This is a genomic window from Granulosicoccus sp. 3-233 (assembly GCF_052681095.1).
Genome location: NZ_JBQYLE010000007.1, coordinates 146,941 through 204,611 on the forward strand (window position 1 = coordinate 146,941; position 57,671 = coordinate 204,611).

Annotated in this window: 50 protein-coding genes (1 of these 50 running past the window's edge); 17 read left to right on the top strand and 33 right to left on the bottom strand. The window is 58.7% G+C overall.

Annotation, left to right across the window (positions count from 1 at the left end):
• Window positions 1-168: 168 nt before the first annotated feature.
• From ACUNV4_RS18590 to ACUNV4_RS18605, 4 genes are all read right to left on the bottom strand, one after another.
• The gene (locus tag ACUNV4_RS18590) at window positions 169-1,008 is read right to left on the bottom strand and encodes a cobalamin-binding protein (protein WP_430880098.1); all 840 of its coding nucleotides are present in this window, start codon (window positions 1,006-1,008) and stop codon (window positions 169-171) included.
• A 20-nt stretch (window positions 1,009-1,028) separates the two neighbouring features.
• Window positions 1,029-1,481: a hypothetical protein gene (locus ACUNV4_RS18595; protein ID WP_430880099.1), complete on the bottom strand. Its 453-nt coding sequence runs from the start codon at window positions 1,479-1,481 to the stop codon at window positions 1,029-1,031.
• A gap of 89 nt (window positions 1,482-1,570) precedes the next feature.
• A complete protein-coding gene (locus tag ACUNV4_RS18600) occupies window positions 1,571-2,323 on the bottom strand; it encodes a hypothetical protein (protein WP_430880100.1) in 753 nt (250 codons plus the stop codon).
• Entirely contained in the window at window positions 2,320-3,282 is a 963-nt protein-coding gene (locus ACUNV4_RS18605) for a hypothetical protein (RefSeq protein WP_430880101.1), read from the bottom strand. Before ACUNV4_RS18605 ends, ACUNV4_RS18600 begins: the two co-directional genes overlap by 4 nt.
• Before the next feature lie 375 nt (window positions 3,283-3,657).
• On the opposite strand from ACUNV4_RS18605, the gene ACUNV4_RS18610 reads away from it, so the two are divergent.
• On the top strand, window positions 3,658-4,347 hold the full coding sequence (locus tag ACUNV4_RS18610) for a zinc metallopeptidase (RefSeq protein ID WP_430880102.1): 690 nt from the start codon (window positions 3,658-3,660) through the stop codon (window positions 4,345-4,347).
• Between the two features lie 95 nt (window positions 4,348-4,442).
• On the opposite strand, the gene ACUNV4_RS18615 is transcribed toward ACUNV4_RS18610, so the two are convergent.
• The 3 genes from ACUNV4_RS18615 to ACUNV4_RS18625 all read right to left on the bottom strand — a co-directional run bounded on the left by ACUNV4_RS18615 (window position 4,443) and on the right by ACUNV4_RS18625 (window position 8,522).
• Window positions 4,443-5,633, bottom strand: a complete 1,191-nt coding sequence (locus ACUNV4_RS18615) for a S8 family peptidase (protein WP_430880103.1) — start codon at window positions 5,631-5,633, stop codon at window positions 4,443-4,445.
• A 209-nt stretch (window positions 5,634-5,842) separates the two neighbouring features.
• On the bottom strand, window positions 5,843-6,595 hold the full coding sequence (gene pncA / locus ACUNV4_RS18620) for a bifunctional nicotinamidase/pyrazinamidase (protein WP_430880104.1): 753 nt from the start codon (window positions 6,593-6,595) through the stop codon (window positions 5,843-5,845).
• A 418-nt stretch (window positions 6,596-7,013) separates the two neighbouring features.
• A complete protein-coding gene (locus tag ACUNV4_RS18625) occupies window positions 7,014-8,522 on the bottom strand; it encodes a hypothetical protein (protein WP_430880105.1) in 1,509 nt (502 codons plus the stop codon).
• A gap of 247 nt (window positions 8,523-8,769) precedes the next feature.
• On the opposite strand from ACUNV4_RS18625, the gene ACUNV4_RS18630 reads away from it, so the two are divergent.
• Window positions 8,770-10,257, top strand: coding sequence for a glycosyltransferase family 61 protein (locus tag ACUNV4_RS18630; RefSeq protein WP_430880106.1), 1,488 nt, complete (start codon window positions 8,770-8,772; stop codon window positions 10,255-10,257).
• A 120-nt stretch (window positions 10,258-10,377) separates the two neighbouring features.
• Here ACUNV4_RS18630 and radC read toward each other — a convergent pair whose 3' ends face one another.
• Window positions 10,378-11,052, bottom strand: coding sequence for a RadC family protein (gene radC, locus ACUNV4_RS18635; protein ID WP_430880107.1), 675 nt, complete (start codon window positions 11,050-11,052; stop codon window positions 10,378-10,380).
• Window positions 11,053-11,198: 146 nt separating this feature from the next.
• On the opposite strand from radC, the gene coaBC reads away from it, so the two are divergent.
• From coaBC to ACUNV4_RS18665, 6 genes are all read left to right on the top strand, one after another.
• On the top strand, window positions 11,199-12,500 hold the full coding sequence (gene coaBC / locus ACUNV4_RS18640) for a bifunctional phosphopantothenoylcysteine decarboxylase/phosphopantothenate--cysteine ligase CoaBC (RefSeq protein ID WP_430880108.1): 1,302 nt from the start codon (window positions 11,199-11,201) through the stop codon (window positions 12,498-12,500).
• The gene (gene dut, locus ACUNV4_RS18645) at window positions 12,497-12,952 is read left to right on the top strand and encodes a dUTP diphosphatase (protein ID WP_430880109.1); all 456 of its coding nucleotides are present in this window, start codon (window positions 12,497-12,499) and stop codon (window positions 12,950-12,952) included. The genes coaBC and dut overlap by 4 nt, the downstream gene beginning before the upstream one ends.
• An 80-nt stretch (window positions 12,953-13,032) precedes the next feature.
• A complete protein-coding gene (locus ACUNV4_RS18650; RefSeq protein ID WP_430880110.1) occupies window positions 13,033-14,415 on the top strand; it encodes a phosphomannomutase/phosphoglucomutase in 1,383 nt (460 codons plus the stop codon).
• Window positions 14,416-14,443: 28 nt separating this feature from the next.
• Window positions 14,444-15,349: an acetylglutamate kinase gene (gene argB, locus ACUNV4_RS18655; RefSeq protein ID WP_430880111.1), complete on the top strand. Its 906-nt coding sequence runs from the start codon at window positions 14,444-14,446 to the stop codon at window positions 15,347-15,349.
• A gap of 305 nt (window positions 15,350-15,654) precedes the next feature.
• On the top strand, window positions 15,655-16,854 hold the full coding sequence (locus ACUNV4_RS18660) for an ABC transporter substrate-binding protein (RefSeq protein WP_430880112.1): 1,200 nt from the start codon (window positions 15,655-15,657) through the stop codon (window positions 16,852-16,854).
• Window positions 16,855-16,868: 14 nt separating this feature from the next.
• Complete coding sequence (locus ACUNV4_RS18665) at window positions 16,869-19,664, top strand: methyl-accepting chemotaxis protein (RefSeq protein WP_430880113.1); 2,796 nt, start codon at window positions 16,869-16,871, stop codon at window positions 19,662-19,664.
• On the opposite strand, the gene ACUNV4_RS18670 is transcribed toward ACUNV4_RS18665, so the two are convergent.
• Window positions 19,634-21,007, bottom strand: a complete 1,374-nt coding sequence (locus ACUNV4_RS18670) for a serine hydrolase domain-containing protein (RefSeq protein WP_430880114.1) — start codon at window positions 21,005-21,007, stop codon at window positions 19,634-19,636. The two genes, ACUNV4_RS18665 and ACUNV4_RS18670, sit on opposite strands and share 31 nt — an antisense overlap.
• Window positions 21,008-21,803: 796 nt before the next feature.
• Window positions 21,804-22,391 (bottom strand): hypothetical protein, encoded by a 588-nt coding sequence (locus ACUNV4_RS18675; protein WP_430880115.1) that lies wholly within the window; start codon window positions 22,389-22,391, stop codon window positions 21,804-21,806.
• 287 nt (window positions 22,392-22,678) lie between these two features.
• Between ACUNV4_RS18675 and ACUNV4_RS18680 the strand changes: the two genes are divergently transcribed.
• Complete coding sequence (locus ACUNV4_RS18680) at window positions 22,679-23,458, top strand: exodeoxyribonuclease III (protein ID WP_430880116.1); 780 nt, start codon at window positions 22,679-22,681, stop codon at window positions 23,456-23,458.
• Complete coding sequence (locus tag ACUNV4_RS18685; RefSeq protein WP_430880117.1) at window positions 23,455-24,348, top strand: DMT family transporter; 894 nt, start codon at window positions 23,455-23,457, stop codon at window positions 24,346-24,348. Before ACUNV4_RS18680 ends, ACUNV4_RS18685 begins: the two co-directional genes overlap by 4 nt.
• 46 nt (window positions 24,349-24,394) lie before the next feature.
• Here the strand turns inward: ACUNV4_RS18685 and ACUNV4_RS18690 are convergent, their stop codons facing one another.
• The 11 genes from ACUNV4_RS18690 to gspG form a co-directional block, all read right to left on the bottom strand.
• Window positions 24,395-25,156, bottom strand: a complete 762-nt coding sequence (locus ACUNV4_RS18690; protein WP_430880118.1) for a hypothetical protein — start codon at window positions 25,154-25,156, stop codon at window positions 24,395-24,397.
• Window positions 25,157-25,252: 96 nt separating this feature from the next.
• Window positions 25,253-25,747 carry a YybH family protein gene (locus ACUNV4_RS18695; RefSeq protein WP_430880119.1) on the bottom strand — a complete coding sequence of 165 codons (495 nt, stop codon included), beginning with the start codon at window positions 25,745-25,747 and terminating at the stop codon, window positions 25,253-25,255.
• A 122-nt stretch (window positions 25,748-25,869) separates the two neighbouring features.
• Window positions 25,870-26,700, bottom strand: a complete 831-nt coding sequence (gene cysQ, locus ACUNV4_RS18700) for a 3'(2'),5'-bisphosphate nucleotidase CysQ (RefSeq protein WP_430880120.1) — start codon at window positions 26,698-26,700, stop codon at window positions 25,870-25,872.
• Window positions 26,701-26,760: 60 nt separating this feature from the next.
• Entirely contained in the window at window positions 26,761-27,534 is a 774-nt protein-coding gene (locus ACUNV4_RS18705; RefSeq protein ID WP_430880121.1) for a type II secretion system protein N, read from the bottom strand.
• Window positions 27,534-28,004 (bottom strand): type II secretion system protein GspM, encoded by a 471-nt coding sequence (gspM, locus tag ACUNV4_RS18710; protein WP_430880122.1) that lies wholly within the window; start codon window positions 28,002-28,004, stop codon window positions 27,534-27,536. Before gspM ends, ACUNV4_RS18705 begins: the two co-directional genes overlap by 1 nt.
• A gap of 16 nt (window positions 28,005-28,020) precedes the next feature.
• Window positions 28,021-29,235, bottom strand: coding sequence for a type II secretion system protein GspL (gspL, locus tag ACUNV4_RS18715; protein WP_430880123.1), 1,215 nt, complete (start codon window positions 29,233-29,235; stop codon window positions 28,021-28,023).
• A gap of 14 nt (window positions 29,236-29,249) precedes the next feature.
• Window positions 29,250-30,425 carry a type II secretion system minor pseudopilin GspK gene (gspK, locus tag ACUNV4_RS18720; protein WP_430880124.1) on the bottom strand — a complete coding sequence of 392 codons (1,176 nt, stop codon included), beginning with the start codon at window positions 30,423-30,425 and terminating at the stop codon, window positions 29,250-29,252.
• An 11-nt stretch (window positions 30,426-30,436) separates the two neighbouring features.
• Window positions 30,437-31,036 (bottom strand): type II secretion system minor pseudopilin GspJ, encoded by a 600-nt coding sequence (gspJ, locus tag ACUNV4_RS18725; RefSeq protein WP_430880125.1) that lies wholly within the window; start codon window positions 31,034-31,036, stop codon window positions 30,437-30,439.
• Window positions 31,033-31,488, bottom strand: coding sequence for a type II secretion system minor pseudopilin GspI (gene gspI / locus ACUNV4_RS18730; RefSeq protein ID WP_430880126.1), 456 nt, complete (start codon window positions 31,486-31,488; stop codon window positions 31,033-31,035). Before gspI ends, gspJ begins: the two co-directional genes overlap by 4 nt.
• A 2-nt stretch (window positions 31,489-31,490) precedes the next feature.
• Complete coding sequence (locus ACUNV4_RS18735) at window positions 31,491-32,066, bottom strand: pilus assembly FimT family protein (protein ID WP_430880127.1); 576 nt, start codon at window positions 32,064-32,066, stop codon at window positions 31,491-31,493.
• A gap of 3 nt (window positions 32,067-32,069) precedes the next feature.
• Complete coding sequence (gene gspG / locus ACUNV4_RS18740; RefSeq protein WP_430880306.1) at window positions 32,070-32,528, bottom strand: type II secretion system major pseudopilin GspG; 459 nt, start codon at window positions 32,526-32,528, stop codon at window positions 32,070-32,072.
• A gap of 123 nt (window positions 32,529-32,651) precedes the next feature.
• Here gspG and rrtA point away from each other — a divergent pair, with 123 nt between their 5' ends.
• Together rrtA and ACUNV4_RS18750 are read left to right on the top strand one after the other, a co-directional pair.
• Window positions 32,652-33,278, top strand: a complete 627-nt coding sequence (rrtA, locus tag ACUNV4_RS18745) for a rhombosortase (RefSeq protein WP_430880128.1) — start codon at window positions 32,652-32,654, stop codon at window positions 33,276-33,278.
• Window positions 33,278-33,793, top strand: coding sequence for a GNAT family N-acetyltransferase (locus ACUNV4_RS18750; RefSeq protein ID WP_430880129.1), 516 nt, complete (start codon window positions 33,278-33,280; stop codon window positions 33,791-33,793). The genes rrtA and ACUNV4_RS18750 overlap by 1 nt, the downstream gene beginning before the upstream one ends.
• 34 nt (window positions 33,794-33,827) lie before the next feature.
• Here the strand turns inward: ACUNV4_RS18750 and ACUNV4_RS18755 are convergent, their stop codons facing one another.
• A complete protein-coding gene (locus ACUNV4_RS18755) occupies window positions 33,828-34,760 on the bottom strand; it encodes a DMT family transporter (protein ID WP_430880130.1) in 933 nt (310 codons plus the stop codon).
• Between the two features lie 10 nt (window positions 34,761-34,770).
• Window positions 34,771-35,790, bottom strand: a complete 1,020-nt coding sequence (locus ACUNV4_RS18760) for an Ldh family oxidoreductase (RefSeq protein WP_430880131.1) — start codon at window positions 35,788-35,790, stop codon at window positions 34,771-34,773.
• Between the two features lie 108 nt (window positions 35,791-35,898).
• Between ACUNV4_RS18760 and ACUNV4_RS18765 the strand changes: the two genes are divergently transcribed.
• Window positions 35,899-36,159, top strand: coding sequence for a hypothetical protein (locus ACUNV4_RS18765; protein WP_430880132.1), 261 nt, complete (start codon window positions 35,899-35,901; stop codon window positions 36,157-36,159).
• Window positions 36,160-36,212: 53 nt separating this feature from the next.
• On the top strand, window positions 36,213-37,277 hold the full coding sequence (locus ACUNV4_RS18770) for an SDR family NAD(P)-dependent oxidoreductase (RefSeq protein WP_430880133.1): 1,065 nt from the start codon (window positions 36,213-36,215) through the stop codon (window positions 37,275-37,277).
• 91 nt (window positions 37,278-37,368) lie between these two features.
• On the opposite strand, the gene ACUNV4_RS18775 is transcribed toward ACUNV4_RS18770, so the two are convergent.
• Entirely contained in the window at window positions 37,369-39,381 is a 2,013-nt protein-coding gene (locus tag ACUNV4_RS18775) for a sensor histidine kinase (RefSeq protein ID WP_430880134.1), read from the bottom strand.
• Between the two features lie 169 nt (window positions 39,382-39,550).
• On the opposite strand from ACUNV4_RS18775, the gene ACUNV4_RS18780 reads away from it, so the two are divergent.
• The gene (locus ACUNV4_RS18780) at window positions 39,551-40,990 is read left to right on the top strand and encodes an extracellular solute-binding protein (protein ID WP_430880135.1); all 1,440 of its coding nucleotides are present in this window, start codon (window positions 39,551-39,553) and stop codon (window positions 40,988-40,990) included.
• A 233-nt stretch (window positions 40,991-41,223) separates the two neighbouring features.
• Window positions 41,224-41,745: a hypothetical protein gene (locus ACUNV4_RS18785; protein ID WP_430880136.1), complete on the top strand. Its 522-nt coding sequence runs from the start codon at window positions 41,224-41,226 to the stop codon at window positions 41,743-41,745.
• On the opposite strand, the gene ACUNV4_RS18790 is transcribed toward ACUNV4_RS18785, so the two are convergent.
• The 7 genes from ACUNV4_RS18790 to gmk form a co-directional block, all read right to left on the bottom strand.
• Window positions 41,726-45,019, bottom strand: a complete 3,294-nt coding sequence (locus ACUNV4_RS18790; protein WP_430880137.1) for a CheR family methyltransferase — start codon at window positions 45,017-45,019, stop codon at window positions 41,726-41,728. The genes ACUNV4_RS18785 and ACUNV4_RS18790 overlap by 20 nt on opposite strands.
• Window positions 45,020-45,091: 72 nt before the next feature.
• Window positions 45,092-47,773, bottom strand: a complete 2,682-nt coding sequence (locus ACUNV4_RS18795) for a putative bifunctional diguanylate cyclase/phosphodiesterase (RefSeq protein WP_430880138.1) — start codon at window positions 47,771-47,773, stop codon at window positions 45,092-45,094.
• Between the two features lie 245 nt (window positions 47,774-48,018).
• Window positions 48,019-50,130, bottom strand: a complete 2,112-nt coding sequence (gene recG, locus ACUNV4_RS18800; protein WP_430880139.1) for an ATP-dependent DNA helicase RecG — start codon at window positions 50,128-50,130, stop codon at window positions 48,019-48,021.
• A 57-nt stretch (window positions 50,131-50,187) separates the two neighbouring features.
• Window positions 50,188-50,571 (bottom strand): RidA family protein, encoded by a 384-nt coding sequence (locus ACUNV4_RS18805; RefSeq protein ID WP_430880140.1) that lies wholly within the window; start codon window positions 50,569-50,571, stop codon window positions 50,188-50,190.
• Window positions 50,572-50,905: 334 nt separating this feature from the next.
• Window positions 50,906-53,326, bottom strand: a complete 2,421-nt coding sequence (locus ACUNV4_RS18810) for a RelA/SpoT family protein (RefSeq protein WP_430880141.1) — start codon at window positions 53,324-53,326, stop codon at window positions 50,906-50,908.
• 201 nt (window positions 53,327-53,527) lie between these two features.
• Entirely contained in the window at window positions 53,528-53,788 is a 261-nt protein-coding gene (rpoZ, locus tag ACUNV4_RS18815; RefSeq protein ID WP_430880142.1) for a DNA-directed RNA polymerase subunit omega, read from the bottom strand.
• 172 nt (window positions 53,789-53,960) lie between these two features.
• Window positions 53,961-54,584 (bottom strand): guanylate kinase, encoded by a 624-nt coding sequence (gene gmk / locus ACUNV4_RS18820; protein WP_430880143.1) that lies wholly within the window; start codon window positions 54,582-54,584, stop codon window positions 53,961-53,963.
• A 107-nt stretch (window positions 54,585-54,691) separates the two neighbouring features.
• Between gmk and ACUNV4_RS18825 the strand changes: the two genes are divergently transcribed.
• On the top strand, window positions 54,692-55,717 hold the full coding sequence (locus ACUNV4_RS18825) for a glycosyltransferase family 2 protein (protein ID WP_430880144.1): 1,026 nt from the start codon (window positions 54,692-54,694) through the stop codon (window positions 55,715-55,717).
• A gap of 233 nt (window positions 55,718-55,950) precedes the next feature.
• On the opposite strand, the gene ACUNV4_RS18830 is transcribed toward ACUNV4_RS18825, so the two are convergent.
• Both ACUNV4_RS18830 and ACUNV4_RS18835 read right to left on the bottom strand, forming a co-directional pair.
• The gene (locus tag ACUNV4_RS18830; protein ID WP_430880145.1) at window positions 55,951-57,048 is read right to left on the bottom strand and encodes a phospholipase A; all 1,098 of its coding nucleotides are present in this window, start codon (window positions 57,046-57,048) and stop codon (window positions 55,951-55,953) included.
• A gap of 66 nt (window positions 57,049-57,114) precedes the next feature.
• A protein-coding gene (locus tag ACUNV4_RS18835; RefSeq protein WP_430880146.1) for a GMC family oxidoreductase crosses the window boundary here: on the bottom strand, window positions 57,115-57,671 show its final stretch. Its footprint extends 1,069 nt past the window's final position; 557 of the gene's 1,626 nt are visible here — the last part of the coding sequence; the start codon falls outside the window, past its right edge; the stop codon is at window positions 57,115-57,117.

Consider the following 57,671-nt stretch of genomic DNA (forward strand, 5'->3'; position numbering starts at 1 on the left):
TGCCTGTGCCTGTGCCTGTGCCTGTGCCTGTGCCTGTGCCTGTGCCTGTGCCTGTGCCTGTGCCTGTGCCTGTGCCTGATCAGCTCCGAGCGGACAGGCTTGACCGGCAGAAAAATCAGAAATGACTCAACAGCGCGCTTGTCAGACTCACTCCAGCTGTCGCTGGCGTCACGTTCTCGAAGAAGGTGCGTCGTAGAAGTCCATCATGATCCGATGCAAGTGTTCGAGACCATCGCTCAGAGCGGCCGGACCGGGCTGCAGGATATTGGCCGACTTGATTTCATGCAGACGCCCCTGTTTCACGGCATCGATGCGATCCCAGCCGGCACGCCCGGCCACCTTGTCAGGCCGAAACTTCTTGCCGCACCAGGAACCGATGATGATCTGCGGATTCGCATCGATCACGCGCTGCGGATCGGCAATGATACGGTCCTTGCCAAGTGACATCCGGCCCAGCTCCGCAAAGCAGTCCTGACCACCGGCAACGTCGATCAATTCGGAGACCCAGCGAATGGCAGAGATCATCGGCTCGTCCCATTCCTCGAAATACACGCGCGGACGGGCACGCTGCGGATGCGCCTGCAGGCACCGGTTTGTCTTCGCCTCGATAGCGGACATCCGAGCCGCATACCGGGCGACCAATGCCTGACCACGCTCGGCTGCACCCACCATGGCGGACAGGGTGAGAATCATGTCCAGAATCTGCGCAATGGAACGCTGGTTCATGACCAGAACATTCACGCCCCGGCGAATCAGCTCAGCAGCGATGTCCGCCTGCAGGTCGGAGAATCCGATGACCAGATCAGGTTCAAGCTCTAGAATGCGCTCGTATCTGGCCGACGTGAAGGCAGATACCTTGGGCTCTTCTCGCCGAGCCTGCGCCGGCCTGACCGTGAAACCGGAAATACCGACAATCCGGTCCTGCTCCCCCAGCAGATAAAGAAGCTCCGTGGTCTCTTCCGTCAGACAGACAATGCGCTCGGGATAATGAGCCTTGAAGGCGGTCACGCCATCGTGATTGGCGGCATCTACTGCGACACCGGTTCAGGCAGACTGATGACCAGGAGATCACCGGTCTGTTCGAAGATCAATTGATGGCTGGTGACACCCGCCAGAGTTGTCGTATCGTCAACGACCCCACCCACATCGAAGCGCCGTTCATCCGCGGTTACCACATAGGAAGGCTCGGCAGCCGAGACCAGCACCACGGGACTACCGAACAGATTCTCCAGCGTCACCAGAGCTTCTGTCTCCGGCATCGGCAATGCATCCAGTATTGCATTATCAATATTGCCGACAGTATCGGCTGTTTCTTCAGTCAATGCCGAAGAGGCGGTTTGCTGCCCACCAGTTCCCTCCGGCATCGCCTCTTCACTGGCCAAGTCTTCAGGCAGGTCGTCGGCCTTGAAGGCCTCCATGACGCGATCCGTCACGATCAGGCCGAAAGCCAGTACGCCCAGTACTATCAGGATTCTGTTCACTTTCCGTGGCCTCGGCGATGCCTGCGATCCGGTTGTATCGTCATTTTCCGAAGATGTGCTTTTGGAGTTCATCGAATCGCCTGTCCAGTTCAGAAAGTGTCGTAACCGGGTATATCCGTAACCCAGCGGATCGGTTTCGACAGGGTCGCCTGGTCGGCCGCAGGTTTGCCTTCATCGGCGATGTCAGCCAGCATTTCGTCGGAACCCACATCAATGACCACCTCTGATGCCTTCTGGTCGACGCTATTGGCGGTACTGTCAATACCGGCGACAGCTGCCTCCATGGTCGGCTCCACGTCGGGCTCGATACCCTGTCTGGCTCCATTGTCTGCCAGGGTCCGGGTTATCAAACCGCTGACGCGCTTGACGAAGACAGGGTGTCCGGCAACCCGCACGGCATCGGCTCGTATCTCGATGTCGTTGCCGGGCGCCAGTTGTTCAAACAGGGAGCTCTTGAATTCTTCGCTCAATTCGTCACTGACGACGGCAATGGACACTTTGCTGCTGTTGTCGCTTCCGGTAGCCCGCAGGGTCCTGCCATCAAGGTCGAACAGGACCGGATGATTCGCCGATAGCTCCACCAGTGTCTGTTCCAGACTGCCACCGAACCGCCCGGAAACCGACATGTCGAGCGCGCCATCCAGCACCACCTCTCGTCCCGAGAGTTGCGCAAGCTGCTTCACCACCAGGGACATGGGCGCATCCCTGACCCAGAGACTGATCTCCGGCACCGTACTCGCAGATGGATCTGCATCGACATTGCCGTTGTCTGCCAGAACCGGCCCCCCTGCCAATGCCGTGCAGCAGAGCAATCCCAGCAGACCGGGTAGCCGCACCTTCATGACTGCTTCTGCCGCTTGAGCGTCAATACCACACCGCGTCGAGGCATGACTTCATCGAACAGTTGTGGCGCCCAGCATCCCTCTTCGAGGATCCTGTCATGCTCCAGACCGGAGAACAACAGGGCTTCCTTGACCCGATTGGCTCGCCCCAGTGCCAGCAGACTGTTGCCATTGGAGATTCTGGTGTCGCCGTGGCTGCAACCGATGACTGACAGCACATCCGTATCCGGGTCCATTTCTGCCACGTATCGCTCGATGATGCTCTTGTTGACATCGCCGAGGCGAAGGGAATCGTTGGGGAATACCAGAATGCTCTGATCGACATCCTCATAGCCTGCAAACAACTCACGATAGTTGGATGCCATGGTTTCGTAGATGTTCTGCTTGATCACCCGAGGTTCTTCACGATTGAACCAGTCCAGCGCACCGGTTTCCGGTGGCGCCAGCACATCATCGATGCCCGGCCCGTCATAGGGCTTGAACGCAACCGCACTGTACTCGCTGTCCGGCACGTCGAAGATATCGTCGTCCAGGTTGATCGCCCTCTCGCGGGTGCCACGAATGATCTGCTCACTTGTCGGCACTGTCTTGTCGGCCACTACATCGTATTGCCGCTCTACCGACAGTTGCCCCACCGACAGCACATACAGATCCTGCTCCCCTTCCTCGGAGTTGATCTGTCTGATTTCCGGCGTGACCCGGTTGAGACCCTCATGGCCAGCGACTCGCTCGACCTTGTAGCCTCGTTCGCGCAGTTCGCTTTCAATCTGACGTTCGAAGCGGGAGCGCGGAGGCGCCACCTGGACGGTCGCCATCAGTGGATTCAGATGTGGAAACTGTGCCAGAGAATTGACGAGGTTTTCCGCGATGAGGTCATAGTCGGGTCGTGGCTCCTTGTCCCAGGGGGCATTCAGCCCCAACGTACTGCAAGCCGTCAGTCCAGGCAGCAGGAATGACAACAGAAGGATTTTCCGAATTCGGGCATTCACCATTGCAGAAGACTTGAATCTGACCATCGTCACTGGGTTCTCTCATTGGTTTTCCGGCTTGTAAGTGGCAACTTGCCGGCAATCAACTAGCCTGCCTGGTGACAGGGCTGCACCCTCAACAATAGCCGTTTAGATCAGCAAACGGCACCGCTTAAAGCCATGACAGAGGATGTCATGCCAAAACTTAACGGTTTTGTAATTGACTTTGACGTAAGACGTCAGAATAACGTCATCAATCCCGAAAAGACTGATGACACGCCAATGCCGACATGTTCTTGACGAATTCGTTTATCGTGACGATGAGCGATCGACATTCCTGAATTCGCACTTCGCAATCACGCAAACATGGCCGTTCTATTACTGCTCCTGCTCATCGCCACGCTCATCGTCGGACCGCAACTCTGGATACGATGGATCTTTCTGCGTTATTCCGCCGAACTGCCCGATATCCCCGGCACCGGTGCGGAACTGGCTCGACATCTGTTGCAACGCTTTGAGATTCAAGGCGTGGTTGTCGAGGAGACCGATCCGCAGCGCGATCACTTTGATGCCTCAACGCCTGCCATCAGGCTCTCGCCCAGGAACTATCACGATCGATCGCTGACGGCCATCGCTGTGGCCACCCATGAACTCGGACACGCCATACAGTGGCACAGAAAGGAAGCCGTATTCCGTCTGCGCCAGCGCTATATCCCTCTGGCCCTGAAATTCCAGCGCGCCGGAATTCTGATGCTGTCCCTCTCCCCGGTCTTCGGCCTGCTGACGCGCAGTCCGACCGGCGTACTCCTGCCCGTGGTCGGTGGCGTACTGGCGGCATTGTGTGGGGCGGCCACCTATCTGATCGTGCTTCCGGAAGAATGGGATGCCAGTTTCAACAAGGCCATGCCGATACTGGTTGACGGCGACTACATCGGCGAACAACAGCATCATGCCGTGAAGTCCATCCTCCGAGCGGCGGCCCTGACCTATGCTGCAGGTGCCCTCGCCTCTTTATTGCAAGTCTGGCGCTGGCTGCCATTATTGTTGCGTCGCTGAACGGCAGCGTCCTGTCGACACTCCTGATCGCCAGTCTCGCACGGATACCAGCAGTCAGACAGTCCGGGCTTCATGCAATTGAGTTCGGACTCACATCAGAGCAATGGCGCCTGCACCATACCGGTTCCGACATCCTGGATGGCTGTGCCGGCAGCCAGGGATTCGGTCACACCACTGGCCACGACACGCGCCATCAGACGGGCACCATCAACAGCGGCATGACTGTCCAGCTGGCGCTGAGCCCACAGGGCCGCAATACCGGCCACATGCGGCGTTGCCATACTGGTTCCACTCTTCGAACCCAGGCCACCTCCGGGAATCGCACTCACGACATCCACGCCTGGTGCGGCGACATCCACCTGCTTGTTGGAGAATGAGGCTACCGCAAAGCCACCATCTCGCTCTTCCAACGCCGCAACCGAAACCACGCCTGTACCTGCTGCGGGGGGAGCCACGGCAATCTCATAGCTTGGTCGCCTGCTCTCATTACCCGCAGCTGCAACGACCAGACATCCCTGGCCGAACTGACCCTGCGCTCGAATGAACGAAGACAGCTCCGTGAACATGTTGACATTCGCGCGATACGCTTCCAGTGCCATCGAGGTGGCCGGACGCACATCCAGACCCGCCTCTTCCGTCAGATACTGCACGAAACCGGGAAAATCGATTCCCAGAGACATCGAGATGACATGTGCCCCTTCGTTCACGGCCCATTGCATGGCCTGGGCTATGGTTCCGGAGGAGTTACCACCCTCACCGAGCACCTTGCCGATCAGTGCCCGCTGCACACCGGGAGCCACCCCGATCCGAAGCCCATCAATGCTACGCCCGAACACCGTACCGGCGCAGTGAGTGCCGTGTCCGTTGGTATCGTCAGGCCCTTCACTGGTGAAATTCCGGTGTACCAGATCCACACCCTGAAACGCCGGATGATCGGGATCGATACCGGTGTCGAGCACGGCCACGGTCACGCCCGAGCCATCGAAAGGCGACTGCGAAGCCGCCGTGGCCTCCACACCCCAGGTCAACGGCACGCGATGATCCGTGCTGATGTCATCCTCGGAAGCCACCGGCTGAATCAGGGTCATCGGCATCAAGGGAGCGATGGCACGAGTGCTTGGGTCACGCCGTAGGTCATCGATATCCGAGGCCGTCAGCGCGGTTTCCTCCACCTCCAGCTGCACCGGGTCGTCGGTCATCAATTCCGCACCTCTGACCCTGATATTGTCCAGGGTCGGAACAATCCGATGTCTGGAGCGGATCACGACATACTCTTCAAGGTTCATGCTTGGCCTCCATGGACACAGAACGCGTCACGTCGATTCCAGAGAACAGCGGGAACGTGCCTGCACACGCCCCGCTGCAGCATCCTGAAGTGTCTCTTCATTGGCCGGAAAATGCACTCAGTCTTTGGTATGAGGCTCATACCGGACAGGCAAGCCCCGCCATGCGCACGGTGGTATCACCGTACACCTTCATGCCTGGCAGACCGTGGTCAGACGATATCGGAGGAACGAATGCGTGCCACACCTGCATCAGTCATGGCTTTCCAGGCCGCCGCGACCGAACCATCGAGATCGATTCCCCGACACGCATCCTCCACCACGGACACGCTCAGACCGGCGGCCGCAGCATCCTGTGCAGACCAGCTGACGCAGAAGTCCGTAGCCAGGCCGCAGACATAGACCTTGCTCAGACCCCGCTCCTGCAGATAGCCGGTGAGGCCTGTTTTCGTGCTGCCATCGGCCTCCACGAAGGTCGAATAGCTGTCCACCTCGCTGTGATAGCCCTTGCGAATGATCAACTGTGCATGCGGAATGTCCAGTCCGTCGGCCAACTGTGCATCCGTGGAGCCCTGCACGCAATGATCCGGCCACAGTACCTGAGTGCCATAGGGCATCTCGATGGTCTCGAACGGCTGTTTTTCCTGATGGCTCGATGCAAACGAGGCATGGCCAGGCGTGTGCCAGTCCTGGGTAAAGACCACGTTGTCGAACTTGCGACCCAGCTCGTTGATGATCGGGATGACCTGATCACCGTCCGAAACCGGCAAGGTACCACCGGGCAGAAAACAGTTCTGCACGTCGATGACCAGCAGAACGGCGTCGGCACCGGGCTCGATGTTCGCCGCAGCCAGGTGACGCATGCCCAGCGGCAGGCTGGCCGCGGCAACCCCGGCCATCTGCAGGAATCGCCGCCGACTCTTCGCTACAGCAGGCCCTGCCTTCCCATCATTCATGAGTTTCATTTCACCATCCGGTATCGGTTGAGTAGACCGTTCAAACCGTATACGCATTTTCGCGCAGACTCAACCGCGACTTCATGTGAAATCGCCTGATGCCAAACGACTTGCAATGCAAGGTGTCCGGCAATACCGACCCTCTGGCAGACGGGTCTCGGCACCGCGCACCATCCTTGTGCAATCGCGGTGGCGAAGAAACATGCCGGCAGTGATTCAGATACCCAGCCACGCAGAAACTCGGTAACTCGGTAACTCGGTAACTCGGTAACTCGGTAACTCAGTAACTCAGTAACTCAGTAACTCAGCTCACCACTCAAGGGTCAGACATGCATTTCACGCGATCACACAACACCACAGCACTTGTTGCAGTGATCGATCAGGAATTGGCCTTACCGATGACGACGAGTTCGAGTTGCAGCGAAAGCTAGCCGGCCCGGAGGCGATTCAGTCGAGCCTTGCCGGCAAAGACAGCACTCAATGCCAACAGTAGCAGCCAGGACAGCGCACCACTCTTGCTGGTGCTGCCACCCTCAGACTCGACGTCAGGCTTGGCTTCGGCTTCAGGCTCCACTTCAGGCTCAGGTTCCGGGGTCACCTCTGGCGTTTCCTCCTCAACCACCGGTGGCTCCTCCGGCGCATTCTGCGCATCGATGTTCGCTTGCCAGTTGCTGCAGAAGCTCTCGTTGCCGGACAGCATGAGCCTCGGTGCCAATTCGGAGGCCACTTCGGCATACACTTGCAGCGGATCACTTTCCGCATCGCTGCTGATGATGACGGTGATCTCATCGGCGGTCAGCAAGTCGGCTGGTATGACTGACTGGTGCCTCGTCTCGGCATTCCAACCACCACTGGCCTGGCTCAATGCCACCATGATTTCCGGCTGCTGGCCTTCTTCCCCGGCACCCTCCTGCCAGTCAGCATGTGATCCCAGCGCATGATGAATGCTACCGTTCGACGCCTGATCTCCGGTCGTGTACTCGATCACGGCGCTGCTGGCCTGCGGCACGAGCGACAGATCAAATTTCATCAGAATGGAGGAATCGGAGTCATTGACGCTCAGATACTCCCCGGCGGTATAGTCGCTGCCGGAATCTGTCGGGTCCACTGACACCACGGCACTTGCCGGCAAGGCCAGGCGATTGTCCACACATTGATTGCTCTCGTTCTCCATCCATGAAGGATCGGCGACGAACAGATTCTCCCGCACCACAGGAACCTCTGGCTCCGGCTCGGGATCCGGTGTTTCCGGTTCGGGTTCCGGCTCTTCGGGCCCACCGACCTCATCCGGATCGACAACCGTGCCATCGCCCTGAACGACGCTTGACGGCTTCCAGCGGTTACCGGCACTTTCGCTGAAATTGACATCGTCGTAACGATACAGGACCACTCTGTCGATCGCGTGCCCGATGGAGCGACCCGAGATCTCCATGGTGTGATCACCCTCTGAAAAGTACTGACGGATCGGTACACTCACATGATCAACGGTTCGTGTGGCCCAGGCCCATCGGCCCAAGGTATTGGTAAAGGCCTTTGTCCACCCGTCCAGAGCCTCTTCCTCGGGAACATCCTGGCCGGTGGCCAGACGCATCCAGGAATCATTGGCTTCGGTATTGCTGTCACCTTCGGCTATCTGGCTGCGCCAGCGGATTTCATAGTTGCCGGCTGTCTGTATGCGAAAGTGATAGGTGATGTTACCTTTACCGGCCGACGAGGACGCAAAGGAGTTCGGTCCTGACCACTCGAAGTATCCGGTACCCAGGTGGCCCTCCAGATCGGTCTTCAGCACCCACCCGTCGACGGGCTCAGCATCCTCGACCTCGAACACGACTACCCCGTCTTCTTCGAGATACGTATGGTTCGGGTCTGCACTGGCAGCTCCGGCGACAGTGCCGCAAAGCATCAGTGTTAAAGCCTTGGCAGATCGGTAATGCATTCTCGGGTTCCATGTGTGAAGCTGGAGGACTCTTCAGGACTTAACGGCAGGTAACGGCGGTTTCCGTAGGTGCTCTGCATCACACCTCGACCATCAACGGTGAGATAACCCACTGGCTCAGGCCTTGTCATGCTCTGGCAACGGATGGTGGATCACGCCACCTCGTGCACAATGAGACCGATGGGAATGCAAATTGCACCGCTTTTCACGAATAGCGAGTCCATCCCATCCTTGTGGAACGATAGTGATGTCTGCAGTTGCCTCCGAGAACACTCAGCCAGGGTTCGACAACGCCGAGAACACGGGCTTCACGCTCGAATCGGCACTGGAGGCTCTGAAAGATGCTCGGCGGCTCGGCCTACCCGATGACACACCACTCGACTGGTGCAAACGTCTGGCGCCCGGCTGCACGAAAAACCCCGGCGCCCTGACAGCGCTGGTTCACTATTTTCTGCAGACCGGCGATGATGCCAATGCGGTGTACTTCACCAGGCTGATACTGCGCATCTTTCCCGCCAAGGGGGTCGGCTATCGTCTGTTCGGCGAGATCCTGAAAGCCCGGGGCGAGCAACACGACGCCAGCATCTGCATGCGTTATGCCTTGCCTCAGTCCATTGTCGATGAACATTTCAATGTGCCGGCCGAACGCAGAATCGACAGCCATGAGGCGGACAGTGCCGATATTCAGCGGGTCAGCGTGTTCGACGCCTCCCGCGTGGAACTGCAGCAACCCATCCGCGTCGAGTCCGCGGTAATCAGACAGTTCTCCGACAGTGTCTATCGCGCACGTGAGGCCTACACCGCCATCCTGCCGGACGGCAGACTCTGGTTTGACGGATTCCTGACAGCGGTCTGGGACCGCCGGGATCGCCTGATCATGGATATCAGCAAGGGGAACGCCGAGTTGGTCGACAGTCGGCGCGAAACACACACGCCTGTACGGATCAACGGACGAGTGGCCCTGATCGGCAACCGCAACGCCAAGAACTACTATCACTGGATGAACGATGTCCTGCCATCGCTGGAACTGATTCGCCGAGCAGGCATCCCCCTGGACAGCATCGACCGCTTTGTCGTGAATCCGTTGACCTGCCAGTTCCAGCACGAGACGCTGGCACATTTCGGTATCGATGAAAGCCGCCTGCACACGATACGCGATGGCGAATTCATCGCGGCCGACGAACTGATCGTTCCCCGCTACGGCAGCAACTCGCTGGGAGCGTCTCAAGGCCGGTGGAACCCCGACTTTCTGCGCAAGGAATTTGCTCCTGCTCAGCCACCGGCACAGACCCGAAAGCTCTACATCTCGCGTGGCACCAGTGGCTCACGCAGCGTACGAAACGAAACCGAACTGCAGGACGTACTGGCGCAGCGCGGCTTTGAAATCGTGTCCACCGATGGCATGAGCATCATCGAACAGGCCGCCCTGTTCAGTCAGGCCAGCGTGGTCATCGGGCCTCATGGTGCAGGCTTTTCCAACATCGCCTTCTGCGGCCCCGGGACCCGGATACTCGAGATGTTCAGCAGTCACTTCCAGCCCTGCTTCTGGTCGATTGCCTCAGCCTTGAACTTCACCTATGCCGCCCTGTACTGTGATGACTCGGAATATGCCGATGGCGTGCCACTGGAAACCAGCCTGCTGGAAAAACCGCGGGAACATCGCGAAGCCGGATTTCGGGTAAACCCGCAACAGCTGGCCGAGGCGCTCGACAAGCTGGACACCCACAGCGACTAGCGTCTCGGCAGGTCGCGTACTGCGATGCCTGCCTGCGACTGTCGACTGAATCAGGCAACAAGCACCGCGGAACGTTCCCTGGAGAAGCCGTTCAACACCCGGAGGAGTCCGGCTTCCCGCCTACATCAACCCCCGCTCCGCCAATGATGTCTGCACACCCTGACCGATGATCAGGTGATCCAGCACGCGCACATCGATCAGGGCCAGGGCATCCACCAGCTTGCGCGTCAGGCGTACATCGGTATCCGAGGGTTCGGCCACGCCGCTGGGATGGTTATGCGCAAAGATCACTGCGGCGGCATTGCTCGACAGACAACGCTTGACCACTTCCCGCGGATAGACGGCCGCGCTGTCTATGGTGCCGCGAAACAGCTCGCGGTATTCGATGACCCGGTGCCGGTTGTCGAGAAACAGCCCGCAGAACACCTCGTGACCCAACCCCGTCAGGTGCAACGACAGATACTGGCGAACGTGTTCCGGGGAGCTCAGTACATCGCCCTGCATCGTGGTCTCGAACACATGTCGTCGGCTGATTTCCAGTGCAGCCTGCAGGACGCTGTAGCGAGCATCCCCCAGTCCGCGGGTCTGGCAGAAACAGTGTCGTTCCGCCATGAGCAGTGCGCTGAGCCCGCCGAAGCTCTGCAAGGCATCGCGGGCCACTTGCACGGCGGAGTGCCCGGCAGTACCTGTCTGAATGAATATGGCCAGCAGTTCGGCATCGCTCAGCGAACCGACACCATGGTGCAGCAGTTTCTCGCGCGGCCGCTCGGTTTGCGGCCAGTCCCTTATCGCCATGATCAGCATCCTTGTGATCGTTGAATTGTCGTTGCAGTAAATCACAAGCCGAGCAGTGGAACCATCGTCTCGGCCTGCCGATATGCTGTTCTGTGAAGCCCTCCACACACGTCGACGACACGTACAAACTGATACCATTGGCACCCATGTCAGCACTCAACAACAAGAAGATACTCCTCGGTGTCACCGGGGGAATCGCCGCCTACAAGAGCGCCATCCTGGCCCGCCGTCTGATCGACGAAGGTGCCACCGTGCGGGTGGTCATGACGCAGGGGGCTCAGGCATTCATCCAGCCCCTGACCTTTCAGGCCCTCACCGGTAACCCGGTGCATACCGACCTGCTGGACCCCGCTGCCGAGGCGGCCATGGGCCATATCGAACTGGCACGCTGGCCCGACGCCATCCTGATTGCACCGGCCAGCGCCAACACACTGGCGCGTCTGACCCACGGTCTGGCCGACGACCTGCTCAGCACGCTGTGCCTGGCCACCGATGTCCCCGTGCATGTCGCCCCCGCCATGAACCGGCTGATGTGGCTCAATGCTGCCACCCAGGCCAACTGCCAGACGCTGGCGGCGCGTGGAGTGCGGCTCTTCGGCCCCGGCAACGGCTTGCAGGCCTGCGGCGAAACCGGGTCGGGACGCATGCTGGAGCCTGAGGAGATTCGCGACCACCTGATGGCGGCAATGCAGGAATCCGTCGCCGCACCGCAGTCGGAATCGTTGTCCAGCTCGATGCCTGCATCCGAGATGGCAAACTCCGCGAACGGCTCCGGGGAATTTCTGGGCGGCAAACACATCCTGATCACCGCTGGTCCGACCCGGGAGGCCATCGACCCGGTGCGCTACATCAGCAACCACAGCTCCGGCAAGATGGGATTTGCCCTGGCCGAGGCAGCCAGACTGGCCGGTGCCAGAGTGACTCTGGTGGCAGGCCCCGTCAACTTGCAGGCCGATCCGGCCATCAAGCGCATCGATGTCGTCTCGGCCAATGACATGCTGGAGGCCGTCATGAACGAAGTTGGCAGCGCCGATGTGTTCATCTCGGTGGCCGCTGTCTCCGATTACCGCCTGGAACAGGTCATGGATCAGAAGATCAAGAAAAGTGCTGAGCAGATGACGCTGTCACTGGTTCGCAATCCCGATATCCTGCACAGCGTCTCTGCATTGCCCAAGCGACCCTTCGTGGTTGGCTTCGCCGCCGAAACCGAACAGGTCGAAGCCCATGCTCGTGGCAAGATGGCACGAAAATCACTGGACATGATCGCAGCCAATCATGTGGGCCAGCCCGGCAATCCGGTATTCGGCAGCGATACCAATGCACTGGATGTCTTCTGGCCAGCCGACGATGGCCATGCGCATGTTCCAGCGGCCGACAAACAGGCGGTTGCCCGCTCCCTGCTGAATCTCGTTTCTCGCCGACTACAGGCTCACCAGAACGCTCAATGAACAGTGTTGACTACACCATCGTCGATCCTCGCATCGGCGACACCATTGCATTACCCGAATATGCCAGTGCTGGTAGTGCAGGCCTGGATCTGCGCGCCTGCGTCGAGCAGACTCTGACGTTGCAGCCCGGCGCTACCGAGCTGTTGCCGACGGGGCTGTGCATTCATATTGCCGACCCCGGCTATGCCGGTCTGATCCTGCCGCGCTCCGGCCTCGGCCACAAGCACGGAATCGTGCTGGGCAATCTGGTCGGGCTCATCGACTCCGACTACCAGGGGCAACTGTTTGTCTCCTGCTGGAACCGCGGCAGCGAGCCATTCGATATCGAGGTGGGTACACGCATTGCCCAGCTGGTGATCGTGCCGGTTGCACAGGTCAGGTTCAACCGGGTCGAGAGTTTCGACGCCAGCTCACGCGGCGACGGGGGCTTCGGTTCTACCGGCAAACAATGATTCACGACAACCCGGACGTCGCAATGCGGTCCGACAAATACTGCAGTGACGCTGAAACAGCCATTCAAGGACTCTGAAACATGAATATTTCATCCGCCATTTTCCGTGCCTACGACATCCGTGGCGTCGTCACCGATACGCTGACACCGGCAGCTGTCGAACAGATCGGGCGTGCCTTCGGCAGCGAATGCCATGAACGACAGATCGATACGGTCGTTGTCGCCCGGGATGGTCGCCTCTCCGGCCCCGACCTGATATCGGCACTGAGCAAGGGTATCCAGAGTACAGGCGTCGATGTCATCAACATCGGCATGGTACCGACACCTGTCTTGTACTTTGCCACCTATCACCTGAACACCGGGACCGGCATCATGGTCACGGGCAGTCACAACCCTCCCGAGTACAACGGCCTGAAGATGGTATTGAGCGGCGATGCGCTGTTCGGCGACGGCATCACCGCCTTGCACACGCGCCTGGTGGACGGCAATCTGCATGACAGTGACCAGCCTGGCACCCTGAGCGAACAGGATATCCTGCAGGACTATCTGGATCGCATTCTGGGGGACGTCAAACTGGCCCGTCCCATGAGCATTGCCTTCGACTGCGGCAACGGCGTGGCAGGCGCTGCGGCTCCGCAACTGTTTGACGGTCTCGGCTGCAAGAGCGCAGCGCTGTTCACCGAGGTTGATGGGAGCTTTCCCAATCACCACCCCGATCCGGCCAAACTGGAAAACCTGGAAGATCTCATCAAACTGGTCAGGGACGAAAAGCACGAAGTCGGCCTGGCCTTCGATGGTGACGGTGACCGCGTGGGTGTCGTCGACGATCAGGGCAATGTGATCTGGCCGGATCGACAGATGGTGCTGTTTGCACGCGACATTCTGGAGCGCAACCCGGGTGCCCGCATCATCTATGACGTCAAATGCTCCAAGATTCTGCCAGCGGCCATCAGCGACGCCGGCGGTGAACCGGACATGTGGAAGACCGGTCACTCTTTCATCAAGGCGCGCATCAAGGAAACCGGCGCCCTGCTCGGCGGCGAGATGAGTGGTCACATGTTCTTCAAGGAGCGCTGGTACGGTTTTGACGATGCCCTGTATGCCGCAGCCCGTCTGCTGGAAATCCTGTCCAGAACCGACAAGCCGGCCAGCGAGATCTTCGGCGCCATTCCCAACAGCATCAATACACCGGAGCTGAATGTGACTCTCGATCAGGATGGTGCACAGCACGCCTTCATCGAGAAATTCATTGCCGGCACCGACTTCGACGGTGCCGAGCTCACCACCATCGATGGCGTGCGTGCCGACTACCCCGACGGCTGGGGTCTGGTGCGCGCCTCCAATACCACGCCTTCGCTGGTCATCCGCTTCGAGGCAGATACTCAGGAAGCCATGGAACGCATCCAGGGCAAGTTCCGCAGAGCCATGCAGGCCACTGACAGCAGTGTTGCCATTCCATTCTGACTTGTGACTCGAACCGACAAGACCTCTGATGAGTGACGTAAAAGACACCAATGCTCTGGCCGATGGCCGCAGCGCTGCCGAGACAGCCCAGGTACTGAACGAAGCCCTGCCCTACCTGCAGCGTTACACCGGCCAGACCGTCGTCATCAAGTATGGCGGCAACGCCATGACCGACGAGAAGCTGCAGCGTTCGTTTGCGCAGAACGTCGTGATGATGAAACAGGTGGGCATCAACCCGGTCGTGGTACACGGCGGTGGACCACAGATCGGCCAGATGCTGAACCGTCTGGCCATCGAGAGCCAGTTCATCGATGGCATGCGCGTCACCGATGCTGCCACCATGGAAGTGGTCGAAATGGTGCTCGGTGGTCTGGTCAACAAGAATATCGTCTCACTGCTCAATCAGGTCGGCGGCCGGGCCATCGGGCTCACTGGCAAGGACGCCAGTCTGATCGAAGCCACGCCGATGCACTTGCCGGGCAAACCGGAAGTGTCTCTGGGCTACGTGGGTGAAGTGGTCAATATCCGTACCGGCGTTCTGAATCGCCTCATGGACAACGACATCATTCCGGTCATTGCTCCCATCGGTACGGACAAGCAGGGCGCCAGTTACAACATCAATGCAGACCTGGTGGCCAGCAGCATTGCCATTGCCCTGAATGCATCACGTCTTCTGCTGCTGACCAATACGCCGGGCATCCTGGATAGTCAGGGGGAGCTGCTGACAGGACTGACCCCCAGTGCCATCGCTGCCCTGATCAATGACGGGACACTGCACGGCGGCATGCTACCCAAGGTGCAATGTGCGCTGGATGCCGTGGCTGCCGGTGTACGCAGTGTGGTCATCATCGATGGCCGAGTCGAACACGCCGTCCTTCTGGAGCTCTTCACCGATCAGGGGATGGGTACGCTGATCCACGACAACCAGATCTGATGTTGACAGATCCAGGCCGGGGTTCGTGACCCAATGCGCATTCAGGAATGATTGCCGGGAATGCCCCTCGCCTCCCGGCGTCGACTGTCGCGCAATGATTTCCGGATGAATCATGCAGCAAATGCCGGGAATCTGCGACCCGGATAACCGATCGCACTGCCCCACCTGAAATATACCGCTATTCTGCCTGTCATCAGCGGCCCTGACCGGTCTATTCCATGTTACGCATCCCTGTCCCTGAGCTGTCAAGAACACGCCGTCAGGGTCGATGAATTGGGGACTGTGGTAACTCCGGATACACCGACGTGGCATCAAGACTGAGATCAACCGTAACATCCATCACTCTGGCAGCAAGCTGCCTGGTGGCAACAACCGCGCTGGCGGAGACTCCCGGGGTATTCGCGGATCGCGTTGTCGTCGGCCAGTCGGCGGCCTTCGAAGGGCCGGCCATGGCGCTCGGCCTGGGAATGCGGCAAGGCCTGCAGGCGGCCTTTGCCGAAGTCAATGAGCAGGGCGGCGTGCATGGACGACGCATCGAGCTGCTGACTCTCAATGATGGCTACGAGCCGGATCGAGCCATTGCCAATACACGCCAACTGATCGAAAAGGACAAGGTATTCGCACTGGTAGGGGCTGTTGGCACTCCGACTTCCAAGGCCACCCAGCCATTGGCCAAGGCAGCAGGTGTACCGTTCATCGGGCCATTCACCGGTGCCGGGTTTTTGCGCGATGCCGACAATACCCATGTCGTCAATGTGCGTGGCACCTACGATCAGGAAACCGAGGCCTGGATCGAACACCTGACCGAGGATCTGGGCAGCAAGCGCATTGCCATTCTCTATCAGGACGATTCATTCGGCCGTGCTGGACTGTCCGGGGTGCAGAAGGCCATGGACAAACGCAATCTGACGCTGGTCGCCGAAGGCACCTATGAAAGAAACAGTGTTGCAGTCAAGACAGCACTGCTGAAGATTCGCAAGGCAAAACCGGACGCTGTCGTCATGGTGGGCTCCTACAAGCCCATTGCAGCGTTCGTGAAACTGGCTCGCAAGATTCGCATGGAGGCCCAATTCGTGACCATCTCCTTCGTCGGCAGCAAGGCGCTGGCTGCCGAGCTCGGCAAGGATGGTGAAGGGGTCGTTGTAACGCAAGTTGTACCCCGTTACGATGACTCGAGTCTGGCGCTGGTCGAACAGTATCACCAGGCCTTGAACAGACTGGATGTCAGCGCGACACCCGGCTTTGTATCACTGGAAGGGTATCTCGTTGGCAGACTACTGGTCGAGACACTCGAACGAGTCGGTCCCTCACCGAGTCGAGAAACCCTGATCAGCCAGTTCCAGCGGGCCCCGGTGGATCTGGACATCGGTGGTGTGACTCTGAGCTACGGTCCGGGTGACAACCAGGGCATGGATAAGGTCTATCTCTCCGTGTTGCAGAAGGATGGCACTTTCCGTTATGTCGATCGACTGGATCAGGCAATAAGCACCGCGGAACTTCCCTGAGCCGCAGACCTGCCATGAACATACTCACGATGGGAATCAGGCCAAAGCTGCTGATAGCCTTTGGCCTGATACTGGCAACCACGCTCATGGCGAGCGCCATTGCTCTGTATGCCTACACCCGGTTTGCTGACGCAATGACCGAGATCACTCAGCACCGTGTGCCCCTCATGGCAGACTCGATGGAGCTGACTCGCCTCGGCATGCAGACCAGCGCCATCGTGCCACTGCTGTCCGCCGCCAGTACACCCGAACAGGCTCGCCGCCATCATCAGGCGCTGCAGAACAACTCGGACAAGATAGAAGCCCTTCTGGCACATGACGGAAAGAACGGCGATGGCAGAGTCGGGCTCGGCGACACTACTGCAACGCATGACATCGTGCAACGCGTGCAGGAGCAGATCGATCTCCTGAGTCTTCGTGTGGGTGAGGAGCTTGAGGCAATGCGCAAGCTCGACGAAGCAAGCCTCATCAGTAATGAGCGACAGGTTTCCATCAATCAGAAACTGCGAGACATCATCGATACAGCTACCTTCGACTTCGTGATTCTGGCCGAAGACATGTTCAGCGAGAACAGCGAGTTGATCGACACCATGCTGTACCAACACATCAGCACCATTGTCGGGGCATTGCATCTGGAATCCGATGTCAACAGGCTGATAAACGAATTGAGGTCATCGACAAGCAAACTGACAACGCTCTCGCGCAAACGAGGGCGGAACGCAGCAGTGGCCATGATGGATCAGCTGCTGAAGGATCGTCAGGAGATCGACGCCTCTCATGCCAGCGAGCTGACTGTCATCGATTCTCTCGTGTCAAGACTGGATGACCTGACTCGTGGTGAGAATTCCCTGTATGAAACAGACATCGACTTCAGTTCCATCCCGAGTGCTGCTCCTGCGTTGCCAGAGCTGGGCGAAATCGAAAGGAAATTTGTCAAACAGCTTTCTCTGATACTCGATGCCGGTTATGCCCGGGTATTTGAAACCAGCCAGGAGTTGAGCATCAGTGCCAGAGAGACCTTGCCACTGTTCATGAGTGAAGGTGTCGAGGGACTGGTGGGCCTGCTCGAATTGCGTGCAGAATTGAACACCATCGCAGGCATACTCGCTCAGGTACCGCAGATCTCGGACGCCCTGGTGTTACTGCCCTTATCCGATCGCTATATTGCGGCACACGACGCCATTGTCTCCAACCTGTCATCGGTGGGTGATATGGAGGGTATGGATGAAGTCCGTACGATGCTGGACGAGCTGTTCGCACTGGGTGATATCAACACCGGGATATTTCACCTGAAGCGACTCGTCCTGGAGAGCAAGGGTCAGGTCTCACATGTCCAGGCGGAGCTGAGTCGTACGCAGGACACCTTCGTCGACCGACTGGCCGAGCAAGTACAGATGAGTCGCTCACATGTCGAGTCTGCGGGCGCCAATGTCATGTCCATGATCGAGGCAAGTCGAATGCAACTGTTCATCGTTGCCCTGCTGAGCCTGCTCATCACTGCCGGTATCTACTGGCTTCTCATTTCCAGAGACTTGCTGGCCAGATTGCTGCAGACCATCACGGCCCTGCGGTCCGTAGCCGACGGCAACTATGATGTCTCGGTGAACCTCAGTGGTCATGATGAGCTGAGTGATCTGGCTCGTACTGTCGAAGTGTTTCGTGGCAATGCGCTGGAGGCTCAGCGCCTGCAGGAGGAACGCGCGGAACTGGCGGCGAAACAGCAGGAACAGGAAAGCAAGGTCGCCGAACAGGAGCAGCTTGCGCGCGAGCAGGAGCTTGCACGGCATCGCCTGGAGCAAGCCGAGTCTGCACGCCAGAAAGAAGTGGCCGATGAACTGCAAATGCGGGTGGATCGTCTGCTGGCTGCAGTCAGTGCCGCAGCGGATGGTGATCTGAATCATCCGATCGATACCCGGGGAGAGGATCTTGCCGGACAGATGGGCAAGGCACTGGACTCCCTGTTCAGTGGCCTGCGCAGCAGCATGGCCAGCATCAACCTCAATTCAGCACAACTGACACGCGCCTCCGAGAGCCTGACGACGCTCTCCGTTGAAATGCTCGATTCCGCGAAAGCCAACTCCGAGCACGCACTGGAGGCATCGAATCTGACCAACGATGTGGGTACAAACGTTGACAGCGTTGCCGGTGCAACCGAGGAAATGAGCTCATCCATCAAGGAAATCGCCCGCAATACCCGTGAAGCGGAAACCGTGGCAGCCGAAGCCGTCACACTGGCAAAATCGACTGACACCACCGTTCGAAAACTGGCTGACAGCAGCGCAGGCATCGGGCATGTCATCAAGGTCATCACCTCGATCGCAGAACAGACCAATCTGCTGGCCCTGAACGCGACCATCGAAGCGGCGCGCGCGGGGGATGCCGGCAAGGGCTTTGCGGTGGTGGCAACCGAAGTGAAGGAACTGGCCAAGGAAACCGCGCGGGCGACCGACCAGATCGAATCACGTATCAGCGACATCCAGTCGGACACGGAATCCGCGGTGCTCGCCATTCAATCGATCAGTAGCATCATCGACAAGATCAGCGACATCCAGTCGGCCATTTCGGTCGCAGTCTCCCAGCAGTCCAGCGTCACGCAGGAGATCAGCCGATCCATCCTGCAGACCGCCGATGGCAGCCAGGCGATCTCCGCGTTGATTGTCGGTGTCGCTGAAAAGGCGAAATCCAATCAGCAGGCATCCGACCATGTCAGCAAGGCCGCCGGCGAACTGTCCGACATGTCCGCCCAGCTACAGAAGCTGGTGCAGCGCTACGCCGCCAATCAGGATAACGGCAACTCCATGGCGGCCTGATAGACCGCGGTACGCAATTCACGCCGCATGGGGTAGCTCGAGGACGGGTAGAGTTGTGTCAGGAAGACCACCAGCAACTCTTCTTTCGGATCGATCCAGAAGAAGGTGCTGGCAGCTCCCCCCCAGTGACACTCACCGGCGGAGCCGAGCATCTGCGCTTCCACGGGGTCCAGCATCACGGCAAAGCCCAGACCGAAGCCGATGCCGTTATAGCTCGTTTCACTCCAGACTGCCTGGCCCATGGATGCCATGTCGCCATTGCCCGGCAAATGGTTGCGGCACATGAAATCAACGGTCTTGCCCGACAGCAGACGCTGCCCGTCCAGTTCACCGCCATTGAGCAGCATTTGCGCAAAACGGGCGTAGTCATCGATGCTGCCCGTCAAGCCCCCACCGCCCGACAACAGAGCCGGTGCCTGCAGAAAGCTGCTGCTGGCCGCAGGATCGATCACCTGGGGTGGTTCATGGCGCAGCCCCCGAGACGCCGCCTGTGCGCTTGACACCTTGCCTGGCGCCTGAGTCAGCGCAGACTCAGTCGTACCGATGCTGCCAAGATCACCACCAGTGGCAGGCATCAGCAGATCAGCCAGGCGGCCTTCATCCCCGGAACGAACATGGAAGCCGGTATCGCGCATGCCCAGCGGCTCGAATATTCGATTCTGGAAATACTCATCCAGCGGTTCTCCCGACCAGATCTCGACCAGTCTGCCGAGCACGTCACTGGCCACGCTGTAATTCCATTGACTGCCGGGTTGACACAGCAGCGGTGCACTGGCCAGACGCTCCACCAGTTCGGCCAGCGGGGTATCCGCACCAGGAAAATCCAGACCATGATCGCGGTAGTAACGATCCACCGGTGTGGCATTCATGAAGCTGTAGGTCAGCCCTGCCGTGTGCGTCATCACCTGCCTCACGGTGATGGGACTTTGCTGTGGTACCACGTGACGCAGTATGGCATCCGAGTCTTCAGGGTCACTGGCCGGCACGGTGCCATCCCACACCGGCGTACTCGCGAAAGCCGGTATATACCAGGCCAGCGGATCATCCAGCTGAAAATGCCCCTGCTCGTACAACATCATGGCCGCCACAGCCGTCACCGGCTTGGTCATCGAATACAGGCGGACCAGCGTATCCCGATCGAATGGTTGACCATCACCCTGTTCGGTCGCTGGCCGCGCCAATCCGGTTGCCTTGAAGAATCCGGTCGCCCCCATGCGGGCCAGCAGCACACTGGCACCAGCCACACGGTTCTGCTGCACCTGCTGCTCCATCCAGAGTTCGAGGCGTTGCAGTCTTGCGGGGTCCAGTCCCAGTGACGCGGGCGACGAAGTGGGCAGTGTCATGAGTCAGCACCTTCAGGAAGAAGTGCCACACATTACACCATTGGCAGGCACGGTTAAACGAACCTGACGATAGCCGATCAGATCACCACTGCTTGCCTTGAATCAATGAAGGCAGGCAAGGCGACAACCTGAGATCGATGATTCGGAAACCTCTTTGGCAGGCAAACGTTCAACGAATAAAGCGAACGTCTGCGTGGGACCAACGGCTACACCTGCGGCTTCGAAGGCCTGGTCGGGTATGTGCAAGATCTGTGGCCGACCGACGAGCTTATCGGACATGCGCTTCGCAAGGATGTCCCCATTTTCCAGAATTGGTTCGACGTTACAAACCGATGAACACTCACACATGGTGCTGTTCGCTCGCAGGGGATTCCGAAAGGAAAAGCAGAACTCGGCAATGGCATCTCGAATCATCAAAGACTCCCTTGAGGCAGGGCAGATTCGCCAGTTCGACGAGTCAGCCTCACGCAAGTACAAGAAGTACGTACCGTGGTGGGCCTGAGTTAGTGAAATGAATTGAAACGAGAAAAATCCTGTTTGATGGTCATTTGACCGGGACGTAGCGAGGGAGTTGAAAAAAGCAACAAAACCATTAAAAAAAACAGCTACTTGGAAATTTCAGCTTATTTGATTCTCATTTGCCGTCGTTCAGAATCGTCAGCAGATCTGACTGTCATCAAGGAAGGCAGAATCACCCCATTCCGGTGATGTAAACAAGGGGGAAATCAGCCAACAGCAAGCATCACTGCGAATCAACTCGAAACAGCATGACCGGCAACCCCGCTGAGGTGATGGCTCAGCCGCGCTGGGCCTTCAGTTCACGATACCGAAGCAGATCATCTTCGAACTTGTCGGCCACTTCACCGCGTTCGGCCGCTTTCGAATCAATCAGTGACCAGGCATTCTCGATATTGCGCTGAATGCTGCGCTGTTCGGCATACAGGGAGTCCTGGGCCTTGCCGGGGCCTTGTGACTTCTCCTGCATCTGTACACGCTTGTCGACGATCGCCAGACGCTCGGACAGTATGCGAATGCGATCATCGAGACGGCTGATCAGCCCATCGATCATGCCGATACGATCATCACGGGTACGAATCAGATCATCTTCGGTCGTGAAGGTTGCCAGCAGAGCGCGATCACGGATGCGTGCCAGTTCCTTTTCACGTTCCAGCTTGCGAGCCTCGCGGCGTTCCTGGCGACTGAGCACCTGTTCGAGCACCACGCCCTGATTGTTCAGAATGCTGTGGCCATTGTCCTGAATCGAATCCGGCGCCCTGTCCTGGTAGATGACCAGTCCACGATCCTCATACTTGTAGACCGGTTCGGCCATGGCCGAACTGCAGACCAGCAGCAACACAGCGGACAGCATTGCCGGAGCTCTCATGGACGCAGCGTTCCGAGTCGAGGGCGGAACCGATCCGATCGACTTGCGAGCATCTGCCGAGCAGTCAGTGAGCCTCAGGGCTTGAAACATGATCGCACTCCGTAAGTCCTCCATGCAGGTCTACGCAGCAGCACTCCTGCATTGCCTGCCAGCATCAATCAGTCAGGACGGCTGTCCCGTCTGCAATCTAGCGTCACCCCGGCAGGCAACGTGAACGCCTATTACAGATTCTGTGAGCCTCATCTCCTATCGATTGTCGAGGTAATGACACGTGTACAATCGCGGGCATGCGAATCATCACGGCGAACCTGAACGGCATCCGATCGGCAGCATCCAAGGGCTTCTTCACCTGGATGAACCGACAACGTGCCGATGTCATCTGCATTCAGGAGACCAAGGCGCAGGAGTGGCAACTGGAAGATCCGGTCTACCATCCTCGCAGCCTGCACTGTCATTATCACGATGCCGAGAAGAAGGGCTACAGTGGCACCGCCCTGTATTCCCGACTCCAGCCACAGACCATCATTCGCGGCCTGGGTATCGACTGGATCGACCGTGAGGGCCGCTACCTTGAAGCACAGTATGGCAATCTGTCGGTCATTTCCCTGTACATGCCGTCCGGCAGCAGTGGCGATATTCGGCAGGAATACAAATACCGCATGATGGATGCCTTCCTGCCTCATCTGCAATCCTTGCGCGCCCAGGGTCGTGCAGTGGTCATCTGCGGCGACTGGAATATCGCGCACACCGAAGCGGACATCCGCAACTGGCGCGGCAACCGCAAGAATTCAGGCTTCCTGCCCGAAGAACGCGCCTGGCTCGGCGAACTGTTCGATCAGCACGGTTACTGCGATGCCTTTCGCCAGTTACCACAGAAGGAGCATGAGTACACCTGGTGGTCACAACGCGGTCAGGCACGCGCCAACAACGTGGGCTGGCGCATCGACTACCAGATTGTCAGCGACGACCTGGCACCGACGGTGCAGCGCACCCGCATCTACCGCGACAAGCCGTTTTCGGACCACGCTCCCCTGATCATCGATTACGACTTCCAGATCGAAGCATGAAGACAGCAGTGCCGTCCTGGCTGAGCTGGCTGGTTCTGCTGATCGGCATCGTGGCGACAGCCTGCTCCTTTGTCTTCATTCGCGAGAGCAGCGAACCACCGGTCATGCTGGCCGCCTGGCGAGTACTGCTGGCCACGATCATGCTGAGTCCTGCCTATCTGCTGGCAAGACGTCGCCATGGTGACGGTCCGGCATTGGCCGTGTTGCGACGTTCTCTGCTGCCCGGAATCGTGCTGTCCGCTCATTTCGTGACCTGGGTCATCGGCGCTCGGCTGAGTCTGGGAGCCAACGCCACGATCATTGTCAATCTGGTGCCTCTGGCCATGCCCATATTGCTGTGGCTCATGTTCGGTGAGGTGATGCAACGTCGCGAATGGCTGGCAACAGCTCTGGCCGTGGCTGGTCTGGGCGTGCTCGCCCTGGACAATCTGCAGCTCAGCGCGGGGCATATGCTGGGCGATACCGTCTGCCTGCTGTCGATGTTTCTGTTCGCTTTCTACCTGACGCTGGCGCGGCAACATGCACAACTGCCCAGTCTCTGGCTGTATGTCGTTCCCGTCTATGCGGTGGCAGGCATCACCTCCCTGCTGGCAGCCCCGTTCTTCGGACCGGTTGCACCCTCGTTCGAACTGCGCAATGTCTCCATGGTGATTGCGCTGGCCGCCGTGTCGACCGTCATTGGCCATTCAGCTCTCAATTTCTCGATGCAGCACATGCGTGGCCAAACGGTTGGCGTGATGATGCTGGCGCAGTTCATCGTGGCCGGAATCATCGCCTACTTTCTCTACACCGAAGTTCCGAGTCCACTGTTCTATCTCGCCAGTGCACTGATGGTGTCGGGCATGGTCATGGTCGTGCTCAACCAGCAAGTGGACGGCAAGGGCCACTGAAGCGGCTCCGAGCGTGTGCCAGCCAATGTGCAGAGCAAGGGCAGATCTATTCCACAAACAGGGCTCGCAGACGCGCGTACAGTCCCTTCAGTCGCACCCCGAGTGTCTGTTCCCGCATGACCACCACCGGTCCTTCTGACGAGGCCTGTCGCGGCGATGCCTCAGCAGTGCCTTTGACATCTGATGACTGTGCGGACCGCGGGACTTGCCGCCAGCGGCGTTGCGCGCGAACCAACCAGCCGGACACCACTCGCCCTGCCCTCCGACGTCGTTCTGCGGAACGCCGCTGAGCCGACTCTCTCGACGACTCTCTCGACGACTCGCTCGACTGCGACTGACTTCGTGTCTTGCCGTGAGCGCCAGTGCTCCTGCCCGACGACCCGGTCGAGGATTTCGAACCAGCATGCACACCCGGACCCTGTTGTCTGCCACGAGCCACTCCCTGACGCAGGTGACTCGCGCGCTGCGCATCCAGTTCGATGGTGCCGATGCGATGCCAGTCCATGGCATCGGTCAGACCTTGCAGCAGCTCCAGCGCCACCGGTTTCTTGCTTCGCGTCAGCGTCACGCTGGAGCCATCGAGCATCACCACCGTGATCCGATGCAAGGGTTTGATGCGCAGGAAGGCGAAAGAGAATCCGATCACCAGACTCAGACTGGCAAGCAGCATGATGATGGGAATGATTTCAGGTGTGGACCCTATCCAGAGATGATGGAGGCTCAAGCCCAGCAGAGCGACACTCAGACACAACATGAGCACCACACCGAGGCGCGGTTGCCCGAGTGTGGAGAATTCCAGACGCGCCACCGTGCGGATCGCGAACCGGGATCCGCCGTTTATCAGCCAGGATGGCGTGACAAGCGATTTCCCGTCGTTGAAAAGCTCGTCGTCCAGAACCGTCGATCAGTGCAGAACCGGAGGACGCCGTGGCTCATCGAGCTCATCCAGCTCGTCGTCCAGATCATCGAATCCCGTGTCATCAAAACCCTGGAAGTCGGCATAGTCATCCTGAAACGCGGCATCTGGTTCCGGGGAGGCGTGATGCAACAACATGCGCCAGCCGCCGCCTTCGACGTGATAGATATTGGTGGAGACCATGACGCTCACGACTTCGCCGTCCAGCTCGATTTCCTCGCGCACCAGATGCACGGCCAGCCCTTCGTTGCCGGTGTACAGCGCATCGACAATCGAAAAATTGAGAATCGGGGCGTCCGAGAACAGTTCGACATAGCTGTCCATGACCGCACGTCTTCCCTCGATGCGTGAGGAGCCGGGGTGCACACAGACGATATTGTCGTCACTGGACCAGACTTCATCGAGCGCCTTGATGTCGGCCTGCTCGATAGCCTCGTAGAAGGCGGCCTCAGCCTCTTCAGGGGTCTTGAATATTCTACTCACAGCTCGTCAGAGGTTTGTCCAGACAGTCAGTCTATCTCGGACACCAGCATAATTGTCGGGAAAATGCCAGATTTAACGAAGCAGTAGAACCTGTTCGTGGTTATGCAGTCGATCCGCTTCGATCAGGCCCGCAGGGCATCCAGTGGCACATGCTGCATCCAGTCGACACGATCGTCGCCATAGACCAGAAAATGCGGATTGATCAGGGATTCGCGCATGTTGTAAGTCAGATCCTGGCTATGGATATCACGAATGTGTCCGCCAGCTTCTTCCACGATACACTGCGCGGCCGCTGTATCCCACTCACCGGTGGGTCCGAGGCGAGCATAGATATCCGCAGCCCCCTCTGCCACCAGGCAGCTTTTCAGGGCAGATCCCATCGGAATCTCGTCGTAGTCACCGATACCGTCGAGAAACTGCTGCATGCAGGGACCCGTTCTGGGATTGCGGCTGCGCGCCACCGTGATCGGCGTCGGCGCCGGACGCACACTGATGGGCTGAGGCGGCAGCGTGCCGATCTGTTTGAAGGCACCATTGCCCTGGGTCGCAAAATAGGCGACATCGAGTATCGGGGCCACAATCACCCCCACAACCGGTCGGTTGTCGACCACCAGAGCGATATTGACAGTGAACTCGCCGTTACGGCGCAGGAACTCCCGCGTACCATCCAGCGGATCCACCAGCCAGAAAGCCGGCCACTGATGTCGTTCCTCGAAGGAAATGGCATCGGATTCCTCCGACAACACCGGAAATCGAGGACTCAGGGCACGCAGTTCATCGACAATGATGGCGTGGGCGGCAAGATCGGCAGTTGTCACCGGCGTCTTGTCATCCTTGTAATCGACATCACAGTCGTCAGCCGCGTAGACCTCGACGATGCGATCACCAGCCTGATGGGCAATGTCGAGTGCATCCCGGGTCAAACGGCGGGCTGTTTCTGCTGGAATCCTCATGGCGGATTGATCTTGCGGTCCTTGTTCCGAACTAGCGGCAGAATCGGATGATACTGAATCCTACATCAGCCGGTTGACATTGCCCTGCCGTTGAAAGCGCACCCGGCCACTGGAGTCCGCGCGACCCATCTGGCGCAAACCATTGATGACCTCCGGTGGTGCATTCGCCGCCGGAGTAAACAGTACATCGGCAGTAAAGTCACCCGTAAGCGTCACCGTCACCTCGCCATCCATCGTCACATCACCGCCCACTGCCGACAATGACACGACATGCGACTGCTCATCCTGCGGCCGAATGACGATGTCCACCTTGCCCAGCGCCGTCGCCACTGGCCTCTCCAGTGCTGCATTGTCCCAGCTCAGCGTGCCACTCATGGATTTCAGCACATTGTTCGCCAGGGTGACATCGTCGAAATGACCACTCAGTTCGCCGGCAAAGCTGGCGATCGGTACCGGCAATAGCGGTTCCAGTGCCTTGGCCTGGGCAGTGAAGTCGAAGTCGCTGACCACGATATCGCCATTCCAGCGACGCATCACCTGACCGGTGCCTCCGCCGCCGTAGCCATCGAATTGCAGATTGGCACCCGCACCACCACTGAGCACGGTTCCCGGTGCCAGGGTCCAGCCGACGTTCCGGAACTCCAGCGGCAACAGATCGTCAGTGGAACGCACACGGTCGATGACACCGTTGTAGAGCTTGCCGTTGACACCTTCCAGCGCCACCGGTCCCAACTGGGGACGTATCCGGTCGACGACGGGAGCGGCAGGAAACAGGACTACCGTTGCCACCAGCCAGGACAGCACACCCACCAGGCAGAGCCAGAGAATCCGCATCAACTACGCTCCATGTTGAATCGAGCTGTCACCGTGCCCGTATTGCGACGACTGATCGTCAAGGTCGTGACCTCCAGACCATAGAGTTCCAGTTCCGCCAGCACACCGACCAGCTTGTCGAACTCCACCTCGCTGAACTGCACTCTGGCACCATTGGCACCACTGGGCTCCACGCGTTCGGGTGGGTCCATATTGGCCTGACGAATCACTTCATCAATCAGCAGATAAGGGGCCTTGTCAGAGGTCTTGCCCTGCACGGTGTTGCCACTGGATGCCCGCAGCTGCGCGCCTGCGCGGCTCACGAATTCCAGGGTCTCCTGTTTGCTGATCAGCGCCTGCTCGGTACTCAGCTTGCTCGCCTGCAGCGGATACCACGCCAGCGCATACAGCAGGCTGACCAGGGTAAGCACCGCCACCACCATGACGATCATGCGATCGCGAGTGGACTGTCTCAGATACCAATCTTTCATCGTTGCTGACGCTCCGTCACTCTATGCGCACGCGGCCGCGCACGGTGTTGTTTTCACGATTGGCCGACTGAACGCTCATGTTCAGGGAACCTCGTCTGGACAGCTCCGATTTGAGCGCATCCAGCGTGGGCACGGCATCGGTGTTCAGATCCAGGTCGAATCGTCCGTTTCGATAGCCGATGGACTTCAGTTCCGTCTGCGGCTGGGTTGCCAGACTGGCTGCAATCTGCGACAGGCGATTCGTGAAACCGTCCGTGCTGTTGTTGCCCAGCTTCTCCAGAGCCGCCTGGATCTGGCTTTTGGGTCGCTGCATTCTCGCACCGGGCAACGCCTGCTCGAAGGCCTGTCTGATCTGATTGTCCAGATGCGCCTCCTGTTCCTTCAATCGCTGGACGTCCAGCCATTTGCCCGCAAACAGTGCAATACACAGACCTGCTGCCAGAACCGCCGTCCAGCGCCAGGGCTTCCAGCTGTTGTCGAAATTTCTCTTCGGATTGTAGTCGCCCTGCAACAGATTGATAGTCGGCGAGGTCACCAGGCCACTGGCATACAGCGCCAGACGGTGGTCCACGGGACGCTGCTCGATGTCGATGCTGGCAGGTACATCCAGAGTACCGGCTTCGGTTGTACTGAACATGACCAGCGAGGCACCGGCATCTTCCGGCAGCTCGGCACGAGCGCCCTGCAACATCATGGCTGCCATGCCCGGATCCGTCGCGAAGCCCTTGCAGCCATCGAGTCGGACAACGGCCAACTCACCGTCGAGCAATGCAGTCCAGGCCCGGATCTCCGGGCTTGTGCTCTCCAGTTGAGGCAAGGCCAGCGGCTCGGGAATCAGCTGCGACGGACGCAAACCGGCCTCTTCGCACTGTGCCAGCACGGCATCCATCATCTGGCGGCTGATCACCGCAACCGGGTAGCGATCATCGCGCCCCTTCTGCCCGAGTGCGAAATGCAGCTCGTCCACATCATCGGCAACCTGATCTTCCAGCGCATAGGGTACCGCCTGCAAGGCACGAGCCTGCGAGCCACCGGGCACCACCGCTTCGGCCAGCAGTACGTCATCGGCCGGCAGAATCAACGTCACCCGACGCCCTTCGACCTGTTCAGCCACCTCTGGCAGTGTGCTGTACTCGATACCGCTGCTCAGCCTGCCATTGTCCTCGGACACCGCCCACTGGACGGCCTCCTCCCCGACGTGGGGCATGTAAATGATGACCTGTTTAGACACGATGATTCCTGTTTCTATAGCGTATCGCGAGAACGGTAAAGTACTCGCGTCTTGCCCTCAGCATCACGCTCGAACAGCGTGTACTGAGACATCTTGATACCTTCTGCCTCGACATCGATGCGAACCTGAAAGTAACTGGAGCGCACATCATACGAACCGGCGGGTGCGGACTCTTCACCGGTATCGGCTGAATCCACTTCCTGATCAAATAATAGCGTGCTCTCGTAGGGTTCCAGATCCCGACCAGCACCCGCCAGCGTTTCAGGCCCGTCATCGGCCGACAAATCGAAAATATCCTCACACTCAGGATAGTCTTCATAAGCGCCCGTGTCCCATCGGGAAAGATCAGCGGCCAGCGGCTTGATCTCGTCCGACAATGATGCCAGTACCTCAGGCGTTGCCGTATTGACGTTGACCGGGGTCGGACCATTGTCCGTTGGCAAGGCCGAGATATGGGGCAACAACCGCTCGTAGTCGTCGGCTTCCGCCTCGATGGCACTGCTGAACCCCTTGACTAGTTGCAATTCACTGACACTGACAAACGGTCTGTTCGCGGCCCGATAGCCGTACTCCAGGCCCGTATAGTAATCGTCTTCCGCGCCTTCGGGAATCGTGGCATTGATATCCTTGTCGACCCAGTCGACGATCGCCTGCGCCTTGGTTTCATCGATGTTGAGCTCCAACAGCAGGCGCGTCAGTTGATTGACGTAGAACTCGACCGCCTCGCCATCAGCGTTCACCAGATTGTTCAGATTGAAGCGCCCCTGCATATCCACAATGCAACCCTGGATGGATGCATTATCGATCGGAATGGGAGGGATCGTCTGCGCCCAGTCATCATCCAGCGAATCGGTATTTTCCCGAAGGCCCGCCTGTACATCCCGGTACAGCAAGGCCGCTGCGAAGCGTTCGCCGCTGACACCGATGGCGCGTGCCTGCAGAATGATGCCTTCGTTGCGTTCACGCTGCATGTCCAGCTGCTGCCGGTTGGTAATGGACACGATGGTGATCGTACCCAGTGCAATCAGCAGCATGGCCGTGATGATGGCTACGCCCTGCTGCCGTCGAGGCAGAGAATGCCGACAATGCGCTGGCCTCCTGCGTACCGAACGGCCTGCCGTCATTCCTCCGCTGTTCACAGTGGCCTGCGCCATGGCGTCCGCGCCCTCGACTCTGTCCCGTTTGCTCATCAGGTCGCTGTTCATCCCGGCAAGGCAAACACGCGGATGATCTCGCCATAATCCTCGAGTTCCAGTTTGAACTCGATCGCCACCGGCATGCCGGGAGTCTCGATATCAGCCGGAGGCCAACTGGTCTGCCATTCGCCCTCGCTGTCGAGAAAGCGCAGATCCAGGGCGTCGACACCGGTGAGCAACTGACGCCGGCGAGTCGGTTCTTCGTTGATCGGGTCGAGGTGATACCAGTACTGGCGAATCAGCTTGTCTTCATCCAGTCCATAGGCAACCCGTTGCAGATTGGAGCGCGCAGGCGATACCTCCGCCGCCGGATTGGTCCACCCGGCACGAGTGAATTCGAACAGATATTCTCCCTCGACATTGAGCTGTAGCGGCGGCAGTTCCAGGTCGACGGCAGATCGCACCGAACGATCGGTAATCTGTGTGATGTCTTCGGCCAGCCAATAGAAGGTGCGCTGCAATTCGCTCAGCCGGGTTGATTGCTGTTCGATGCGATCACGGGTTGCAGTGATCTGGAACAGCATCTGGAAGCCTGCAGTACCGAGTATCGCCAGCAGGAACATCGCAACCAGCAGTTCGATCAGGGTGAAGCCACGCTGTCTCACTGTCGAACCTCCGGGTTGCCGACAAAACCCGAAATCGTGTAGACATAGCTGTCGGCGTCCTTGTCACGTCGTACCTCGACATCCACCCGACGCAAGTCATCATCAGACACTTTCTGCGTACGGGTGCGTACATACCAGCGAAAATCTCCGAGCATCGCTTCCGTGTTCGTTGTGCCGACATCCGGCCAGTCCGGCAGTACCTGCAGCTCTGTCAGACGGTTGCTGGCCACCCAGCGACCGAATTCGCGCTCCCTCAGATAATCGGCTCGCCAGGCGCTGGAACCTGCCGAGGCCACCAGGGCGGAGACACCCACGGCAATGATGGTCATGGCCACCAGCACTTCGATCAGGGTGAAGCCGCGGGTGCAACCGCGGGTGCAACCGCGAGTACAGCTGCGGGCGCCACCGCGGGTGAGCTTCGATCTGGCTGGACGCCGAATGGGTTTACTCACTGTCACGAGCCTTCAAGCTGCTCCACAACCACGGGCAGAACCTCTCCGGTCGCTACTTCGTAACGGAATTCACCCTCGAGGTCGCTGATGAGGATCCGGAAATCGGGAATGATCTCGCCATTGGACAGGAATATGACATGGGGTTTCAGGGGGTCTTCCTCGGTGGCCTCGGCAAGCTCCGTCACCAGATCTTCCAGCACGATAGGCAAGCCGGAGATATCCACCTGGAACTCCACGGGAACATCCTCGGGGCGGAATCGCAGTTGCCCGTCCTCGAAGATCTCCCAGGTCGAGTCACCCTCTTCATCCTCGTTCAGGATGTAGAACTCGTAGGATTCCGGATGAAACCGGATCCCGAACTGCTGACGTGCGTATACCGCCTGGTCGGCCGCCAGATCCATCAGCAGACCGGTTCTCTGCGCCGTGGCGCGGACACTCTTGCCGACGTTCCTGAAGTCGATGTTGATCACGACCGCGCCTACCAGGATCGAGATGATGGTCACCGTGACCAACAGCTCGATCAGTGTAAAACCCCGTGCGCGACTCGCAGCAGGGCGCGACCATGACGTACCCGCCATCATTCAGTCAGCGTCGAGACTGCTGATATCGGCATCGAAACCTTCACCGCCTTCAACACCATCATTGCCCAGCGAGATGATTTCGAAATCACCATCCTCACTCTGATACAGATAGTCGCGTCCCCATGGATCCTTGGAAAGCTTCTTCACGTAACCACGACCATTCCAGTTGGCAGGCTCCGGGTCGCCGGTGGGTTTGGTCACCAGCGCTTCCAGTCCCTGTTCGGTCGATGGATAATTGAAGTTATCCAGCCTGTACAGTTCCAGTGCAGATGAATAGGAGGCTATGTCATTCTTGGCTCGCACGACGCGCGCTTCGTTGGGTCGATCCATGATCAACGGCACGACAGTTGCGCCCAGAATGGCAATGATTGCCACGACAACCATGATTTCGATGAGGGTAAAACCGCTTTGCGCCGATCGCACCCCTGCGCGCTTCGCAGCGGACGGACTTGCCTCCATCGCCGATGAAACGCTTGCTTGTTGTATCTGTTTGTCCATCAGGACCACTTCTCCCGTATTCTCAAAGGGTTGATCTGTCTTGCCGTGAGGATAGCACCGCCAATAAGACTCGATGCCTGCTTAATGATTCAATCTTCAGAGATCCTTGTCCGTTCGCCGGCTCACCGCCTGGCAGTGTGTATCGCTCTGCTTTGCATTGCCCTGCAATACGCGGGCCTTGCAGACTCCTTACGATTCGATCGGGCAGCAATAGATTCCGGCCATTGGTGGTTATTGCTTACCGGTAATTTCGTTCATCTGGGCTCAGGCCACCTGTGGATGAATCTGGCGGGGCTGGCCCTGGTTGTTGCTCTGGTGTGGCAGCACTTCACCGCCACACAGTGGTTGCTGCTGACGCTCTTCTCAAGCCTTGTGGTGGGGATGGGCCTGTGGCTGTTCAACCCTGACATACAGGGTTACGTCGGATTTTCCGGAACCCTGCACGGATTGATCATTGCCGGCGTGCTGGCCGACCTGCGCCCGTATCCGAAATCAGCCGGTGTTCTGCTGCTGCTGGTTGTCGGCAAACTGGCCTGGGAGCAGTACAACGGTGCACTGCCCGGCAGCGAATCCGTGGCGGGTGGCATGGTTGTCGTGGATTCTCATCTCTATGGGGCCATTGCCGGTGCGATATTCGGCATCCTGATGCTGGCCCTCCGGCAACAGCGCCGGGGCCGGCGCACAACCACCGACAACCCTGACACACTGTAATGGACTGGCACTTCCGACGTTTTGACACCCTGGACAGTGCGTCGCTGTTCGCTCTCATGAAGCTGCGGGTAGACGTCTTCGTGGTGGAACAGAACTGTGCTTACCCGGAACTGGATGATCACGACAACGCTGCCGGCACCTGGCATCTGCTGGGCCTGAGCAATGACACTCTGGCGGCCTACGCCCGTGCGATGCCCGACCAGGTCATCGCCCGAACGCTACGCGATCGTTTGGCGAACACGACGTCGACGATCGACGACAGGCACATGGTGCGCATCGGACGCGTGGTGGTAGCCCCCGCCTTTCGCGGTCAGGCACTCGGACGGGCACTGATGCAGCGCATGATCTCTCACCTGGACCGGGAACATCCCCGGCAGGTGCAGTTTCTGGCGGCTCAGACAGGCGCTTGCAGCCTGTACGAATCCCTGGGGTTCATCCCGGTATCGGACCGTTATCTGGAGGATGGCATCGCGCATGTCGACATGATGCGCCTGCCTGCGTCGACGTCGCGATAAGCCTCCCCTCCTGCTCTGCATTGAAACGGTTACGTCAGGGTCGCTCGACCAGGCCGTTCGGATCGGGATGGCGACCGGCTTTCATGCCGAAACGTGACAAGGCAATGCCGATCAGTATGATCCCCAGGGCCACGTAGGCATTTGCCGGCAATCTTTCACCCAGCAGCAGCACACCCGCCAGCATGCCGAACACCGGCACCATGAAATTGATCTGACTGAGAAACGAGGCACCCTGACGGCCAATGATGATCAGGATCATTACGGTGGCCACCACTGTCGGCCCGATGGCCAGCGCCAGCAGCGCACTCAGCGACTGCCAGGACGGTTGCAATTGCCAGGGTTGGTCTACCAGCATCGTCACCGGCAACAGCATCACGCAGGAGACGAACATCAGCGCCGTCATCACCGACCAGCGCGGCAGGTGAGTCAGATGGCGCGTCAACAGCGCATTGATCGCATAGGAAACCGCGCTGATCAGGATCGCACTCTGTCTGACCAGCTCGTCACCCAGTGCATTCAGGGCGGATACCCCCATCAGCACCACCACGCCCGCCAGACCGAACAGGACTCCGGCAAGTTTCCAGCGAGTCAGCTTTTCATCCTGAGTGACGACATGCGCCATCAGGATCGTGAACAGCGGCATGACCGCCATGAATATGGAGGTCAGACCGGCCTCGACTCGCACCTGTCCCCAGCTGATCAGGCTGAATGGCAAGGCATTGCCGAAAAAGCCGGCAGCCATGATCGTGATCCAGACTCGTCCCGGAGCCGGCATGCGCTGTCCGAACACACGCATCAAGGGGTAGAGCATGACAAAGGCCAGCAACAACCGGCCGGCCGCAATGCTCAGCGGTGGAATATCCAGTACCGCGATTCGCGTCAGGGTGAAACTGAAGCCGAACAGCATCGCCAGCGATACCAGCAACACATAATCTGCCAGTGCCGGAGCGCGGCGTGCGATGTTCATGCAGGGTCGCTCATGAGGCTTCTGTCTTCAGTGCCTGCAGATCAGCCAGCAACTGCCCGGAGACCATGACCCCGTCCCTGCTGTGCTGCTCACGCGCAGCGTAACGTCGCTGAGACGGCAGACGCGTTCCCGGCTGATCCAGGATTTCGCTGAACAGGTACTCGGCCCGAGCCAGATGGTCGCCACCGGCATTGCAATGCGCCGGATCGATGGCCAGAATCAGCTCCCCGCCCAGGGGCGCACCCACGCCGTGGCTGTCATTGGCACTCGATTCCAGACTGAACAGATCACCGATCAGTGCGCCCGCCAGCAATTCCACCATCAGCGCAAGGCTGGCTCCCTTGTGCCCACCGAACGGCAATTGCGCGCCGGCCAGAGCGGCTGCCGGATCGGTTGTCGGATTGCCGTCGCTGTCGATGGCCCAGCCTTCCGGCAAGGCCTTGCCTTCGCGCAGATGCAACTGTATCTCGCCACGAGCACTGGCACTCGAGGCCTGGTCGAAGACCAGCGGCGGCGCATCCTGCCGCGGGAATCCGAAAGCCATGGGATTGGTACCGTAGACCGGCTTCTTGCCGCCGGCCGGGGCAACAAAGGCATTGGCCGCAGTAAAGGCGAACACGACCAGCCCCGCCTCGGCCAGGCGTTCGACCTCGGGCCACAGCGCCGCGATATTGTAGGTATCGTGAATGGCCAGCGCCGCAATGCCATGTCGGCGTGCTTTCTCCTGCAAGACCGGCTCACCCAGTTTCAGCGCCAGCGGGCAGAAGCCGCCGTGTGCGTCCACATGCGCTACCGATGACTCGGAGACTCGCAATGTCGGCTCGATCACCGGATTTGCATTCGGGTTCTTCAAGGCCGCCACGTAAAAGGGAATGCGAAACAGACCGTGCGACAGGCACCCGTCACGCTCGGCCAGGGTCACCGTTTCGGCAATGGCCCGGGCCTGTGCCGTCGAAAAGCCCCGACTGGTCAGCACCTCGGTGGCGAGTGTTTCCAGTTCCTGAAGGGACAGACGTTGATCCTGAGGCATGGCGGCAACTCGTTGGGGGATGTCACGCTAGTTTACATTCCCCTCCGGTATTGAGCGGCACTATAGAGAACCCGAATTCCACTGTCTTCACGATAGAACGAGTCGTCAATGAACTTCGTCGAGTGCTATTTATGCGGTGGCCTCGCCGTGCAGGAAAGTGTCAGACGAGACCTTACCGCCACGATCTTCTGCACACGGAAACTGTGCGGCAGATATGAAATCACTGAATCGGCCATGCAGGCCGTGCGTGATGGCGCCGTACTCAAGGAGCCTCTCGATACCGTTATCTCACGGGTCTATATCGCCAATCGACACGATGAGCGCGTCCTCGTCAGCGACAGTGATCTGCTGAGCGAACCCACCACGTAGTAACAGCTGATCTGCGGATCCTTTCCGCGTCTTGACCAGTGGGTACCTCAGGCATGCAGAGCGATTTTCTCGACGCATTGATGGAAAAGACGGTGCTGCCCAGCTTCAGCAGCATGGGCCCTGCGATACGCAGGCGACGTCACGACTGGTCTCCTCTGGAATCCTGCAATCTCGCCGGCAAGGTCGTGGTACTGACGGGAGGCACATCGGGTATTGGCCAGGAGGCCGCCAGGCTCTACGCCACGCTGGGCGCTACCCTGGTATTGCTGGCTCGCGATGAGTCGAAGGTGCGCCACCAGGTGGAACAGCTGCGCACCTCATCCGGCAATGACGACATCCTCTGGTTCATTGCCGACCTGGGCGTGCGTGAGCAGGTGCTGCAGGTCGCTGCCGAGCTGGCCGAGAACTACCCGTACATCGACGTACTGGTCCACAATGCCGGCGCACTGTTCAATGAGCGACAACACACGGCAGACGGGGCCGATCTGAGCGTCGAGCTGATGGTGGCCACCCCGTTCCTGCTGACGGCAAGGCTGTTGCCACAACTGGGCAATCACCGCGCCGATGACGGGAAGCAGCCCCGCCGGGGACCAGGCCGGGTCATCACCATGAGTTCGGGAGGCATGTATACCCAGGGCCTGCATGTGGAGCAGCTGGCAATGAGTGATGCCGATTACAGCGGGGTGCGTCAGTACGCTCGCGCCAAACGGGCACAGGTCATTCTCAATGAAATGTGGGCCGAGCGTGTAGCGCCGAGCGAGGTGGTTTTCCATGCCCTGCATCCGGGCTGGGTCGACACACCGGGCATCAGTGATGCGCTGCCCGGCTTCGTCCGGCTGTTACGCCCTCTGGGTTTGTTGCGCAGTCCTCGTGAAGGCGCAGACACGCTGGTCTGGCTCAGCGCCGCGAGTGAGGCTGCCGCCTGCTCCGGGCGATTCTGGCACGATCGGGCGGTGCGCTCCATCGACATGAGCGACAGCACACGGCAGGCCGATACCCCTGACCGACGGGCGGCCTTGTGGCACTGGTGTGAGAACAGGACGGGAGAAATCGTGATGCCAGGGACCCGACCACCTCATGTGGCCGAGTCTCCGGTCTTTCAGCAACCTGAGAAGTAGCTGATCAAAGGATACGTGTCCCAGAGGCGTATGGTTCAGCCTAACGGGTAACACGACAGGATCGATCTTGCCGGACAGGCTCGATCAGCTCTCATTTCACCACGGCCTTGACCGGAATTGCGATGTGGAAACACGAACCCACACCCAATTCGGAGCTGACCGTGATACGCCAACCGTGGGCATCACACACCTTGGCGCAGATGGCCAGGCCCAGGCCGGTACCGGACACCGACTGGGACTCGAGCCGCTCGAAAGGCACGAACACGCGTTCGTAGAATCGCTCCTCGATGCCAACGCCGTTGTCCCTGACATCGATCACCACCGTATCCTCGCCTTCCATGGGTCGGGCCTGGATGTCTACCGTGCAATTCACATCCTGGCGCCGATACTTGATGGCATTGATCAGCAGATTCCCGAACAGCTGGAACATGCCGGTGCGATTGGCGATAACCGCCGGCAACTGACCCACCTGAACATGTGCCCCTGCTTCGGCCACCGCGACATCCATGTCGTCATAGACCGCCTGAACCAGCTCATTCAGATCGACCCGGTCCTCTGCCTGCTCGTTGCGGGCCGAGCGTGCGTAGGCCAGCGTGTCACGGATCATGTTGCTCATGCGACTCGCCGAATTGGCGATGGCGTGCAGATAGAACTCGCCATCCTCGTCGAACCTTCCCGCGTAATCCTCTGCCAGCAAACCACTGAACTGCTGCAGTTTGCGCAGTGGTTCCTGCAGGTCGTGAGACGCCACATGCACGAATTGTTCGAGGTCCTCATTGGCCTTGCGCAAGTCGTCGTTGCTGGCATTGAGTTCGATGTCCTTGCGCTGCATCTGCTTCTGCACCTGATCCAGTTCGCCCAACACCTGAGACAGCACTTCGATCTCCCGGATGAAGTAGGCCCGTTGCGGCTGCGCGAACCGTTCCGTGCCGACATCATCCAGCCGTGAAGCCAGCTCGCCAAGTGGCACCACCGTACGCCGGTACAGCAACCAGTAACCGATGGAACCCAGCACCAGCATGGACAGCAGCAAGGCGAAGAACATGAACCAGCGATAGCGCTCAAGCCCCTCTCGCGTGGCCGCCGCCACTTTCAACAGGATGCTTTCAGATTCACTGCGAAGCTGCTCGGTGACAGCGGGAACATCGATGGTCAATTGCGCCAGCTTCGCGCTGAGTTGCTGTTGCAAGGTATCGGTATCCAGCGCGGCCAAGCGGCGAGAAAACAGATTGTCATCGCCTCGCAGTGACTGCCTGATACCGGTCATTGGAGTCAATAGCAGATCACCACCGGCCTGATCGCTGATGTAGACGGCCCGACTCACCATCGCCTGTATCAACAGGTCGCGGTTCTGCTCCTCGATGACAATCTGATGTCGACCCACGATCAGCGGCAGTCTTTCCAGCACCGACTTGAGCCCGATCAGGTCCTGACTGAACAGGAGATAATCCTGAATGATGAGACTGCTGGCTTCAAACTGATCCAGGGCCGAGTCATAGGCCTCTATCTCGTCCGGCAGCAGCGCGTCGATTTCGGATCCGTTTTCCGAGAATTCCGACAGTACTTCACGGGTTTCCAGCAGATTGTCGGTCAGAACCACCACGCGCTCCTGCACGATCTTGAGCAGATCATCCAGCTCGGCGATTCGTTGTTCACTCTCTTGCGCCAGCAGGGCACGCTCTTCAAGCTGCCTGGCGCGGACATCGGACAGACCGATGACCACATCCTGAATCTGATCGATGGACTCGGCCAGGCGACCCGTATCGAAGGCACTGAGCCGGGAACGCGAATCGATCAGGGCCTTGGTTTCCTGAATCGATTCCTCCAACAGGCGCTTGCGCAGTGTCAGATCATCGAGCGTGCTGGCAGTCCTGAGAAGCAGACCCTGAGACTGCAATCCGGCGGTAGCACTGGTGAACTGATGTGCCAGTTCCAGATTGGGCAAGACATAGGATGTCAGCTCGGATTCCCGATCGAGAATATCAGCTGTGTACTTCCAGACACCGGCAACCAGCACGATGAGCAGCAGTGCCTGCAGCAGCATGCACAGCACGAATGCCCGCATCAGTGGCGTCTGTGCCTTGGCTGGGGATACCCTACTCACTTGGCGGTGTTTCTCGCATGCTCTATCCTGCCCTGATGACACGTCCGATGAATGATAACTTTCAGTCCTTTCGATGGTCGGTTAATTGCAGGTCACAACAATTGTCCTGGTGCATGCCAGGTGATTCGATACGAGCCTGCAGCTCGCTTGAAACGGTACTGGCAACGACATGAACCCTGACAGACGCAAATTCACCCAGCTCCTCAGTGCCGGTGTCCTGGCCAGTAAATACAGCATTCTGCATGCCGAAAACACGCATGACTGGTACCAGAGCATAGCGCAGCGTGCCAGGCAACTGTCACACCAGGGTCCTCTTCACCTCCTGATACCGCAAGGATCCGGCGCCAGCGTGCAGGCTGGTACCGATGCCTTCACCAACCTGACCGGCATCGACTGCATCATCCGGGAAGCGCCTGTCGATGAAATCAATGTCGAACTCGTGTTGCAGGCACACAGTGGCGACAGCACGGTCGATGTGGCTCTGCCAGCCACCTTCGGACTGCCTGCGCTGGTTGAAGCCCGCGCCATCATGGCACTGGACGAGCTCGCCGAGAAGTACGAACCCAGCGGCTTCTCCGATGGTTACCTGTATCGCAAGGGAGACTACTACCGCGACCGACTGTACGGCTACCAGACAGATGGCGATGCCTATCTGCTGTTCTACAACAAACGCATGCTGGAGGACCCTGCGGAGCAGACAGCGTTCGAAAGGCTGCATGGTCGACCACTGGGCATTGCCAGGACCTGGCAGGAACTCGATGAGATGATGGCCTTCTTCCATCGACCGGAGCAACAGCAGTACGGCGGCTGCCTGTTCCGCAATGCGGCCTATCTGGTCTGGGAGTGGTGGGCCCGTTTCCATGCCAAGGGCTTTTATCCGGTACAGGATGACATGACCCCGAACGTCAATAACACGGCAGGGGTGGAAGCACTGGAGGAGCTGATTGCTGCCAGCCAGTGGCAATCACCCGATGCGCGCACCAATGGCCTGTTCGAGAACTGGACAGATTTTGCTCAGGACAATGCGTTCTGCAATATCGGCTGGGGCGGCACGCAGAAGCACATGATGACGCTGGCAGGCATGCGTGACAACCTGGTGCACTCGCCGCTGCCGGGAATCTCCGGCGCCGAAGGGACTGCCACCGGTATGGGCTACTTCAACTGGGGCTGGAATTTTACCGTCAGCGCGCAGTCGGTCCGCAGTGAGCTGGCCTATCTGCTGACCCTGTTCTGCACGTCACCTCATGTCTCGACACTGGCGGTGCGGCAACCCAGCGGCTTCTTCGACCCGTTCAGGCAATCTCATTACACAGACGACGTCATCCAGTCGGTGTATGGCGTGTCGTTTCTCGATGCCCATCGCCAGAGTCTGGCCAACTGCATACCCGATTTCTACATCAGTGGTCAGAGCAGTTATCTGGACGCTCTGCGACAACAGATACTGGCCACCTTCAATGGCGAGGTGGACGCTCGCCGCGCCCTGGATATCTGCGCGCAGCGCTGGAATCACGTCACCCGACGACTCGGCGCTCGCAAGCAGAGTGCACAGTGGCTGGCACTGAAGAGCAACTACCCCGAGAGCCTGCAAGCCCTGCTTCGCGACAGCTAGCCTCGGTGAGGGATAAAGACGCGAACCAGAAACGCGATGGATCGGTGAACACAGCCGCGAATAGCGCGAGCCGAGCGCCGCCCGGCCGAAGGCGATGTCTGGCCGTGGGCTCATGCCTCATTAAGGCTTGATGTCCGAGTAACCCCAAATAACCGTTTCCTGAATTGGATTTAGTCGGAGTGTGAATAAAACTTGTTGGGTAATCAGAAATTTAGTGCTGCTACCTATAGAAAATGTACAAGGGATATTCTCACAACATCAGCCGCTTCGCCTGGTTGACGCCACTGTCCGGTCATCTGAACAACAATGGCCCCTGGCTGCTTGTCGATGAGAAGACTTCTACCGCTGGCAGGCAGCACGGCGGGCAAAGTCGCAAGGTCACCCATAGTTGCCTGCTGCAGATGATGAGCGATGTACTGGACGTCGGCAGTTCGAATCAGGACAAGTCTCTGCAGGCCAGCTGGACTTCCGCCTGCGGCAGGTTTTCCGTCAACCGGGACAGAGGCGCCAGTGACGACTCACGCCTGTTCGTGCAGCGTCCCGAAGACTATTTCCTGCGCATCGAACTACGCCTGGATGGCGACTTGCTCGTCGCCTTTCAGGAACCTGTCTGGCCGCACCTGCAAAGCGGCCCTGGCGGCATGAGCAATCACCTCTCCATACCGATCGAATGCCTGGATGCGCTGGAATCCGGCGCGCTTGCCAGCACCCAGCTGCTGATGGGGCGCAGAAAATCTATTGCTTCAGCAGCATAGGTGACAACACGCTGCTGGAGTTGATGGCATGACGAATACTCAGCTCCAGCAACAAGGCAGACATGTCTGACTTGTTGAGAAAATACATCAGCAGATTGTCGGGAATGCGATCTTCCAGCTCGTGGCGGCTGTACCCCGACATGAGTATCACCGGCAGCTGACTGTTGTGTTCGGTTATCTGTCTGGACAGGTCATCGGCGGTTTCCACCCCCAGACGGTAATCGATGAGGCAGACATCGATATCGTCATTGCGCAGGGAGTGCAAGGCGCTCTTGATGTCATCTGCCTCGAAGGTTTCCACGGACAGCGACTTGATGTGGCTCAGGTGGCGCTTGATCACACGCCGATCACTTTCGCTGTCGTCAACCACCAGAATGCGGATCTTCGCAATACCCGGGCTCAACTGTCCCGGAAAGCCGTGGGGCATCAGCACGGTCTTCGCCCGATGATCCTCATAGGCATCCAGACGCGGCGACAGATCGGTAATCGTGATGGTAACGGCGCTGGCCTTGCCGCGGTCTACCGTCGATGAAGAATAAGGCAGCAGCTTGATCTGAACCGGAGCCCCCTTGGCCGTGAACACCTCACGGTACACGCTGTGGCTGGTACGGCTGACGGTTTCGATATCTTCGAACAGTCGGCTGTATTCCAGCTCATTGGAAATATGGTGTAGCGGGCGTCCGACGTCACTCAGCAACAGGTTGAAATACTTCGCGGCCACCGAGGTGTACTTGCGAATGAGCATTTCCTCATCGAGAAAGATGATGCCCACCGAGGTGGCAACCAGTATGTTGTCCATGTCGTCATTGACGGTCATCAGTTCTTCTATCTTTTCCTGATGCTCGCAATTGACGGTGTACAGCTCTTCGTTGACCGATTGCAGTTCTTCGTTGGTACTCTGCAGTTCCTCGTTCGAGGACATCAGCTCTTCGTTGGCAGCCTGCAGTTCCTCATTCGTGGTCTCCAGCTCCTCATTGGCAACCTGCAGATGCTCCTGCTTGTGCAACAGCTCGTTCTCCAGGTCGCGGATGCGCTGCTGGGTTTCCTCGGAGTAATCGAAGGAACTGGTACCGAGCTTCATCTCGTGCTTGGTATTGGTCTCCATCAATACCACCGAGTAATAGGCTTCCATGCCGCCCTTGTCCGGAAAGTATTCCACCTGCATGTCGACCATGGCCGGCTGGTCGTTGATGGTCGTCTGGATATTCGAATAGTTGACCGGTTTGGATTCGGTCTTGGAACGTGACAGAGCGGTATCCAGAGCGACCGACAATTCTTCGACAATGATCTCGTGAATGTTGGTGGACACCCTTCCCACCGGAAACCGGATCAGGTACTTGTTCGCATCACCATAGAGATGCATGGCCTGATGCTCCGAATTCAGTATCAGGCAAGACGGCACGAAGTCGTTGATCAGATGATCCTTGACGTGCTCGAAGCGGTTGGCATTGTTGCTATGGGCCCGGTAGCTGCGCAGCAGATTGGAGACCGGACGCATGCCCAGCTTCGGTTTCTCCGAGCCGGCACTGTTGACACTGGAGATGGGCAGCCGAGTGTTGGTTATCTTCTCATAGACCCGGAAACGCTCATGCAGCACCTTGTAGTGCGTCTTCAATTCACCGACCGATTCGGACGATCCGAAGAACACACGAGCCTTGTCCTTGAGCGAGAAATGAAAGGCCGACATGACCACTCGCTGCACGGCCTGCTGAAAATAGATCAGCACATTGCGGCAGGTGATCAGATCGATATTGGAGAACGGCGGATCATTGATCATGTTGTGGGTTGCGAACACCACGGTCTTGCGGATATCCGGCCGTATTTCATACTCCATACCCGCCCGAATGAAATAGCGGGCCAGGCGCTCATTGGACACATCATGAGCGATCTCTTCGCGGTAACGGGCCGTTGATGCGTGTGCAATGGCTTCCACGTCGGCATCGGTTGCAAAGATCTTGATCTTCAGGTGTTTGCCGAATTCGCGTATTGCCTCATCGATGACGATGGCCAGGGAATAGGCCTCTTCACCCGTGGAACACCCGGCGACCCAGAAGCGCAACTCGGTGTTCTCGTCAGCCTGTTCCACCAGAGGGTTGATCACCTGCGCCGCCAGATAATCCCACGCTGCCTCGTCCCGAAAGAAGGAGGTGACATTGATCAGCAGTTCCCGGCCCAGCGTTTCCAGTTCAGTCTTGGATGTCTGCAGGATGTTCAGGTAATCGAACTGACTCTGCACCTGATTGATGCCCATGCGTCGCTCGATGCGCCGCGCCACCGTTGTCGCCTTGTACTGCCCGAAATCGATACCACAGTTGGTTTTCAGCAGACTGAAGATCAGTGACAGCACACTCTCTTCGTTATTGTCCGCCGCACGCAGTACCGAACGCACCCCACGAACCATGGAGTTCTTCAGAAACGTGGACAGGTAGACCGCCAGTTCTTCCGGCGGCAGAACAAAGTCGGCCGTGCCGGTCTTCTCCGCGTTGAAGGGCATGCCATCGAACTTGGCGGATTCGCGATCCTGCACCAGAATCAGACCACCGGCTTCCTTGATGGACTTGATACCGCGGCTGCCATCACTACCGGTTCCGGACAGGATGATGCCCACGGCGCGATGCTTGGCATCGGTGGCAAGCGAGCGGAAGAAGTGGTCGATGGGCAGGTTGACCCCGCCCTGGCGAACCTGCTCACTCAGATAGAGACAGCCGTCGACCAGGGTGATGTTCTTCTTGGGCGGAATCAGATAGATGGTATTGGCCAGCACTTCCACACCATGCACGACATTCTCGACTGCCATGCTGGTATTGCGAGCCAGCAGCTCGTCCATCAGGCTTTCGAAGTCCGGTGACAGATGCTGAACCACGATGAAGCCGGCATCACTGTCCGCGCTCATGTGATCGAAGAAATCGCGCAGAGCCTCCAGACCACCGGCCGAGGCTCCGATACCGACATAGAGCACGGGAGATCGGACCGGTACTGAAGGCACCTCTTCATCACCCAGCACCACATCAACGTCATTGGCGTCGGCCGTCGTTACCAGCTTGACGTCATTGCCGGACTCGGAGACGTCCTGTTCCTGCGGCGTCACTCTCTCCACATCCGTGGAACGGGAATCGCTTGCCAGTACGACATCCGCGCTCTGCCGAACGATTGACGGGTCTCCGCCAAGCGCCTGTCTGGGCGACGCTGTTGCAGCTGATGCTTCGATGGTGTCCAGTTCGGTACCTTCCCGGATGGACTCTTTCTGGCTCAACGAATCGTTGTTGTCAGCCATGCCTGAATTTCCTCACATTACTTTTCCTGACCCACAGGCAGGCGGAACGTGCCTGTTGATCCATTGCTCTGTTCACGACAGTTCCACGATGCCTGCCTCCTGGCAATCCTCTACTCGCATCAGCGCTTCGACTTCGTCGACCATCATCGGCCTGGCAACCAGAAATCCCTGGCCATACTGACAACTGGCCTCACGCAGCTGCACAAGTGTACCTTCATTCTCGATGCCTTCAGCCACCACATCGATGTTCAGCGTGCCAGCCAGGGCCAGAACCGACATCACGATGGTGCGACTGGTCTCGTCCGAATTCATGGCCATCACGAACGACTTGTCGATCTTGAGAAAATCGATGGGCAGACGTGTCAGATAGGCCAGAGACGCATAGCCGGTTCCGAAGTCATCCAGAGACAACTTCACCCCCATGTCCTTCACTTCGTTCATGACGCGAATGCAACTGCTGTTCTTTTCGATCAGTGCCGATTCGGTTATCTCGATGTTGAGACAATGAGCAGGCAGATTGCTACGCTCGAGTATGCGCTGCAGCCTGGAGGTGAAATTGGCCAGACTCAACTGCGCTACCGAGACATTGACGGAGATGGTGCAACTCTCATCGACCAGCCCATCATCCAGCCACTGCCGATGTTGCTGACAGGCCGTTTCCAGAACCCACTGGCCCACGTCATTGATCAGCCCGCTTTCCTCCAGCACGCTGACCAGCAATTGCGTGTCCGGCGAGGGCATGTCGTTGGGTGACCAGCGCAACAGGGCTTCGAAACTGACAATGCTGCGGTCTTCGATCCGGAACTGCGGCTGATAGACCAGAGTGAACTCATGGCGCTCGGTGGCGCGTCGTATTCTGGACCCCAGTGCCGAGCGCTGCTTGTCCTCATGCTGGAATTCACGGGTATACACGATCCAGCGGGATCGGCCCGAAGCCTTGGCCTTGTACAGCGCGGTATCGGCCTGCTTGATGAAGGCATCACTGCTGCTGCTCTGCTCGTTGGCAAGCGCAATGCCGATGCTGACAGACAGGTTCAGATCGTTGTCGAAGACCTCGAATGGCTGATTGAAGCCCCTTACGATGGTTTCGGCAATAGCGCAGACTTCCTCCATACTGCAGGCTGACGTCAGAATGATGGTGAATTCATCCCCACCAAGACGTGCGCAGATGTCCTCCCCGCGGATAACGGTCCGTAGTCGATACGCGACCTGTCGCAGCAATTCATCGCCGCAGTCATGTCCCAGGGTATCGTTGACTGTCTTGAATCCGTCCAGATCCAGGTACAGCAGGGCGGTACGGACGCGTTGCCGGGATGAGTCGAGGCGCGATTGCAGCTTGTCGAGAAACGAGGTGCGGTTGGCCAGACCGGTCAGGACGTCGTGCGTTGCCGCATAGCGCATCCGCTCACTGGCCTTGTAGGTTTCGGTAATATCCAGCAGAACCAGCAGGCATCCGGTGAACTGGCCCAGATCATTGATCGTGGCGGTTGCAGACAATGACACCCAGCTGATGCTGCCGGTGGGGCGTTGCAGCCGAATGTTCTTCGAGAAGATGCGGCTTTCGCTCAATGCTTCGCGCAGCTCCACCAGTGCATCCACAACATCTTCGGCATGCAGTGAGTCTACCCAACCCTCCCCGATGGATTCATCCATGCTCAGCCCGCTCAACTGGCACCACATGTCATTGGCATAGTCACAGGTCCAGTCTGCCGCCAACTGGATGATGCCTACCGGTGCCACATTGGTCAGCGCCTTGAAATGCTGGTGGCCGGTGCTGGTATCGGGCACCCCCGTCGTCGAGGATTCATGCTCGAAGACGAAAGTGGTGTAGACCATCGACTCCAGCTGCGTGAAATACGCGGACGTTTTCAAGTGCACGCTGCAACCACTCTCTGCAGTCGCTGTGACTGAACGCTGCTCTATCGGCACTGTCGTCTGCGGCGCACTGTCCACATCCATCGAGGCCGCACGCTTGAGAATCGGCATCAGGAATTCGGTGGGCAGGTAGCGATCCAGGGAGGTGCCGATGGCATGCACGCTGTCACGGCCGAACAGGGTTTCGGCCGATGGATTGAACGCCGTGATCTTGCCAGTGGAATCGACAATCACTACGGCGTTGAGAGAGGCGTTCATCAGTTGCACATAGTGCCGGGCGCCATCGTCGATGCCCGGACTCTGCAGCTGATTGTCCGTCAGGGCCAGATCGCTGTGCAATCGTGCGGAGAGCACCGCGCACATGTCCTGCAGTCGTTTCATGGTGGTTTCCCCTCCCCCATGCTCCAGTTGTTCGACGGCCGGATTGGCGACGAACAGCACCGAGGTCAGCGACACGCCGGTCTGCATCGGCACCATCAGGAAATAACGGATCGGCGGATGAGACCCGGGCAGGCACTGCGGCAGACCGATGTCGATCGGTTTGCCCTGCACGCCTCTGTTGAGGCGCATGACCGACAGGATCATGGGGTCCGGCCGCCGATCGGTCAGCGTATCGTGACAGGCCAGCAGACGACCCGACTTGTCGCGCTCAACGGCCGCACCGAGTTTCACGAACTGTTCGGCATAGGCACCAGCACCTGCCGGCGACAGCACGAATCCGTAGTCACCACCTGAGACATCCAGCGCATACTGCAAGAGCGCCTCGAACTGCTGCCTCTCCAGACTGACATCACGACCGGACGCATGCCGCGCGAGACCATCAAGCGCTTCGGCCAGAGTGGGGCGCTCGTGGATATGTCCGAGTTCGCTGGTATGCATGAATAAACGTTGTTTGAAACCAAGTCGATTGGGTCGGGCTGAAGCAGACAGAACGAACCGAAGCCATCCATGGACAAGCGCCTGATCAAGACTTGACGACATTCCGCTCGATCAATGAGACCATGGACTTGCACAAAAAACCACACAACAGGGGCAAAAATGTAACAGTAAAGTTAGGTAACCGTATACACGGCAGGCGAAAGCCCAATCAACTTTCATGACCGACCGTTACAGATCATTCTACGTCAAACCCCTCCGTAGTCCTTCTTTTCCTCGCCAATCCAGCGCCGTATCAACCCCTGGACCGACTCTGCATACGAGACCAGAAGACGGTCCGCCATCAGGCTGACATCATCGAGAAGATCGTCATCCCGGCCCAGTTGCGCGATGCGAAATTCAGCCAGCCCGGTCTGACGAGTACCCAGCACCTCACCCGCTCCGCGCAAGGACAGGTCCTTTTCCGCGATCACGAAGCCGTCATTGGTCTCGCGCATGATATCCAGTCGCTCCCGGGCATTGTTCGACAGCGGGCTCTGATACAGCAGGACACAACTGCTCTGAGCACTGCCGCGGCCTACCCTGCCGCGCAGCTGATGCAACTGCGACAGACCCAGTCGTTCGGCATTCTCGATGATCATCAATGAGGCATTCGGTACATCCACACCAACCTCGATGACCGTGGTGGCAATCAGCAGATCGATCTGACGTTCCTTGAATGCATTCATGACCGTCTCCTTTTCCCGCGGCTTCATGCGGCCGTGAACGAGGGCAATGCGGTGGCGGGGTAGCAGTTGCTGCAGGGTTTCCTGCGTATCCTCGGCGGCCTCCGCCTGCAGCGACTCCGACTCCTCTATCAGGGTACAGACCCAATAGACCTGTCGCCCTTCGTCGATCGCAGCCCCCACTCGCTCCACCACATCGGCGCGCCGCACATTGTCCAGCGCCACGGTGGTGACCGGTTTGCGGCCGGGTGGCAGCTCATCGATGACAGACACTTCAAGGTCGGCATAGGCCGTCATGGCCAGGGTGCGGGGAATCGGTGTGGCCGTCATGATCAACTGATGCGGCTGCATGTCTTCCCGTGCCCCCTTGTTACGCAGCGCCATGCGCTGATGCACACCGAAACGGTGTTGCTCATCGATGATGGCCAGTCCCAGATCAAGGAACTCCACATCCTTCTGAAACAGGGCATGCGTGCCCACCACGATCTGCTTCTGACCCATGGCAACGGCTTCGATGGTCGCGCGTCGCTGCGCGGCACGCAGCTTGCCGGTCAGCCAGGCTACATCGATTCCCAGCGGCTCGAACCACGCCGAGAAATTGATCATGTGCTGCTCTGCCAGAATCTCCGTGGGCGCCATCATCGCCACCTGGTGTCCGCATTCGACCACTTGCGCCGCTGCCAGTGCGGCCACGACCGTCTTGCCCGAACCGACATCGCCCTGCACCAGGCGCAACATGGGTTCACCGCTACCCATGTCATTCAGGATATCGAGCAACACTCTGTCCTGGGCGTAGGTCAGCCGAAAGGGCAGAGAACTGCGCAAACTGCCTGGCAGCTGACCCGCGGGACGGATGATCGGTGCCTGTTTTGCCTGGGCATCGACTCGCAGCAATCGCAAGCCCAACCGATGCGCAATCAACTCCTCCAGAGCCAGCCTCCGATGAGCCGGGTGCAACCCCTCGATCAGTGCGTTGACATCGCTGCCAGGCGGTGGACGATGCACGATGCGCAAGGCACTGGTCAGATCGGGCAGTCCGGTATCGGCCGTCAGTGCCAACGGCAGGTAATCACGCAGATCTCGACGTTCGAGCAACGCCAGAGCCTGGTCGGTCAGCTTTCTCAGGGTTGCCTGCTGCACACCTTCCGTGACGTGATAGAACGGGGTGAGTGTGTTGTCCAGGGCCGATTCGTCCGTGGCATCGGATCGCAGAACCCGGTATTCGGGATGCACCATCTCGAGCATGCCCGGCCCGCGCCTGACTTCACCGAAACACTGTACGCGCGCACCGCGTTCGAACTGACTGACCTGCTTCTGGCTGAAGTGAAAGAAGCGCAGCATGATGGCACCGGTGCCATCATTGAGCCTGACCATCAGTGAGCGTCGCTGGCGAATGACCACGTCACTGATCATCACCTCGGCATTGATGACCGCCTCGGTACCGGGCGTCAATGTGCCGATCTTCGACAGACGCGTACGGTCCTGATACCGAAACGGCAGATGAAACAGGACATCCTGCAGGGTACGAATACCCAGTGTCGCAAGCTTCTCTGCCATGGCCTCGCCCACCCCCTTCAGGGCCAGCACCGGCATGCTCTCCAGAGGCTCGTCCGCCGCTTCTGTCCTGTTCACCACGGCAGCGCAGCTATCCGGCTGTCAGCGCAGGTACAGTCCTGACAACTGCTGAGCGAATCAACCCAGGTACATCACGCCTTCGACTTCAACCGCCACATCACGTGGCAGGGCAGCAACACCGATGGCCGCCCGTGCCGGATAGGGCTCGCTGAAACGCTCGGCCATGACTTCATTGACCAGCGGGAAATTCGCCAGATCGGTGAGATAGACATTCAGCTTGATGACCTGCTCGAAGGAACCACCGGCTGCCTTGCAGACTGCTTCGAGATTGTCGAATACCTGTACGACCTGTGCGCGTACATCGCTGCTGACCAGCTCCATGGTTTCCGGGACCAATGGAATTGCACCGGACAGATAGACCGTATCACCGGCTCGTACCGCCTGGGAGTAGGCACCGATTGCACTGGGAGCCTTGTCGGTACTGAAGATTTCGCGTGCCATGGGTCAGTTCTGCTTCGGATGAATGTGGCTTCGGAGTATATCGCCTTGTCCTGGATCCATCAGGACGATTCAGCGTGAATGCGCTCAGCGCTTGCGGGCTGCTTGCCGTGTAGACGCACTCTCAGGCAGCTTCCCCCCGGGGCAATTCGACCCCGCCCAGCCCGCGTGTGGCGTGTGGCGTGTGGCGTGTGGCGTGTGGCGTGTGGCGTGTGGCGTGTGGCGTGTGGCGTGTGCCGTGTGCCGTGTGCCGTGTGGCGTGTGCCGTGTGCCGTGTGGCGTGTGCCGTGTGCCGTGTGCCGTGTGCCGTGTGCCGTGTGCCGTGTGCCGTGTGCCGTCAGTTATCGCGTTTGACGCTACGGACAACCGTCAGATTTCGCAATCTTCGAACGATGCGCGCCAGCTGTACACGGCTCTCGACGGACAGCGCAAAACGGATGCTGACATCATCCTCGCTACGGCTGTCGAACTCCAGATGTTCGATGTTGACGTTCATCAGCGACATCGTGGAGGTCACTCTCGCCAGCGCACCGGGCTGATTGACCAGGTGCCCCAGAATCACCACCTCGAAGCTGCCCTTGATCTCGGGTGCCCAGTCGACCGCCACCCACTCCTTGGGACGTCGCCGGAATCGCCGGACATTGCGGCAACTGGTGCGATGCACCGCCACGCCCTTGCCCGGGGTGAAGAAACCCTGCACGCTATCGCCCGGTATGGGATGGCAGCAGCGGGACATGTAGAGGGTCGGGCTGTTGGCGGAATCGACCAGCAGCGGAGCAGGCTCCATGGCGGCCAGTTGTGGTGACTCATCGCCGTTTCCAGCCTCGAGCTGTATCAGCCGGGAAGCAATCTGACTGGGCAGATGCAGCCCCAGACCGATGTCCGCAAACAGGTCTTCCTCTGTGTTCATGCGTCGCTCGGACAGCAGAGCCTGCATGGCCTTGTCCGGTACTGTCTCCAGAGAGCGGTCGTGGCGAGTCAGTGCACGACGCAGCAGCCGTTGCCCGAACTCGACAGCTTCCGTCTTGTCCAGCGCCCGCAGATGCTGGCGAATGGCCGCTCTGGCCTTGGCGGTCATGACAGAATTCAACCACATGGGGCTCGGAGCCACCCTGGGACCGGTCAGAATCTCGACCGTCTGACCGCTCTCCAGCGGCGTACTGAGTGATGCCAACCGGCGGTCGATCTTGGCGGATACGCATTTGTTGCCCACTTCCGAATGCACGGCATAGGCGAAGTCCACCGGTGTGGCATTGCGCGGCAACTGGATGATCTTGCCCTTGGGCGTGAAGACATAGATCTCGCCCGGATACAGGTCGACCTTGACGTTCTCAACGAACTCCACGGTATCCGAGGAGCTGTCCTGCATATCCACCAGCCGGGATAGCCAATCGGGTGTTTCACTTGCCGCGGACGCCGAACTCTCCTCATTCTTGTAGGCCCAGTGCGCAGCAATGCCTGACTCGGCAGTTGCATCCATCTCATGTGTGCGAATCTGCACCTCGATGGGGGTGCCGTCGGACCCATGGTTCAACACGGTATGCAGTGACTGATAGCCATTCTGCTTGGGCACCGCGATGTAATCCTTGAAGCGCGAAAAGATCGGTGCATACATCTGGTGAATCAGCCCCAGAGCCTGGTAACACTCTTCGCGCGTATCCACCACGACTCGCAAGGCGAGAATGTCGAAGACTCGCTGAAAGGGCAGCTGCTTCTTCAACATCTTGTTATAGAGGCTGTACAGATGCTTTTCCCGGCCGGTGACCGTGGCTTCCACCCCCTTTTCGCTCAATGTCGCCGTGATCCGGTCCGCCACCCGACCAATCAGCTGTTCGCGATTGCGGTGTGACTGTGCAACCGTTGCCTCCAGTACCCGACTGCGAGCCGGATAACGCGCCCGAAACCCCAGATCTTCGAGTTCGGTCTTGATCGTGAACATGCCGAGCCGAGTGGCGATGGGCGCATAGACCTCCAGGGTTTCCTTGCCGATACGCCGTCGCTTGTCCGGTCGCAGGGCACCGATGGTGCGCATGTTGTGCAAGCGGTCAGCCAGCTTGATGAGAATGACCCGGATGTCGGTCACCATGGCCAGCAGCATCTTGCGAAAGCTCTCAGCCTGCGCCTCTTTCTTCGAGCGAAACTTGAGATGGTTCAACTTGCTGACGCCATCCACGATGTGGGTGACCTCTTCGCCGAACGCCTTGACCAGCGTCTCCCGGCTCACGGGAGTGTCTTCCAGGACGTCGTGCATCAGGGCCGCCATGACAGCGTGGTGATCCAGTTGCATCTCGAAAACGATGCCGGCCACCGCGATGGGGTGAACGATATAGGGTTCACCCGAACTGCGTTTCTGCTCACTGTGCGCATCACGCGCCAGAATGTAGGCGCGCGACACCTCGGCAATCTGCTCGGTGCTGTAGCGACTGCTCATCTGTTCGACCAGCGCCGCATAGGCTCGCCCTTCGAGCTTTCCATCGCTGGCTGATGCGTTGCTGTCGAGCGCCGCATCGATGGCTACGGGCGCGCCGAAGGAGTCCCCGGTTCGAGGGTCGTCATCGGTACCGAAACTGTCTGCGCGCGCTCTGGCGGATGCCCGTTTGGGTGGTTTGCCAGTCTTGATGGCGGCGGAAACATCGCTCGGAGTGGTGCCCATGGCCGATACCGGTGCAGTCGTGTGATGAGGGGAGGGAGACAGGGCCGAGGCACTGCCACGGTCGTCGCGGTGATCGGCCACTCGGCTGATCACTGGCCCGCTCATCGGGCGACTGGATGGTCCATCGGATGGATCACTGTGGAGATGACCCGCAGGACCGGGAGGCAAGACGCCGGACTTGGGGATATCTCCGCCGGCCACTAGTGGTAACCGACTCCGGAAACACGAAAAGGAGAACTACACCGCTCGATTGTGAGCAGTGCAGAGACTACGGCCGAGTCTGTCCAGAGCAACTCTGGACAGCACTCAGAAATCTTCGCGCAGATCTTTGTCATAGATTACTGGTTCGACAGGTGCTGCCGGAGGAGGAGCTTCCTGAAGGATATCTTCGCCAACCAGTCCATCCGCGATCTCACGCAGCGCGATGACGGTAGGTTTGTCGTTGTCATCGGGTACCATGGGTTCGGCACCCATGGAGATGTTACGTGCACGCTTGGACGCGATCAGAATGAGATCGAAACGGTTGTTGACCTGCGCCAGGCTGTCTTCTACGGTAACTCGTGCCATGAAGGCTAATCCTGCAAATAGCTGAACATTCTAGTCTAGAGTCTTCTGTACGCAAACGCCAGACCATGGATCAGCAATTTGCAATCTGAAACAGACTTGTCCGGCTGTTTTGCCATCGATTCAGCCACAATAACAGGTGTTGTGACGGACAGGCATACCTGCAAGGAGTGTTTCAATCGTGCGTCAGGCTTGTAATGAGGCCGGCGTGTCGATGCGCTTGCCTGGATTTGAGGACTCGGTGACTGATTACCACGGATTTCAGCTCGCACAGAGCTTCATCGAAATCATCATTGATGATCAGATAATCGGCGCGATGGTATTGGCGCATTTCCAGTACTGCCTCGGTAGTGCGCCGCTCGATGACTTCAACGCTATCCTGCCCTCTTCCGCGTAACCGTTCGATCAGTGTGTTGCGTGATGGCGGCAGAATGAAGATGGAAATCACCTCGGAGAACTTCTGCCGCACCTGGGCAGCGCCCTGCCAGTCGATTTCCAGAATGACGTCCTGCCCGGCTGCCAGATCGTCATTGACCGAACTCATGCTGGTTCCGTAGTAATTGCCGAACACCTCGGCATACTCCAGAAACTGATCCGAATCGATCATGTTCCTGAAAGTCTCGCGATCGACAAAGTGGTAGTCGACTCCCTCCTCCTCGGCAGGTCGCTGTGGACGGGTGGTGTGCGACACCGCTACTGTCAAATCCTTCAATTCATTGATGGCTCGCCTTACCAGACTGGTCTTGCCAGCCCCGGAGGGGGCCGAGACGATGAACATTTGTGCCGGGTTCGATTGCATGACGCCGTTGCCTGATGACTATCATGCTTACTATAACGGCATAACAACGAATCAGGAGAGGCAGACATGGCACGGCGCGAACCCATCGACATCGATCTCGCCAGTTCATGTTGAGACCCGAGGTTTCCATCCTCATGCCGGTGCGCCAGTGGCGGCCCTCCACTGACGCCGCCATCGCCAGCATCCTGGCTCAGTCAATGAAATCATTCGAGCTGTTGCTGATCGGTCAGCAGGAGATCGGGCAACTGTCAGACCAGCTACCTCGAGATCCGCGCATCCGGATCGTGCCACGACGCCGGGCCGGCATTGTCGGCGCCCTGAATACCGGCCTGGCAGAGGCGCGTGGACACTATCTGGCCCGCATGGATGATGACGATATCGCCTATCCCGATCGACTGGCTGCGCAATTGACACATCTGCAGGGACCGACAGGAACCCAACTGTGCGGTGGTCGTATTCGTTTCGTCGACTCTGCAGGCAACACGGACACCATCGCTCGCGGCAACCGGGAATATGCACAGTGGCTCAATGCGCTGACCAGCCATGCCGATATTCTGGCCGCCCGCTTCATCGAATGCCCTTTGCCACATCCGACCCTGATGGCACACCGGGATATCTGGCAACGCATCGGACCCTATCGAGACTTCGACGGTCCGGAAGACTACGATCTTGTCCTGCGGGCCACCCTGGCGGGAGTCCGGGTTGGCAAACCCGATGCGGTGCTACTGGACTGGCAGGAACATCCGGAGCGGCTGACGTATGCCGACTCGCGCTATCGTCGCGACGCATTCGCCGCTTGTCGAGCGCAAGCGGCCTGCGATGCACGCAGCGGTCTGGGGCTCGCCAACGGACGGTCTGTCTGGCTATGCGGCACCGGGCGCAATGCTCGCCAATGGCATGACGCTCTCACCCGGGAAGGCGCCAGCGTTGAGGGCTTCGTGGATCTGCACCGACACGGCCCCCAGCGATCGAAACGTGGCAAACCGGTCATCAGCTACGAGCAACTGCCAGAGCGCCGTTGTGATGCCTTGGTCATCGGCGCCGTGGCAGGTCCCGTGGCGCGTGCCGCCCTACTGGATTATTTCGGCAAGCAGCAATGGCGCAGTGGTCATGAATTCGTACTCGGCAGTTGAACTGTCTGAGGACTTTCAACTTTCAACTTTCGACCTGCATCTGGCATCTGGCTTCTGGCTTCTGGCTTCTGGCTTCTGGCTTCTGGCTTCTGGCTTCTGGCTTCTGAGTTTGCGCTTTGCCATCTGTCAGCGGTTCGCCGTTCGCCGTTCGCCGTTCGCCGTCAGTAGTATGTGGTCCGTGGTCCGTGGTCCGTGGTCCGTGGTCCACAGCCTGACTGACGTGAGCGGTCTGATCAGAACAGGTTGGTCAGTGCGACACCCACGCCCAGTCGCTGCTGATAGTGATCGTAATCGATCAGGGAATCACCATAGCCGCTGAAGAACTGTACAAAGCCACGAAACTTGGCAAAGAACGGAAAAGTCCAGCCGATCGTCACGGCTCCCTTGCCGGTCGATGTATTGCCGCGTACGCGAATGGCATATTCGTTCTTGCTGTCGCGCCATGACACGCCCATTTCACCGTGCCCCATGAAATCGAGAATGTCCGGGTTGTCATCGCCTTCCGGATCGTCCGGAGTCTCCTTGGATTTTTCCGGCAATCGGTACCAGGGCCTGATACTGGCCACCAACGGTCCGCGCTCGTAGATCAGCGTGGTATACAGGCGATTCCAGCTACGGGACAATCCCTGCACCTGACCATTGGATTGATGCTCCAGACCGAACACGACGGCGGTGTTGCCACCGAATGGCCCCCACAGCAAGGGCACCAGATAGAAAATCTCGGGCTGGTAATTCGTTTCGCGAAAAGGACTGGACAGATCACTGGAATACAGTTGCCACCAGGCTTCCAGTGTGATTCCCAATGACAGGGAATCGTCCTTCAGAAACAGGTCAGCCTCGTTCAGCTGACTCTTCAGACTGATCTGGAACTTCACCTCGGCCGGTTGCAGACCCTCTCGCAGAGGAACATCGTTTTCTCGATAGATGGCTTCATTGATACCGGTGGTATAGCTCACCGGCAGAATGAAATTGTGCTTGTGCGCGGTCAGCACATAGGGGTTGAAGGCATCAGCTCGCTCTTCCTTGACGCGTTCGGAAACCGCACCGCCGGTCCTGCCATCATCCTGCAAGGCGCTGCTGCGATCGGACGACAGATCGATATCGGGGGCGGCGGCACGCTCTGTACCGACCTCCGGACCTTCATCCGTTTCGTTCGATTTCGCATTGCCATCACTCTCCACACCATTGCCGGGAAGGCTGCGTTTCGAATCGGCCGCATCGGGCAGATCGGCTGATCGGTCCTGCGCTCGCTCGATGCTGGCACAACCTGTGAGTACCAGACAGGCCGCACAGAGCAGAATAAACCGAAAGAAAGGACGATACAGGGACATGTTCGAAATCACGGGGCAGGGGTCAGGCAGCGGGCAATGGCTCGAAGGGTAACGTGTATACGCGCTTCATGGCGCATCCGCGAGTAACAAGTCAGCGGCGCGCTCACCGACCATGATGGCCGTGGCGTTGGTATTGCCCGTGGGAATGGTTGGAAAAATCGATGCATCGGCAATCCGCAGTCTGCCGATGCCATGAACACGCAGCTTGTGATCCACCACGGAGGAATCAATGCCTTTCCCCATCCGACAAGTACAGGCAGGATGAAAGACCGTCCAGGCATTGGCTCGAATGAACGCCATCAGCTGCTCGTCGCTGTGTACGGATCTGCCAGGATAGACCTCCTGCTCGATGATCGATGCCAGCGCCCTGGTGTCGCACAGTCTGCGCATCAGATGCATGCCCTCGAGCATCAGTTCGCGATCGTGTTCGGTAGCCAGATAGTTCGGCTGAATGCGCGGCGCACAGTGAGCATCGGCATTGACGATATCGATAGAACCGGTGCTCGTCGGCTTGCAGGGATTGAAACCGAGCAGAAATCCCGGAAACGGATCGGGGCTGATCAATGGACGTGTACCGGGAGGCGCTCGTGTGTAACTCACCGGAGAGAAATACAATTGCAAAT

Bases quoted from the DNA above. Each gene is read 5' to 3' on its own strand.
- ACUNV4_RS18650 (WP_430880110.1), top strand. From the start codon at position 13,033: ATGAATATTTCATCCGCCATTTTCCGTGCCTACGACATCCGTGGCGTC.
- ACUNV4_RS18685 (WP_430880117.1), top strand. From the start codon at position 23,455: ATGAAGACAGCAGTGCCGTCCTGGCTGAGCTGGCTGGTTCTGCTGATC.
- ACUNV4_RS18780 (WP_430880135.1), top strand. From the start codon at position 39,551: ATGAACCCTGACAGACGCAAATTCACCCAGCTCCTCAGTGCCGGTGTC.
- ACUNV4_RS18825 (WP_430880144.1), top strand. From the start codon at position 54,692: ATGTTGAGACCCGAGGTTTCCATCCTCATGCCGGTGCGCCAGTGGCGG.
- radC (WP_430880107.1), bottom strand. From the start codon at position 11,052: ATGGCGATAAGGGACTGGCCGCAAACCGAGCGGCCGCGCGAGAAACTG.
- ACUNV4_RS18785 (WP_430880136.1), top strand. From the start codon at position 41,224: ATGTACAAGGGATATTCTCACAACATCAGCCGCTTCGCCTGGTTGACG.
- gspM (WP_430880122.1), bottom strand. From the start codon at position 28,004: ATGAAAGATTGGTATCTGAGACAGTCCACTCGCGATCGCATGATCGTC.
- rrtA (WP_430880128.1), top strand. From the start codon at position 32,652: ATGATTCAATCTTCAGAGATCCTTGTCCGTTCGCCGGCTCACCGCCTG.
- ACUNV4_RS18765 (WP_430880132.1), top strand. From the start codon at position 35,899: ATGAACTTCGTCGAGTGCTATTTATGCGGTGGCCTCGCCGTGCAGGAA.
- ACUNV4_RS18680 (WP_430880116.1), top strand. From the start codon at position 22,679: ATGCGAATCATCACGGCGAACCTGAACGGCATCCGATCGGCAGCATCC.
- pncA (WP_430880104.1), bottom strand. From the start codon at position 6,595: ATGAAACTCATGAATGATGGGAAGGCAGGGCCTGCTGTAGCGAAGAGT.
- ACUNV4_RS18770 (WP_430880133.1), top strand. From the start codon at position 36,213: ATGCAGAGCGATTTTCTCGACGCATTGATGGAAAAGACGGTGCTGCCC.
- coaBC (WP_430880108.1), top strand. From the start codon at position 11,199: ATGTCAGCACTCAACAACAAGAAGATACTCCTCGGTGTCACCGGGGGA.
- ACUNV4_RS18665 (WP_430880113.1), top strand. From the start codon at position 16,869: ATGAACATACTCACGATGGGAATCAGGCCAAAGCTGCTGATAGCCTTT.
- gspG (WP_430880306.1), bottom strand. From the start codon at position 32,528: ATGGAGGCAAGTCCGTCCGCTGCGAAGCGCGCAGGGGTGCGATCGGCG.
- ACUNV4_RS18630 (WP_430880106.1), top strand. From the start codon at position 8,770: ATGTCTGCAGTTGCCTCCGAGAACACTCAGCCAGGGTTCGACAACGCC.
- ACUNV4_RS18810 (WP_430880141.1), bottom strand. From the start codon at position 53,326: ATGAGCGGGCCAGTGATCAGCCGAGTGGCCGATCACCGCGACGACCGT.
- ACUNV4_RS18805 (WP_430880140.1), bottom strand. From the start codon at position 50,571: ATGGCACGCGAAATCTTCAGTACCGACAAGGCTCCCAGTGCAATCGGT.
- ACUNV4_RS18610 (WP_430880102.1), top strand. From the start codon at position 3,658: ATGGCCGTTCTATTACTGCTCCTGCTCATCGCCACGCTCATCGTCGGA.
- dut (WP_430880109.1), top strand. From the start codon at position 12,497: ATGAACAGTGTTGACTACACCATCGTCGATCCTCGCATCGGCGACACC.
- ACUNV4_RS18670 (WP_430880114.1), bottom strand. From the start codon at position 21,007: ATGACACTGCCCACTTCGTCGCCCGCGTCACTGGGACTGGACCCCGCA.
- ACUNV4_RS18795 (WP_430880138.1), bottom strand. From the start codon at position 47,773: ATGCATACCAGCGAACTCGGACATATCCACGAGCGCCCCACTCTGGCC.
- ACUNV4_RS18760 (WP_430880131.1), bottom strand. From the start codon at position 35,790: ATGCCTCAGGATCAACGTCTGTCCCTTCAGGAACTGGAAACACTCGCC.
- argB (WP_430880111.1), top strand. From the start codon at position 14,444: ATGAGTGACGTAAAAGACACCAATGCTCTGGCCGATGGCCGCAGCGCT.
- ACUNV4_RS18755 (WP_430880130.1), bottom strand. From the start codon at position 34,760: ATGAACATCGCACGCCGCGCTCCGGCACTGGCAGATTATGTGTTGCTG.
- rpoZ (WP_430880142.1), bottom strand. From the start codon at position 53,788: ATGGCACGAGTTACCGTAGAAGACAGCCTGGCGCAGGTCAACAACCGT.
- gmk (WP_430880143.1), bottom strand. From the start codon at position 54,584: ATGCAATCGAACCCGGCACAAATGTTCATCGTCTCGGCCCCCTCCGGG.
- ACUNV4_RS18830 (WP_430880145.1), bottom strand. From the start codon at position 57,048: ATGTCCCTGTATCGTCCTTTCTTTCGGTTTATTCTGCTCTGTGCGGCC.
- cysQ (WP_430880120.1), bottom strand. From the start codon at position 26,700: ATGAGGATTCCAGCAGAAACAGCCCGCCGTTTGACCCGGGATGCACTC.
- ACUNV4_RS18675 (WP_430880115.1), bottom strand. From the start codon at position 22,391: ATGAGAGCTCCGGCAATGCTGTCCGCTGTGTTGCTGCTGGTCTGCAGT.
- ACUNV4_RS18790 (WP_430880137.1), bottom strand. From the start codon at position 45,019: ATGGCTGACAACAACGATTCGTTGAGCCAGAAAGAGTCCATCCGGGAA.
- ACUNV4_RS18625 (WP_430880105.1), bottom strand. From the start codon at position 8,522: ATGCATTACCGATCTGCCAAGGCTTTAACACTGATGCTTTGCGGCACT.
- ACUNV4_RS18705 (WP_430880121.1), bottom strand. From the start codon at position 27,534: ATGCGGATTCTCTGGCTCTGCCTGGTGGGTGTGCTGTCCTGGCTGGTG.
- ACUNV4_RS18615 (WP_430880103.1), bottom strand. From the start codon at position 5,633: ATGAACCTTGAAGAGTATGTCGTGATCCGCTCCAGACATCGGATTGTT.
- ACUNV4_RS18600 (WP_430880100.1), bottom strand. From the start codon at position 2,323: ATGAAGGTGCGGCTACCCGGTCTGCTGGGATTGCTCTGCTGCACGGCA.
- gspK (WP_430880124.1), bottom strand. From the start codon at position 30,425: ATGAGCAAACGGGACAGAGTCGAGGGCGCGGACGCCATGGCGCAGGCC.
- ACUNV4_RS18750 (WP_430880129.1), top strand. From the start codon at position 33,278: ATGGACTGGCACTTCCGACGTTTTGACACCCTGGACAGTGCGTCGCTG.
- ACUNV4_RS18735 (WP_430880127.1), bottom strand. From the start codon at position 32,066: ATGGCGGGTACGTCATGGTCGCGCCCTGCTGCGAGTCGCGCACGGGGT.